The sequence below is a fragment of the Streptomyces sp. NPDC057307 genome, assembly GCF_042667665.1.
Classification (GTDB): Bacteria; Actinomycetota; Actinomycetes; order Streptomycetales; family Streptomycetaceae; genus Streptomyces.
Genome location: NZ_JBHUZM010000023.1, coordinates 1 through 57,671 on the forward strand (window position 1 = coordinate 1; position 57,671 = coordinate 57,671).

40 protein-coding genes, 1 tRNA gene and 2 pseudogenes (1 of these 43 running past the window's edge) are annotated in these 57,671 nt (G+C 68.0%); 13 read left to right on the forward strand and 30 right to left on the reverse strand.

Translation table 11 applies throughout. The features are described 5' to 3' along the window. Positions 1–201: pseudogene (locus ACFUN8_RS11850) on the forward strand (XRE family transcriptional regulator); the annotation flags it as partial. A 532-nt stretch (positions 202–733) separates the two neighbouring features. Here the strand turns inward: ACFUN8_RS11850 and ACFUN8_RS11855 are convergent. After that, on the reverse strand, positions 734–3,859 hold the full coding sequence (locus ACFUN8_RS11855) for a DEAD/DEAH box helicase (protein ID WP_383634774.1): 3,126 nt from the start codon (positions 3,857–3,859) through the stop codon (positions 734–736). Positions 3,860–4,387: 528 nt separating this feature from the next. Here ACFUN8_RS11855 and ACFUN8_RS11860 point away from each other — a divergent pair. From ACFUN8_RS11860 to ACFUN8_RS11875, 4 genes are read left to right on the forward strand one after another with little or no spacing between them, the layout of a single operon-like run. Beyond that, on the forward strand, positions 4,388–5,644 hold the full coding sequence (locus ACFUN8_RS11860) for a PD-(D/E)XK nuclease family protein (protein ID WP_383634776.1): 1,257 nt from the start codon (positions 4,388–4,390) through the stop codon (positions 5,642–5,644). Continuing rightward, complete coding sequence (locus ACFUN8_RS11865; RefSeq protein WP_383634778.1) at positions 5,641–6,795, forward strand: hypothetical protein; 1,155 nt, start codon at positions 5,641–5,643, stop codon at positions 6,793–6,795. Before ACFUN8_RS11860 ends, ACFUN8_RS11865 begins: the two co-directional genes overlap by 4 nt. 2 nt (positions 6,796–6,797) lie before the next feature. Beyond that, on the forward strand, positions 6,798–10,067 hold the full coding sequence (locus ACFUN8_RS11870; protein ID WP_383634780.1) for a hypothetical protein: 3,270 nt from the start codon (positions 6,798–6,800) through the stop codon (positions 10,065–10,067). Further along, a complete protein-coding gene (locus tag ACFUN8_RS11875; RefSeq protein WP_383634782.1) occupies positions 10,061–12,556 on the forward strand; it encodes an RNaseH domain-containing protein in 2,496 nt (831 codons plus the stop codon). The genes ACFUN8_RS11870 and ACFUN8_RS11875 overlap by 7 nt, the downstream gene beginning before the upstream one ends. A gap of 18 nt (positions 12,557–12,574) precedes the next feature. On the opposite strand, the gene ACFUN8_RS11880 is transcribed toward ACFUN8_RS11875, so the two are convergent. After that, entirely contained in the window at positions 12,575–13,810 is a 1,236-nt protein-coding gene (locus ACFUN8_RS11880) for an SEFIR domain-containing protein (RefSeq protein WP_383634784.1), read from the reverse strand. Positions 13,811–14,430: 620 nt separating this feature from the next. Continuing rightward, positions 14,431–17,511: an N-6 DNA methylase gene (locus tag ACFUN8_RS11885; protein WP_383634786.1), complete on the reverse strand. Its 3,081-nt coding sequence runs from the start codon at positions 17,509–17,511 to the stop codon at positions 14,431–14,433. A 211-nt stretch (positions 17,512–17,722) separates the two neighbouring features. On the opposite strand from ACFUN8_RS11885, the pseudogene ACFUN8_RS11890 reads away from it, so the two are divergent. Beyond that, positions 17,723–17,903 (forward strand): annotated as a pseudogene (locus ACFUN8_RS11890) (IS5/IS1182 family transposase); the annotation flags it as partial. On the opposite strand, the gene ACFUN8_RS11895 reads toward ACFUN8_RS11890, so the two are convergent. The 3 genes from ACFUN8_RS11895 to ACFUN8_RS11905 form a co-directional block, all read right to left on the reverse strand. After that, a complete protein-coding gene (locus ACFUN8_RS11895) occupies positions 17,900–18,469 on the reverse strand; it encodes an ASCH domain-containing protein (RefSeq protein ID WP_383634788.1) in 570 nt (189 codons plus the stop codon). The pseudogene ACFUN8_RS11890 and the gene ACFUN8_RS11895 overlap by 4 nt on opposite strands. After that, a complete protein-coding gene (locus tag ACFUN8_RS11900) occupies positions 18,466–20,547 on the reverse strand; it encodes a GNAT family N-acetyltransferase (RefSeq protein WP_383634790.1) in 2,082 nt (693 codons plus the stop codon). The genes ACFUN8_RS11895 and ACFUN8_RS11900 overlap by 4 nt, the downstream gene beginning before the upstream one ends. Before the next feature lie 514 nt (positions 20,548–21,061). After that, positions 21,062–21,379, reverse strand: a complete 318-nt coding sequence (locus tag ACFUN8_RS11905) for a hypothetical protein (RefSeq protein WP_383634792.1) — start codon at positions 21,377–21,379, stop codon at positions 21,062–21,064. A 197-nt stretch (positions 21,380–21,576) separates the two neighbouring features. On the opposite strand from ACFUN8_RS11905, the gene ACFUN8_RS11910 reads away from it, so the two are divergent. Then, positions 21,577–21,762 (forward strand): GntR family transcriptional regulator, encoded by a 186-nt coding sequence (locus ACFUN8_RS11910; RefSeq protein WP_383634794.1) that lies wholly within the window; start codon positions 21,577–21,579, stop codon positions 21,760–21,762. A 134-nt stretch (positions 21,763–21,896) separates the two neighbouring features. Here ACFUN8_RS11910 and ACFUN8_RS11915 read toward each other — a convergent pair whose 3' ends face one another. From ACFUN8_RS11915 to ACFUN8_RS11950, 8 genes are all read right to left on the reverse strand, one after another. Beyond that, complete coding sequence (locus ACFUN8_RS11915) at positions 21,897–22,337, reverse strand: hypothetical protein (RefSeq protein ID WP_383634796.1); 441 nt, start codon at positions 22,335–22,337, stop codon at positions 21,897–21,899. 84 nt (positions 22,338–22,421) lie between these two features. Further along, on the reverse strand, positions 22,422–22,988 hold the full coding sequence (locus ACFUN8_RS11920; protein ID WP_383634798.1) for a GNAT family N-acetyltransferase: 567 nt from the start codon (positions 22,986–22,988) through the stop codon (positions 22,422–22,424). Beyond that, positions 22,985–23,608 carry a lasso peptide biosynthesis B2 protein gene (locus tag ACFUN8_RS11925; protein WP_383634800.1) on the reverse strand — a complete coding sequence of 208 codons (624 nt, stop codon included), beginning with the start codon at positions 23,606–23,608 and terminating at the stop codon, positions 22,985–22,987. Before ACFUN8_RS11925 ends, ACFUN8_RS11920 begins: the two co-directional genes overlap by 4 nt. Continuing rightward, the gene (locus ACFUN8_RS11930) at positions 23,605–25,308 is read right to left on the reverse strand and encodes an albusnodin/ikarugamycin family macrolactam cyclase (RefSeq protein ID WP_383634802.1); all 1,704 of its coding nucleotides are present in this window, start codon (positions 25,306–25,308) and stop codon (positions 23,605–23,607) included. The genes ACFUN8_RS11925 and ACFUN8_RS11930 overlap by 4 nt, the downstream gene beginning before the upstream one ends. 76 nt (positions 25,309–25,384) lie before the next feature. Further along, positions 25,385–25,531 carry an albusnodin family lasso peptide gene (locus ACFUN8_RS11935; protein WP_383634804.1) on the reverse strand — a complete coding sequence of 49 codons (147 nt, stop codon included), beginning with the start codon at positions 25,529–25,531 and terminating at the stop codon, positions 25,385–25,387. A 653-nt stretch (positions 25,532–26,184) separates the two neighbouring features. After that, positions 26,185–26,364 (reverse strand): hypothetical protein, encoded by a 180-nt coding sequence (locus tag ACFUN8_RS11940; RefSeq protein WP_383634806.1) that lies wholly within the window; start codon positions 26,362–26,364, stop codon positions 26,185–26,187. A gap of 57 nt (positions 26,365–26,421) precedes the next feature. Further along, positions 26,422–26,868 carry a hypothetical protein gene (locus ACFUN8_RS11945; RefSeq protein ID WP_383634808.1) on the reverse strand — a complete coding sequence of 149 codons (447 nt, stop codon included), beginning with the start codon at positions 26,866–26,868 and terminating at the stop codon, positions 26,422–26,424. Beyond that, positions 26,865–27,125, reverse strand: coding sequence for a hypothetical protein (locus ACFUN8_RS11950; RefSeq protein ID WP_383634810.1), 261 nt, complete (start codon positions 27,123–27,125; stop codon positions 26,865–26,867). The genes ACFUN8_RS11945 and ACFUN8_RS11950 overlap by 4 nt, the downstream gene beginning before the upstream one ends. A 105-nt stretch (positions 27,126–27,230) precedes the next feature. Between ACFUN8_RS11950 and ACFUN8_RS11955 the strand changes: the two genes are divergently transcribed. The 4 genes from ACFUN8_RS11955 to ACFUN8_RS11970 all read left to right on the forward strand — a co-directional run bounded on the left by ACFUN8_RS11955 (position 27,231) and on the right by ACFUN8_RS11970 (position 29,890). Next, positions 27,231–28,061 carry a helix-turn-helix domain-containing protein gene (locus ACFUN8_RS11955; RefSeq protein ID WP_383634812.1) on the forward strand — a complete coding sequence of 277 codons (831 nt, stop codon included), beginning with the start codon at positions 27,231–27,233 and terminating at the stop codon, positions 28,059–28,061. After that, entirely contained in the window at positions 28,058–28,267 is a 210-nt protein-coding gene (locus tag ACFUN8_RS11960) for a DUF397 domain-containing protein (RefSeq protein ID WP_383634814.1), read from the forward strand. Before ACFUN8_RS11955 ends, ACFUN8_RS11960 begins: the two co-directional genes overlap by 4 nt. Before the next feature lie 509 nt (positions 28,268–28,776). Then, on the forward strand, positions 28,777–29,058 hold the full coding sequence (locus ACFUN8_RS11965; RefSeq protein WP_383634873.1) for a hypothetical protein: 282 nt from the start codon (positions 28,777–28,779) through the stop codon (positions 29,056–29,058). Between the two features lie 127 nt (positions 29,059–29,185). Further along, complete coding sequence (locus ACFUN8_RS11970) at positions 29,186–29,890, forward strand: DUF317 domain-containing protein (RefSeq protein WP_383634816.1); 705 nt, start codon at positions 29,186–29,188, stop codon at positions 29,888–29,890. Positions 29,891–30,106: 216 nt separating this feature from the next. Here the strand turns inward: ACFUN8_RS11970 and ACFUN8_RS11975 are convergent, their stop codons facing one another. From ACFUN8_RS11975 to ACFUN8_RS12000, 6 genes are all read right to left on the reverse strand, one after another. Next, complete coding sequence (locus tag ACFUN8_RS11975) at positions 30,107–30,526, reverse strand: hypothetical protein (protein WP_383634818.1); 420 nt, start codon at positions 30,524–30,526, stop codon at positions 30,107–30,109. Between the two features lie 125 nt (positions 30,527–30,651). Further along, positions 30,652–32,295, reverse strand: coding sequence for a relaxase/mobilization nuclease domain-containing protein (locus ACFUN8_RS11980; protein WP_383634820.1), 1,644 nt, complete (start codon positions 32,293–32,295; stop codon positions 30,652–30,654). Continuing rightward, positions 32,292–32,903, reverse strand: coding sequence for a plasmid mobilization relaxosome protein MobC (locus tag ACFUN8_RS11985; protein WP_383634875.1), 612 nt, complete (start codon positions 32,901–32,903; stop codon positions 32,292–32,294). Before ACFUN8_RS11985 ends, ACFUN8_RS11980 begins: the two co-directional genes overlap by 4 nt. Before the next feature lie 274 nt (positions 32,904–33,177). After that, positions 33,178–33,912: a DUF2637 domain-containing protein gene (locus tag ACFUN8_RS11990; RefSeq protein ID WP_383634877.1), complete on the reverse strand. Its 735-nt coding sequence runs from the start codon at positions 33,910–33,912 to the stop codon at positions 33,178–33,180. 431 nt (positions 33,913–34,343) lie between these two features. Further along, positions 34,344–35,606, reverse strand: a complete 1,263-nt coding sequence (locus tag ACFUN8_RS11995) for a DUF3631 domain-containing protein (protein ID WP_383634822.1) — start codon at positions 35,604–35,606, stop codon at positions 34,344–34,346. A gap of 212 nt (positions 35,607–35,818) precedes the next feature. Continuing rightward, complete coding sequence (locus tag ACFUN8_RS12000; RefSeq protein WP_383634824.1) at positions 35,819–36,058, reverse strand: hypothetical protein; 240 nt, start codon at positions 36,056–36,058, stop codon at positions 35,819–35,821. A 96-nt stretch (positions 36,059–36,154) separates the two neighbouring features. Between ACFUN8_RS12000 and ACFUN8_RS12005 the strand changes: the two genes are divergently transcribed. Next, positions 36,155–36,841, forward strand: coding sequence for a helix-turn-helix domain-containing protein (locus ACFUN8_RS12005; protein ID WP_383634826.1), 687 nt, complete (start codon positions 36,155–36,157; stop codon positions 36,839–36,841). Then, a complete protein-coding gene (locus ACFUN8_RS12010) occupies positions 36,838–38,457 on the forward strand; it encodes a tyrosine-type recombinase/integrase (protein ID WP_383634828.1) in 1,620 nt (539 codons plus the stop codon). Before ACFUN8_RS12005 ends, ACFUN8_RS12010 begins: the two co-directional genes overlap by 4 nt. A 243-nt stretch (positions 38,458–38,700) precedes the next feature. Here ACFUN8_RS12010 and ACFUN8_RS12015 read toward each other — a convergent pair whose 3' ends face one another. From ACFUN8_RS12015 to topA, 10 genes are all read right to left on the reverse strand, one after another. Then, the gene (locus ACFUN8_RS12015; protein ID WP_383634830.1) at positions 38,701–40,704 is read right to left on the reverse strand and encodes an Hsp70 family protein; all 2,004 of its coding nucleotides are present in this window, start codon (positions 40,702–40,704) and stop codon (positions 38,701–38,703) included. Between the two features lie 38 nt (positions 40,705–40,742). Then, positions 40,743–41,345, reverse strand: coding sequence for a hypothetical protein (locus ACFUN8_RS12020; RefSeq protein ID WP_383634832.1), 603 nt, complete (start codon positions 41,343–41,345; stop codon positions 40,743–40,745). Continuing rightward, positions 41,342–43,060 (reverse strand): hypothetical protein, encoded by a 1,719-nt coding sequence (locus ACFUN8_RS12025; protein WP_383634834.1) that lies wholly within the window; start codon positions 43,058–43,060, stop codon positions 41,342–41,344. The genes ACFUN8_RS12020 and ACFUN8_RS12025 overlap by 4 nt, the downstream gene beginning before the upstream one ends. Positions 43,061–43,139: 79 nt before the next feature. Beyond that, entirely contained in the window at positions 43,140–46,661 is a 3,522-nt protein-coding gene (locus tag ACFUN8_RS12030; protein ID WP_383634836.1) for a HelD family protein, read from the reverse strand. A 334-nt stretch (positions 46,662–46,995) separates the two neighbouring features. Then, positions 46,996–48,249, reverse strand: coding sequence for a hypothetical protein (locus ACFUN8_RS12035; protein WP_383634838.1), 1,254 nt, complete (start codon positions 48,247–48,249; stop codon positions 46,996–46,998). A gap of 895 nt (positions 48,250–49,144) precedes the next feature. Further along, positions 49,145–49,218: transfer RNA gene (locus ACFUN8_RS12040), tRNA-Thr, on the reverse strand. A gap of 114 nt (positions 49,219–49,332) precedes the next feature. Next, complete coding sequence (locus ACFUN8_RS12045) at positions 49,333–50,865, reverse strand: alpha/beta hydrolase (RefSeq protein ID WP_383634840.1); 1,533 nt, start codon at positions 50,863–50,865, stop codon at positions 49,333–49,335. A gap of 96 nt (positions 50,866–50,961) precedes the next feature. After that, complete coding sequence (locus tag ACFUN8_RS12050; protein ID WP_383634842.1) at positions 50,962–52,167, reverse strand: DNA polymerase III subunit delta'; 1,206 nt, start codon at positions 52,165–52,167, stop codon at positions 50,962–50,964. Between the two features lie 178 nt (positions 52,168–52,345). After that, positions 52,346–55,741 (reverse strand): dTMP kinase, encoded by a 3,396-nt coding sequence (tmk, locus tag ACFUN8_RS12055; RefSeq protein WP_383634844.1) that lies wholly within the window; start codon positions 55,739–55,741, stop codon positions 52,346–52,348. A 197-nt stretch (positions 55,742–55,938) separates the two neighbouring features. Next, positions 55,939–57,671, reverse strand: partial view of a type I DNA topoisomerase gene (gene topA, locus ACFUN8_RS12060; protein WP_383634846.1) — the 3' portion only. It continues 1,147 nt past the right edge of the window; the window shows 1,733 of its 2,880 coding nt (coding positions 1,148–2,880); the start codon falls outside the window, past its right edge; its stop codon occupies positions 55,939–55,941.

Genomic DNA, 57,671 nt, shown 5'->3' on the forward strand with positions numbered 1-57,671 from the left:
GGCTACAAGGAGGCCCTTGCCCTGGCGGAGAGTTGTGCCAGCAGTTATGAAGGGGCACGTGCTCTGACCGGGCTCGGCAATATCAGTTGGGCATGTGGACACCACGAAGCGGCCACCGAGCTGTGGAGGCGCGCCGATGCCCTGTACGGCGGACTGGAACCGGTGATGCTCGGGGAGGCCCGTGTCCGGCTTGCGTACTGATGTGACATGTCAGCTCTCCGGTGGGGAGGTGCTGGCAGGTCTGAAGGCGCTCCGCAAGGGCTTCGGTATCGAGGATCCCGGAGCCCTGAACCGCGCGGGCCGCGCCCTGCGCCGGGCTGCCGGTATCGACGAAGGCAAAAGGGCCGCGGAGGGCCGAGCTCTGCTCAGGTGCTACTTGTGGGAGCTGATCGAAACGTTGCCCCCGCGAATGGCCGCGCTCGGCGGAGCAGCCCTGGCCCTGAACGGCCCCGGCAACGAGCGCTTCGGGCAACGGCTGAGGCGGATCGCCGCGTACCTAGACCGTGATCCCCGTACCGCACGTCGGCGTGTGGACGAGGTGCTCGAACGCCTGGCGGAGGCGGCAGTGACCGTCTCACGAAGCTCACACCCGGCTGGAGGACACGGTGCCCTGGAGCGGGCCGAGGACGACCGCCCGAGCCGAGCTCCCGGCTCCCGCCGTCCGGTCTGGGGCGCGGCGCTCGGCCGACGGGCCTGGGCTCCCCCCGCACCTCGGGCCGGATCCCGCCCGAGGTCAGTCGAGCAGGGGCGAGGACGGATTCCGGTGGCCGCCCTCGTCGGCATCTGCCTGCACGATCGCCGCGGCATTCCACACCGCGCTGTGTCGCTCGGGGTCACCGCCGACACAGTCGAGAAGGAGGCCGGGGCCGGCCGCGAGAATGGCTGCGGGCGATGTCAGTCCTGCCCGCGCCAGGCTGAGGTAGACAGATCGGCCGAGCGGAACCTCCGTGTTCCAGGCGATGGGAACCAGACCCTCGACGATGCCCAGTTCGAGCTGAGTGGGCAAGGTGTCCGGCAAATCGCCCAGATCGACGGTCGGATGGATGAGCAGGGCGATCTCGATGACGGTCGCGATCACATCAGCGGCTCGCTGCGCCGTGTACTGGACCGGGCCGGGGAACTCCGGCCGCGTGCGTTTCTCCTGGTCGGCGATCGCGCGTTCGATGCCAGCGAGGCTGATCCCCTCCGCCCACATCAGGCAGGCGACAGCGCGCCGGGCAGGGCCGATGCCGCTCCTGGAAGGTGGGCCGATGAGTCTGAAGCACACCGTCTCTGCGACCCTGCGCTTCCTCAGCCTTGCGGCAAGGCTGAGATGTTGCTTGTATGCGGAACGCGGGAGCCGATCGAACCGAACGTCACTCAACTCGGTGGCGAGCTGAGCGGCGCAGATCAGTGTGGCTTGGTTGACGCTGTCCGCAGGTACGGATCTCAGCGCCTCAGCCACGGAAGACAGGGAGTCGACGCCGAGGCCGCTGCGAACGGCCAGTCCGCCCAGGTCCGTCAGCACGAGCCCGCGCGGCATCTCCCCAACTCCAACCGGCGTTCCTTTGAGAAATCCGCCGGAGATGAGCTCGCCCACCATGCGTCGGACCTCCGTGCTCGGGAAGGGGTCCGGCGAGCCGTTCGCCCTGGACTGGTGAGCGGCGAAGGTTGCCGCCAGGAACCGTTCGACGTCCGGTCCCGAGCGTCGGCGGGCAAGGGAAGCAGGTTCCGCCAGGCCGGCGAGGAGTACACCGCGTACATCGGTGGCCGGATCGAGCAGCGCCGACCGTACCGGCTCCGGTTCTCCCCGTACGTACCGTTGCCACTTCTGTTCGGCGTCGGCGCTGCCCCGCGCCAGGATGACGGCGCGCCCAGGCCACTTCCTCCGACCGGTCCGCCCCGCCCGACCGGCCATGTTCTTGTACTCGGAGACGGAATACGGCCGACCGTCCCCGGGATGCTCCAAATCGCTGATGACCACGGCGTCCGCGGGCAGGTTGACTCCCTGGGCCAGCGTGGTCGTGGCCACGAGTACGCGCACCTCGCTCTTCCGGCTCCGGAAGGACTCCTCCAGCAGTTGTCGTTCCTCCGTCGTCAGGTCCGCGATGTGGAAGGCGACCCCGCCCTCCAGGCAGGTACGCAAGAGGTCCGCCGTCCGTCCGCCGTCCTCACTGGACAGCCCTGCGAGCGCCGTGTGGGCAGGGGGCAGACCGAGTGTGCCGGCAAGCTGCCGCGCAATCCCGCGAGCCCCTCCACGTGTTGCCTGAAAGACGATGACCTGCTGGCCCTGCGAGACCAGTTCGGCCACCAACCGTGTCAGCTGACGGCTCTCTCTGGAGATCTCGACCGGGCCCTCCGGCTGCATCAACTGCTCGGCCGACTCCGTCCCTTGCCGGTCCCGATACCTGTGCAGCCCGTCCGGTCCCATCACTCCTTCGAGCAGCGGGACATCCCGGCGAGTGATCGTCACAAGGTTGGCGCGGAGCCAGCGAGCGAGTTCACGCGGTTCGCCCAGGACCGCGGACAGGCCCACGATCTGAGGCGCACCTGGGGAGCCGTCCCTCACCCGCAGCCAGGTGAGCAGGGTCTCCAGCAGAGGGCCCCGTTCGGGCAACCCGAAGGACTGGATCTCGTCGATGACCAGGACACCTACGTTCAGCAGTCCTGGGTGCCTGGGCAGCATCCCGATGAATTTCTCGTAGGTGAGGACGGCGAGGTCAAACTCACCCTTGACCAGCTGCGGCATCTGGTCGCTCAGCTCGCCCGTGGCTCGGATCACTCTGAATCCGAGAGGCTCGTAGCGCTGCCGAAACCCTTCGTACTGTTCGCTGACTAAGGCGCGGGTGGGAACCAGGAAGACCGCCTTCCTCCCGCGGGCAACCGCTCGCATGGCGCCCAGCTCGCCCACCATGGTCTTGCCCGTCGCGGTGGGGGCGCTGACCAGGACGTTCATGTCCTCCAACAGAGCGCCCTCGTTGATGGCATCGACCTGCAGGCGGTTGAGCTTGCCCAGGCTTCCGCCCCACGCCTCCAGGACCGAGGGCGGAATCCCGTAAGGCTTGAGCGACGAGAGGTCCGCGGTGGCGGGCAGCGGCCTTGCCGCGTCATCGGTCGACAGATAGCGCGCACCCCGCACGAAGACACGCAGAGAGAAATTCGAGGAACTGACGCCCAGGACGGGCTTCTGGGCGTCGCGGGACATTCTCCGACCGTGCGAACTCACACTCTTGGAGACATAGTGAGCCAGCTTGAAGATATGCACCTCACCGCCATCAACAGCATCCGGGTGGCCGAGCAGCCCCCGAATAAGGTAATAGCTGAGCAGCCCGTGACGGACGCTCTGCTCTTCGAAAGCTTCTTGATCCCGGCCTGCGGCGGCGATAACGAAATACCCGTCCTTGCGCAACTCTTCCATTCTCTGCGTCGCCGAGACAGCGCCATTGCGACTCGTGAAATCTTCACGCGCGATATGGAGAACCTTGTCCGCGGCATGGCCCGAGAAGCAGCAGTCCAGCACCAGGAGCAGCGCACGCGCCGGGATCCGACGGATCAGTTCGGCGAGGCCGTCCAGGGGCAGGGAGCCCTTGGAAGGATCGTCCGGCGAGACATCGTAGGTCGCCAGGGCACCACCGGGAACGCCGTGCCCGGAGAAGGCGATCACGACGAAGTCTTCATCCGTGCTGACCTCGGCCAGGTAGCGCAGTTCCGCTACGAGCCTCTCCTTGGTGGCATCACTATCGAGGAGCAGGGTCGTCCTTCCCTCAAGGTTGTCGTCGAAAAGCGCACAGAGGGCGGCGGCATCGCGCTTCGCGAACCGCAAGCTCCTGAAATCCGACTCGTAGTAGTCGATACCGACGAAGAGCCCGTAGAACGCCATCCCACTCCTTCGAAAAATCAGGCCCCGCTATCGATGCATTCCCGTAGGCTCCGGGAGGGCGCCGGGAGAATCGTACGATACGGCAACCCGATCAAGGAGGACAGGGAAATTTTTGAAACCGGAAGCGCACCGAAGGAAAGAGCCATGATCATTTCACCTGGAATCGGGGGAACACCCGCCAGCGGCGATCTCGTTCGAATTAAACCCGCCAATGTTCGAGGCACCGAGAGGCGGTGCCCTCATCGGCTGGCGACTCAGATACGCCCCGGCACACCTCGCCCTCGCCGCTCGACGCCGACCCGCCCCCTGGTCTCATGGGCGCCAGGCCCTCTGCACGACGTACTGAACCTCATCGAGTTCGAACGGCTGGCTCCGGAAGACGCCTTGGCCACCTGGCGGTCCGCACCCGGGCGTCCCGTTCACCCCGCACTCGTCAGGTGGACCGAGCACGCTGTCCACGGATACCTCGCCGCAGCCGCAGCCCTACCGGCTCCGGCCGGCTCTCCCCCTGAGGAACGTCTGGAGCCGGTGCGGCGCCTGTGGGCTCGACAGCGTGGGCCCCTCAAGCCCGGGGCCCCGGATATGTACGAAGAAATGGTGGACGACCGACGCTATGCCGGGCACGGGGTCCGTGAACTGCGCATCTTGCGTACTGACTCCGTGGAGAACCTGCTTCGGGACGACGTGGAGATCGCCGTGGCGGTGGGCGTCCTGACAAGCGCGCGCCCGGTGCTGACCTCCCAGTGGGACAGGAAGCCGCTCCGGCTCGGGCCGTTCGAACCCGCTCGGCTGGTACGCCTCGTGGAGATCGGCTGCACCGACTCATCCCACCGCGTGCTTTTTGAAGGCACTCCCACGGAGGCGTACGAACGCTACGACTCGGCCGTCGAGGCACATATCGACGGGATGATCGCGGGTAACTCGTATCGCCCCGGCAAGGACTGCGGCAGGTGCGACGTCGTCGCCACCTGCCCCGCGATCCCGTCCGCGCCGGGCCTCCTCGGCATCAGCGGATCGGTACTCACGCGCCGCTCGTGGTCGATGACGACAGGGCGTACCCACCGTCGCTGCCCGGCCCGCGCACACATGGAATCGCTGTTCCTGCCGAGGGACGACCTGGCCGAGGACACTGAAGCGATCGTGCGCGGCAAAGCCGTACACGCGTGGATCGAGAGCCGGCACCGTCGTACACCGCAGCGCCCCTGCGAACCCGACGACGTGCCCGGCCCCCCCGAGGCGTGGCAGTACGAGGGGTGGTCGTTGACCGGGCTCCAGGCCCGGCTCGGCATCCAGATGATCGGCGACCACTCCCTCGTCTGCCCCTTGCGGGACCGGCCCGAGGACATGGAAGTCCAGCCGGAACGGACGGTCGCCGTCTACGACCCGGATGCCGACACCGTCGTCGTCGCCAAGACCGACCTGCTCTACCGCGTGGGCGAACGGTGGACCCTGCGCGAGACGAAGACCAAGAGAGTTCCCCATGAAGGAGACCTGCTGGATCAGTTCCCTCAACTCGCGCTGGCTGTCCTGCTCGCCCGGGCGGGAGCTCTGCCGGGGAACGGACACTGCGCAGTGGAGATGGAACGGCTGACCGCCAGCGGTCCGGTCGTCACCGAAATCGATACCGCTGCACCGGACATCGTCGCCCGGGCGAGAAGCGTCCTGGAACCGTACGTAACCCCTTGGCACGCCGACGCCCGGTATCCGGCCAAGGTGGGCAAGGCCTGCGAAGACTGCCCGTTCACGCGCTGGTGCCCCGACGCGGCCGAGAGGAGGGGCGCGTGACCCACTGGCTGACCGGTCCACGGGACGACCCGGCGGAGCGCGCCCACCGGGTCGTGGCCGCAGCTCTGCGAGCCGCCTACGCGTGGACGGTTCGACATCGGCAGAACGACGCCATGCGGGAGGTCGCGAGAATGACCGGCGTCGTCATGGAGGCGCACGGGCCCGGTCTCGGCCCGACAACACCCCTGGGCCTCATCACCTCTCTGCGACAGCGCCTCGGCCTGATGCCGGTGCTCGACGCAAACGCGGACGAGGCGATCGCTCGGACTGTGTTGCTCGACGGCGAGGACCGGCTCACCGCGGAGGCGTACGACCTGGCGTGCGAGTACGCACTGCCGGTGGGCGGGCCGTTGTCCTCGGCGTGGCTGCCCACCTGGACGAGAATGCGCTCCGACCGGATTCGTGACGAAACCTTCAAGACGCTGATCGAGGGCAACGGCCAGGAGGGGTACACCGCTTCGCGCCGTTTCCTCATCGAGCACCCCGCCGGTTCCACCGCCGAGCTACGGGAGCTGGTCAGCGAGACCGGAGTGAAGCTTCCCCGACGGGGATACACCGACATCCCTGCCGATCACCTCCATCGGTCGGCCGACGGCGAGACATGGTGGTGGCCGTGCCCCATGTGCCGCTGGCCGATGGCGGTGACCGGTACGACCGTACGATGCCGGTACATCCCCCATGCCAACGTCTACCGGCTGGCCGAGGCCAGGGCGCCCCGGTCCCGACCGGCTCTGAGGAGAGTCGACGAAGGGCGACCGCGATCAGCCACGCCCGCGGCCCGGCCGGGTGCCGGATCCCGGTGTGTGGAGTACGGCGTCTGGCGATTCGTCGTCGTCCCCGGGGCGAGCGAACTCCGCATCAAGCAGCGACTGGAAAAGCTCGGCGCAACCGTCGAGCTCTGGCCCGAGCGCGACCGGTACGACCTGCACGTCAGGGCAGGGGGCACAGACTTCAGGATCGACGTCAAGGAGTATCGCTCGCCCCACCGGCTGATCGCCGACCTCCGGGCAAAGGCCCCCAGCGCCCGCGTTCTCCTGCCGCAGACGCACGAGCACCAGTGGGAAACCCTGAGGGTTTCCCTGCCGTCCCTGCAGATCACCACCGAGACCAAGTTCCACGCCGAAGTACGACGAGCGCTGAGGGCGTCATGAGCATGACCACACCCGGGGCCGAAAGGGTGTTCCCCCGCATCATGGGCGCCGCGATCGGTCTGGCTGCCAGCTTCTTCCCCACCGAGGACGGCGGCGGGTTCCGACGCACGACCACCCGCGACGACGTGCTCTACGTGCTGGACGGCCACATCGCGGACTGGTCCGGCTGGCGTGACCTCTCCGCAGCCGACGCACGCCGTTTCACCAGGCTGCTGCGCCGACGCCCCAACCAGATGGCCAACGCGGAAGCGGCGGGCCCCATCCTCGACAGCCTGCTCGGTGGGGGCCAGATCCCCGGTTGCAGCGTGGCCGACGACAGCCAGGAGGAGAGCAGCGGGCAGATCTCCGTAGACCCCGGCATGCCGCTCCCCGACTACGTCGACGGCTTCCTGCGGCAGCTCGACGAACTGCACGCGGCAAAGAACCGTGTACTCGCGCCCGCCCAGGCGGGTCCGCACATGACCACGACCGGCATCACCGGTCCGGACGGTCACCAGCAGACATACATCGATCTCCACTACGAGATCCGGCGCCACCATCTCGACACTGGGCATCCGATCCCTGTGGTCCGCGACGCCCCAGCCCTGGGGAATTGCTGGGTTCCCTTCGCAGAGTTGAAGGAGATCGCCCAGCGCATCGACCAAGTCGAGCAGGACCTCGGCCGAAGCGCCTACCGCGAGAAGGCGGTGGACCGCTTCGTTCAGCGGATCCGCTCGCGCGGCAATGAGAAGGTCGAGGGGCTGGACCTGACGGCCGGCAACCTCAACGAGCTCCTCGCCTACACGGGCTTCGGCAAGTCGGTCGTCCTCATCGAGACCTTCGCCTGCTGGGCCGTCCGTCAGCGGATCTCCGTGGCATTCGTCCTGCCGACCAACGCCGACGTCGTACGGGCTATCCACGGCATCGAAAGAGCCATGAAAACGTACGGCGTGGAGCCGGGCGGCGGTGTCGTGCCGCTCGTCTCGCCCCGGTCGCTGATCAAGGTGGCCGAGACCGCGGCCGCTCGGGCCACCGAGGACGGCCCGGACGCGGACTGGATCTGGAAGCGATTCGGCTACGGCTGCGCACTCGCCGCGCTGGCCGGATCCGACGAGGCGGCCATCGACCGCTGGCAGCCGGGCAGTGAGCCATGCGCCAAGCTGCGAAAGCCGTCCCGTGGCCGCCGGAAGATCACCACGGTCTCCTGCCCTTGGCGGACCTCCTGCGGGCGCTATCGGGCCGTGCGTGAGGCATGCACCGCAGATGTCATCGTCACCTCGCACGCGAACTTGCTGCTCGGAGTGGTTCAGGCACCGGTGGAGGACGGTTACGGCGGTGATGACCGTTTGACCGTGGAGGAGCTGCTGATGCGACGCTGTCAGATCGTCGTCATCGACGAGGTGGACAGCTTCCAGAGCACGGCCATCGACCATGCGGGCCGTCATCTCGTCCTTGACCACGCGGGTCGGACCAACACTCCCCTGCGCGAATTCGATCAGGACTTCGCGGCGACGTCAGGACGGCTCAGGGACGAAGTCGATGCCAGTGTCCGCGACGCCTACCTGACCCTCCGCTACCTGTCCGAGAACTACGTCAGCCACCTGACCTACGAGCGTCTCGGCGCCGCGGCCCCCGCCAAAGGACGGCGCCCGCGTGGGCCGGGGCGCTATTGGATGGTGCCCCGGCGGTGGGACAACTGGCTGACCGCCCGGCTCTTCGGACTCGACGCCGAGGAGGTCAACGCCAAACAACTGGAGATGTTCCGCTCACTCTTCGTCGACGAGATGCCACCGCACGATGACGAACCCAAAGCCTTCGGAGCCGCTCGGCAGCACCTAGCATCGGTGGTCACCGGAGGATCCGGAGGGCTGTCCCTGCCCATGGCGCGAAACGCCCTGGACCAACTCGTCAAGGACCTGCCCGAGGAGCAAAGAACTCGGGTCGTCAACCGGATCCTCCGCCGGGCCATTCTGGAACGCATCCGGATATTTCTGCACCGACTGATGGCGAACAACCCCCAACTGGTCGACATCGGGGTCGAATCCGCTCAAGACATCGCGGACGCCCTTGGTACGTACGGACGTTGGCGCATCACACCGACCGGCCCCTTGGGAAGGCTCGTCTTCGCCTTCACCGAGTACTACGACGACACCGGAGGGCAGGCGGCACGTCTGTCGACGGCAGCGTTCGGCGGTGACCCGCACACCTACACCGTGGGGCTCGGCGACACCACTGCCCTGGGGCACGCCGGAGTCCGCCGCATCGTCCTCGGGATGTCGGCCACCTCCTACTTTCCGTACGCGCCGCACCACCACATCCACACCACCCCGAAATGGTGGGTGGCGGACGAGCAGAAGGATGCCGTGCGCGTCCTGGCGGCACGGATCGATGACGACGATGGCCGACCACGCCGGATCTCCGGTCTGGAGGGAACCGACCGTGCCGCGGCGACCCAGCACATCGCCACGGCCCTGTGGGGCACATACCTACGGCCCGAACTGGAATGGCTCGCAACCGAGAAGCCGGGGCGCGAACGTGTACTTCTCGCCACGACGTCCTACGAGGCAGCGCGACACGTCGCGGAAGGCCTGTTCACAGCCGGCGTCGACTCCACGCGCATCTGCCTGGCGGTCCGGCCGGGCTCCTATGCGGACGACCAGGAAGCAGCCGTGAACGTCGGCCGATGGCGGGAGCTACCGGCCGACCGGTTGGAGGGGTTCCCCGCTGTCGAGGGCGCGGACATCCTGATCGCTCCCCTGGCCAGGGTGCAACGGGGGGTGAACATCATCGGGGAGGGCGACAAGTCAGCCCTGGGGTCGGTGTGGCTGATCGTCCGGCCGATCCCTCTGATCGACGAGCCGGCGGAACTCGTCGCGCACATCCAGGCACGAGCACTGAGAGAGCACCGCGGCCCGTCCAGCGATCCCCAAGCTCTGCTGGCACAGCGCCGTAAGGTGGCCGGCCAGTACCTCGACGAGATCATCCGCCGTCCGCCCTACTTTCAGGCGCAGCCCCTCGACGTCAAGCTCGGCGTGGTGGCCGAGATCATCAATGGAGCCGTACAGCTCATCGGCCGGGCACGGCGTGGCGGCACCGACGCGACGCTGCATCTGGTGGACGGGGCCATGCTCGACCCCGAGGGCGCTACCGACCTGGCGACCCTGATTCTCAAATTGCGGGACAGATGGCGCGCCGAGGGCGTCCTGCCCGCGATGCAGCAGTACTACGGCACAACCCTTGAGGCCTTCTTGACATACGCGGAACACCCCGACGCCGGAGACGCCCAGTGTTGATCACCCTCGCCTACCGCGTGCCACGGCAGGACATGGACTCCCTGCTGGGCTCCATCACCGCCTACCCCCTCACCGCGGACTTCGAGAAAGCATGGGCGGACCTGCCCAAGCGGGAGAGCCAACGGCAGCCGCGCTACTCCGCCCTGGCCACCGGGCTGGTTGCCGCCACCGGACAACCCGTCAAGTTGTTCGGAGAACGCGATCTCACGGAGGAGGAGCAGTCTGCGGGCAGCCGCATGTTGCTCCTCACGAGCGACGCCGCTCTTGACGACCGGCTGCGGGTCGCCGTGCGGGCCTGGGAAAGGCATATCCGTGACGGAAAGAACCACCCTCTCCTCCCCGGGCTGCTGCCCGCCCCCGAGAAAGCGCGCTCCTTCGCCGACTTCGTGAGATTCCGCCCAAGCCGGGTTCCGGTCATGCCCGGCTGGGTGTTCCGTACGGCCGAGTGGCAGGTGATGCGGCAACTGGCCGAAGTGCCACTGCGCATCGACGATCGAGCGCCCGTCCATCTGTCCATGGACACCAACGGATCCCTCCTCGCCTGGGAGCCCGGCGATCTCCTCGCCAACCGTGCCGGATCGGCTTTCAGCATGCACAAGGTGACCGCACGGCTGACCACCCGGGTCGGCGTCGAGGACCCCGTCCTCTGCTTCGACGCTCAGCTTTCCAGGATCTCGCCCCAGGGGGACTGGGCGAAGAACGTGTGGATCGAGCGGAACGAGGACGACTCTCCCATCCTCAAACTCCCACTACGGCGCCGCCCGGACAGAGAGACCGGCGAGTGGCGCAGCCACCTCGATCCCGCCATCGCGAAGATCATCGAGGCATGTCAGCTGTCAGCACTGGACATTCCGGATGAGCTACCACGCGTTCCGGGGGCGATCAGGCCTCAGATGGCGAGCACCCGGTTCCACGCGCTGGGAAGCGGCCCCGGCCCCAGATTCATGCTTCGCCTGCACGAACACATCATGTCCACTCTGCCTCTGCTCGTGCCTCTGCCCTACGAGGTGGACAAGAGGATCAGGCTCGCGCCTCGTGTAACGAGCTACCCGATCGACGGCCTCCCTGCCTCCGCAATCGGACCGAGCGGATTCCGAAAGGTCACTCTGGCCTGCGTCTACGCCACGTCTGCAGGACGCGACCGTATGCTGGCCGAACTCGAGGAGCTGGCCGGACAGCCTGTGAAGCCGGCTTCCGAAGAACGGCCTACCCACGTCAACTCCCGCATGGACGTGGTCACCCGCCACTGCCCGGAGCTGCTCGCCCACGACACCGTGAATCGCGCGGCCTCTCTCAGGTCGCTGAACCTTCCGTCCGGTGACGACCACTTGGTCGCAGCCTGGCTGGAGACCGAGTACCACCCTGACGCACCGCGGCCCGAGATCGATGCCAAACCGCATCTGAGGCGTCTGCTTGGGCACTTGGGGGTTCCGACCCAGTTCCTTGCCACCGAGCCCACCGTCCTCCCGCCCAAGACCAACCCGTCCAGTACGGAAACCAAGAAGCACTCCGCCCGGGCCGCCCTGCGCGACATGCTTCGGGCCGCGGGAGTCCTGGACAACCGGCTACTGGACTCCGTGGTCGCGGGCGGACGACCTCGCCGGCTCGACAGGAAGGCGCTGCTGGTCGGCATCCATGCCCGCAGACAGCAGACAGGAACGGAAGGCAAACCGCTGGTTCTCACCATGGTGGCGCTGTACGTCGACCCTGACGACCTGGCGAGCTGCCAAGTGCTGGTCCACAGCGACCGGAGGCGGGCATGGGTACGTAGTGCCGAGGGTGTGGCGGACTTTCACTCCGGCGCCATCGGAACCACCCGCTTCGGCCGCACAGGAGAGAAGACGGAGCTGACACGGGATGTGGTCGAGGCCAGACTCGGCGAACTTCTCGCCATGGCCCCTGACGGCACCCCCATGGTGATCTTCGTGGACACCCAGGAGACCCGGACCCTCTGGCCGGGACTGCAGAACGCGCAGCTGAATGCCGGCCCGCTCCCCGGCGACAAGGTGCGTGGAGGCGGCGCCGACATCGCGGTCGTCCGCCTGAACACCGAGCTCAGTGAGATCGGGCGCCCTGTCACCCGACGGGAGAAGGCGAACATGCCGAGCGACCCGGCCAAGCCCGCCGCACCGGACCGCAAGGTGTACCGGCTCCCGGACGCCGACGGGCGCTGCTGGCTCTTCGCCGGCCGATCCGCGTCGATCAAGGCCAAGGGCGGAGACCGGGGCGCCTTCTACACCCGATGGACCTTGCCCGACGGGCTCACCTCCCAACTCGCTGTCCCGTGGCACTCGTACACAGGCAAGGAGATCGTGGTGGTGAGCCCGGGGTCGTGGGCTCCCGAGCAGCTGGCGGGTCTGACGGCAAGCCTCTGCGAACAGGCCATCTCCTGGGACGACCGGACGCAGATGCCCGTACCCCTCCATCTGGCGACCGTCATCGACTACGACCACCCCGACTACCGGGTGTCGGGGGACGAGGATGCCTGAGGGCTCCGGTACCGCCGGTCAGGACTCAGCACCGCTCAACGGCTTGAGCACCCCGGCCGGCAGCTGACCGAGAGGTGGCCGGGAGTACTTCGGTACTCCCGTCATCGCCCGCAGCAGGTCGTCGACGCCCTCTGGGGTGAGCTCCGTGACGTCGTAATGGTCCGACGTCCATGGCTGCAGCATCTCGGGGATGTTGTCCACCAGTTCATGAGGCAGGACAACGGGCAACACCTTGGCGGTCCACTCGTCGCGGTGTGCGTGAAGCCGCTCATTGATGAGCTGGGACTCACTCCGAATCCCCGGGTGCGCGCGCCCGCGCAACTCGCCGTCGAACGCTTTGCGACAGATGGGGGAGGCAAGAACGATGACGAAATCAACCTGATCGATGCGCTCCCTCGCCCAGATGCCCCAATCCCCGCGCTTACCCTCCGAATATCGGTCCATGTCCACACGAACGCCGTTCTCGACAAGAAGGTTGGCGAACCGCCTGGCAGTTTCCTTGTGCTGCGGCGAGTCGTGCGCGTAGCAGATGAAAACGGAAGGGTGGTACTCCTGGCTCGGGTCTTCGATGGCGGCCGAGAGCGAAGGCGCCACGCCCTTCAGGCCCTCCCGGAGCGCGACCAGACTCAGTCGAAAATCGACTGGCACCTGTGTGGGACGATATTCAACATCCGGGAGGACCGACAGGTCGTATCGAGCGGAGCATTCCACTCGCTGCTCAACCTGCCCCACGGGGGCGAGCAGGACGACCCAGGCAGCATAGGAGCCGGGACGGACACCGGTCTCGCCGAGCGCTACATGCCTCCACCGCACGCTGTTGCCGCCGGCACCGAACATGTCGACCCTGTCCGTGGTCGCCGGTAGCAGGACCTGGGTGGACGCATCACCCTCGCTCGGGACGAAGTTCAGGAACCGGTTGAGCACGTAGGGCTTGGGAATTTCTGGAGACGTACCGAAGCGAGGAAGAGCATCGACGACGGTGGTCTGATCGCCCGTCCCCCCGGAGAGGAATTCGAAAGAAATTTCGAACCAAGGCATCCCCAGGCAATCGGGATCGATTTCAAGATCGTAATTGATCTTGACTAGATAGGCGTCGCATCCGTCGAACATGTTCGACGGGATATCGATGCGATCCACCTGCCAGCTGCGCAGATGCGTCGAGCCCACACTGACACCGTTCGGCGAGGAATCCATCCTCCTGCCGCCCTCATGCACAACAGTGAGGTCGATGTGGACGCGCCTCTGTGGATCCACTGATGCACCTTTCCGTGATTCGCTGCGATGGCGCCACATTAAGGGCTTCCCCTCGCCTCGCGGCCTGTCACCGGTTAAATATCAGACATCTGTCAACTTTCCACCGATCTCGCATGCGACGCCTTCGACAGCGACCCACTCAAAGTGGATCATTCGTTCGATAGATCACAAAGCTCAAGTCACGAACAGTGCAAGCAACGCCAGAGATTCGGACTCCCGGGGCGATTCCTGACGCTACATAGCGCACAGCTGTCCACCGGCCGTCCATCGGAGGCGCCAAGCGTCAGGTGTATACCGCACATCGACGACGACAAATTAAGAAACCCCAGGTCAGAGGCATGACCTGGGGTTCACATCGGAGCCGCCTTCGGGATTCGAACCCGAGACCTACGCATTACGAGGGCCTGCAAGATCATCCCGGACAGTGTCGCGCGATGCCGCAGACTCTCGTTTCCGCTGATCAGAGGAGTACGGTCACAGTTCGCGTGACACCGAGTCCGCCCTGACACCAGCCGGTCCGCTCACGCAAGTTATGCCAGCTTTGTAAATCCGCAGCCCCGCCCTTCCCCGCCCTCCAGGCGCAACCGCAGCAGCAGGACGATGAAGTGGCGGGACGCATCTCAGCCGAGTAGTTCGGTGACCAGTTGATCCAGTTCCTCGGCGTCGGGGGAGCTGAGGAGGAAGTCGCGCAGGGTGCGGCGGATCTGGATGTAGCTCTTGCCGTGCTCAAACTTCAGCTCCGCGATCCGCTGAGCCTCGGCCTCACCAATCTCCGCGATTCGTGCGTGCTTGGAGTCGGAGGGGTCGAAGTCCGGGATGGGCAGCTCCCATACGGCCTTGTCGATGTCCCGTTCGTCCTTGCCGTAGGACATGAGGGGGCGCACGACTTCAGTGGTGTATGGCGAGTTGAGCACCGCCAGTAGGTACAAACCCTCCTGCCGAGTGGCAACGGTTCCCCAGTACAACTTATGCTCGATGACCGCGTTCGGATCGTCCACCAACGCCGCCGTGACGTACATGCCGGAAGCTCCATAAACCACCCGCAGCGGCGCGCCTGGAAGCTGCTCGGTGAGCCCCTTGCGGAAGTTAAGCCTCTCCGCCAGCGAGAGCCGTCCGCTGGAGCGATTGGCATCCCAGAGTCGTTCGGCGTCGCGCCACCATTTCGCCAGGTCCGGGTAACGGTCGAGGTGGTCATGATCGCCGTCCATGAGAGTCTTCGTCCCCTCGACGGGTAGGACGGCCTTATCGGCACCCAAAATCCGGTAGGGGACGACGTGCTCGCCGAGCAGAACAGGCCGGACAAACTGCTTCTCGACCGACCCTTCCAGATCGGGGAGTTCCTTCCAGGGCTTCTTCTCCAGAGTGCTGCGCTGGGAGCGGACCGAGACCCGGCCGCCGCCCAGGCCAAGAGGACCGGCCGCCTGTTCCTCGACGAAGAAGAAAACTTTGGGGAAGATGGTCGCCCCGTTCATAAAGCGGTCCCGGTACGGCGAGCTGATCAGTCCTTCCTTCGGGTAGCGCAATTCACCCTGCTTCCGGGTGATCCAGCCCTTGGCTCGCTCCCAATGGGCGGCCTTTTTGGGGATCTTCCCCGTCCAGATCTCAGTCTCCCGCGGCAACGGGACGGCATTGTTGTCTTGCTGCCCGATGGCCAGGGGGCGCCGACTGCCGAAGACCACGGCGGAGGCGCGGGGGAAGAAGTGTGGGCGCAGCCGGCGCAGATCCCAGGAACCGGTGAAGTCGACCTTGACCGGGTGGTCTGGGTCGGTCCAGTCGCCGGTGCGGAAGCCGGTCCAGTAGGGGCGGTCCAGCACGGGGTTGGGCACGACGAAGGCGAACGAGCCGTCCACGCGCAGGTACTGCTGGACGGCGCGGGCAATGAATAGGCCCGACAGGTCCTGGTGGGTGGCGACCTCGAACCCCTTCCACAGGCCCCGGGCTTGCATCATGGTTTTGAAGGTCTTCTGCATGTCTTCGGGCATGTGCCGGTAGGACAGCCAGGGCGGATTGCCGACGAGGACGTCGACGCGATTCTCGGCGCGGGACAGCCACATAGGGCGGGCCAGGTTGCGAACGTAGTAGGACCAGATGTGGTTGCGGTCCTCGTCGACCAGCTCGCACAGGACACGGAAATTTTCTGTCAGGTCTTCCCGCTCATCCGTGTCGGCGACGCCGTGCCGGTTGAAGACGGCAGCGAGGGAGGGCAGTTTGCCCTTGGCACGGTGCGGGTCGGCTGCCTTGTCGGCGAGTTCGTTGACGATCGCGTCGAAGCGGTTGGGGTCCTGCAGCAAGGCTTCGGAGAAGCGTAGTTCGTTGGCGAAGAGCTGGTTACCTGTGCCGGTCTTGATGACGAGGTGGCCGTGGTCAATGAGGTCGGTGCGCTGGTCCCACTGGAGGCTGTCACCCAGGTAGACGGGGACACTTATCGGGCCGCGCTCCTCTGAGGTGAGCGTTTCGCGGCCGATGGCGAGTAGATAAGTCACGCGGGCCAGCGCCACAGCGACAGGGTGGAGGTCGATGCCAGCGACATGGTCGTGAAGGTTGTCCAAGGCTTCGGGCAGCGGCAGACCGGCGCCCCTTGCGGCGACCAGGTAACGTCGTACGCCGTGAAAGAGGAACGTACCGGAACCGCATGACGGGTCCATGATCCGCTGGTTTAGCGGGTCCGGGACGGCCTCGATCACCGTCGCTTCCGCCAGCCAGTCCGGTGTGTAGTACTCCCCCTGCTTCTTACGGGTCTCCGTGGTGATCACAGACTCGTACAGGACCTTCAGGACGTCGTGCTCGACCCTTGACCAGTCGAAGCCGGCGAGCCGACGGGCCAGGTCCTGGATGAAGCCCTCGCCGCCCTCGGTCTCCAGCGGCCAGCCGAAGAAGTCCGACTCGACCACCCCCGAGATTCTCGCCCGTGTGAACAGCTGACCATTGACCAGCGAGGCGGGCGCGGTGTCCTTCACGTCGATGCCCATCACGGCGTGGGCGATGATCGAGGCGGTGTTTACCAGGAGTGTGTGCTCGATGAACAAGTCGTCGCTGTTCTCGAACTGGGCGCCCAGGGCGCTGCGCAGTAGCCGTGCCCACAGATCGCGCTTCAGCTGGACGGTCGGCTGATTTTTGTTCTCCTCGTACAGCGCCGTGAGGATGGTCTTGTCGATGGAGTGGGCGACGCTGTCCGCTCCGAGGCGGGTGGCGATGGCGTCTGGCGTGGGTGCCGCACCCTCGGACGTCGCCAAGACGCCTTCGAGCCACCGGACTAGATCCAGAGCCTTGACGTTGCGCTCCCGCGCATCGAAGCGGTTCACTTCGTTCAGCTCGTCGCGGACCAGTGTGTAGGCCCGCCAGTCAGCGCCGTCAGTGAGGATGCCGACGTGCCGACGTTCCCGCTGCTCAGTCCGGGCCCGAACGTACTTCGCCAGCTGCTCGACGGCATCCTTACGGGGCTTCGGACGACTGATGTCCTTCTTGACCTCGATGATGGTCGCGCCCATCTCGATGTCAATGCGGTGGCCGGTCCCGTCGCCCACCTGGGCTTCCAGCACGGGGGTCAGCAGATCCTGCTCGCCAAGGTTGAGGTCCGCATCCAACAGAAACTGGCGGATGTCGGCCTGCAGTGTTGCTTCGGCGCGGGCGGCCTTGCGCTCGACGACCCGCTTGAGCACGGTTTCGAGCGCGGTAGGCGAAGGAGGGACGGAGAGCGTCACGGCGAGAGCTCCAAGAGCGTCAAGGTGCAGAGGACGACGAGGGGACGTCTGACCCCGTTGGCCATTGTCGTGCAGGCGAAGCGTGTTCGGCACGGTCCTTGCTGGGCGAGGCCGCACTTACAGCTTGTCGTGGGGTGGGGTGCAGTTGCCTACAAGGGGCTTCGCACACCGTCAGCCTCGCCGTTGACGCGGGCCCCCCAGAAGACCACCGCGGCGCGGCCAGGCCGACGGAAGACCGCCTACCTTCGACCGCAAGCTTCTGCAAAGCCCGCAACGTCGTCGAACGCTGTTTCGGCCGTCTCAAGTAGTAGTGCGCAATCCCCACCCACCTCACCCCACTCATCCTCTGGCTCCGCGAACCCGCCCAAGGCCCTTTGTCAGACAAGAGCTAAGCAGCTACATGCTGCGCAAGGATCATATTGCCGCCGATTGGTGAACCCGTGCCTCGTTTCGCCTGGGTCTTGCTGGTGGCCTTGGTGTCGCCTGCCGCTGGCTGAGTGCCGGTTTGTCGGAGTACTTCGTCCGCTGTGGGGTGCCCCCGGAGCCACTTGCACAGCAAATCGGGATCGACGTATCGGTAGCTCTGCGGGGGGTGGAAGGAGCCTCCAGCACGGAGGTGGGCCAGTGGAACTGGATCGGAGAGGGTTCTGGCGTGATCAAGGAGTAGGGCTGACGCCTGCTTCGCGCCTTTCATGTAGGCGAGGTAATCCCGGCGACTGATTGCGCCACGTTCCTTGTGCGTCTTCCAGATCTCGGACGGTGTGCCGACCTGCACGGCAGTGACGGTTGCGGTGCCCACCAAGGCCATCACGGGGGACGTGGCGTACAGGATGACCTTCGTTCCCGGCGGCACCGCCACGCGTTGGCGCCGAAGTTCGACGGACTTCCTGCCGTCCAAGATGGCCGTGGCGTAGCGGGGGTGGAGGGACATCAGGAGTGAGCGTTCGCGTTCGTTCACTGGGCTGGTCGGCCTTCCTGATAGATGGCGCTGAACAGGTCGGGAGTGATCTTAAAGACCGACTGCACGCCGAGCGGGTGCCCGCGTTGCGCAGCCAGCGACTGCACTTTGTGCAGTCCCACCGGCCGGTGGAAGATCTCCGTGTCGGAAAACAGTAGAGCCCGTGCCCGGCCTTGATCACCGCACGCACGTAGGATGTCATCCAATCCCCACACTCCCAGGTGCCTGAAGCGGTTGTACAACGAGTGCCCGGTGTCGACGACTGTGGCGTCGAAGCGAGAGCAGGCGATCACGGCGGAAACGGTCTGGTTCTTGTCCGAGCTGGCGTACCAGAGGATCCGGGCCGGGACCTTCTCTCCGCTGGAGCGCGCGGCGCGGTAGTAGACGTGCTCGCGGCTGATGCCCAGGTGATCGTCCCGGGGAATGAGCGCACTGGGGACGCCGAAGAGGTCGCTGGACCACATGGGCCGGATGGGAACGAGGAAGCACGGCAGCTGTGAATCAGTGATCTTCGCGGGCCACCAGGCGCGCTCAAGTGCAGCAGCGGCCGCTGCGGGCATGGCGGCCGGTACGGCCGGCACGGGGAGGCCGATGAGCGAGGCTGCCGACTGCGCTTGCTCGTCCACGGTCTGGGCATCCGCGCAGACGTCGAGGACGAGTGTGACCAGTGTCTTGCCGTGCTCGCGAAAGCCGTCCTCGCCGGCTGCGATCCTCACGGATGGCTGGAGGCTGCTGTCCGTGAGAGTGAGCAGGCGAACGCCCGATCGGCGGCAGTGATCACGCAACCGGAAGAGGATCTGACGGGCCAGTGTCTGGTGCATGGGGTGGCCGTCGAGTACCCGAAGCAGTGGTACGACCAACTGGCCGTCGCGTACGCCGTAGCCGTAGATGGCGGCGACGGTGCCGTCGCCGTCGACCACCTGCTGGCGCACCCACCGGGCCGGATGCGTGGCGAGTCGGCGGAGTTCTGCGACGAAGCCGGTCCGGCGCTCCCCGGCCGCCTTGTTGAGGAAGACGAGCTTCCCTTGCTCCTGGCCGGCAGGGATGGCCTGGACTGTGAGTGATGTGCCGAGGAGATCGCCAGGTTGGTAGACCTGGGCTCTGGTGAGCTCGTCGACGTGCAGGACGATGTCGGAGGGCCTGAGGATTCGTACCTGACAAACCGACATGGCGATGTCGGACAGGGAAGCGAGAAACTCGTCCCTTGTCACCAGGAACAGGATGCCGCTGGCACTGCTCTCCGCGACGTAGCGCAGGTCGCGGAGATCATTTTGGGAGAGCTTCCGTTTGTCGCCGATGTGAGTTTCGACTGCGGATTGAAGCTCCCCGAGGAGGCGGTCCGCGTCGTTCCGACTCACACTGGGCTCGGTGTAGCCGTGGGTCGCCTGGAGTTGACGACGCCGCTCTGCGGAGTTGGTGATCTTGCCGATCTCCGCCTTGAGCTGGGGCAGAACGGCAAGGTCCACCAGGCCGGCAAGCCAGTCCGAGGTGAGCGTCCGGGACTCCTCGGCTCCGTGCCGCTCTCCGGAGGAATGCAAGTCTGCGAAGACGTTGCAGTCCATCGCCACGGACAGGAGCGCGGTCGACTCAAGGTCGGAGAACAGATGGGGGTGATCGTGATCGCGTGACCAGATGACCAGGGGTTTACGGTCCTTGCCGCGTCCGTCGACTTCATTGCGGGCCTCGAAGCCCAATCGCCGCCACATCGCGTCGTAGCCGTAGTCCTTGCGGCACTTGAGTACGATGCCGGACCGGTCGTGATGGCGAGCGGAGATCTCGTCCACGAGAAGGCGCCCGACGCCCTGCCCCCGGGAATCAGGGTCCACGCAAAGATGAGTGAGACGGATCTGCTGTCGCGGTAGTGAGAAGAGGGTGTAGCCGACGAGCTTTCGACCTGCCATCGCAGCGAGTAGTCGGTTCTCCTCCGCCGCCTGCGCGTAGGCGGCAGGCGGCATGAATCCGAGAGTCTTGTTGAAGCGGTCGCCGAGTTCCACGATCGCTGCCAGGAGCTGCTCGTCGCGAACCCCAACGACTTTGATGAGTACCTGTGTTGCGGAGGAAGACTTCGGCGTCTGCATGGCGTCAGTCTTGCGGCTTGTGCGTCACGATGCGCAGGTTTTTCGATCTGCTCCAGGCCAGGCAGGCCCGGCGCGGGCGAAACGAGAGCCGCATTCCTGCTCTTTGTGAGAGCGGCTTCCTGCCGTGCCGGTTGCTGGTCCGCCACCGGCGATGTCAGGTCGCTGCTCGAAGTTCGCTGATGGGCTGGCTGATTGAACCCAGGTGCCACGGCGAATCGACAGCATTCAGGAGGGGAACGCGGAAACCTCACCAGGAGCGGCGCTCAGGTGGGACCTCTTGATGTCTGTGCAGGCGCCTATGGGTTGTGCAACACGTCGTCTGGTGTCGGTCCTGCGTTGAGAGCAACGGCGTGAGTGGGGCATGCGTAGAGGGTGATTCCGGCGCCGCCGCTACCGCGCTCGATCCATCGGACGGGGACGGGGGCGTATGTCCAGTTGCGGCAGCGGCAGCAGCGTGAGCCGGTCGGGGCGGTGCTCGGTTCGGCGGTGAGTGCGGCTATCTGTTCGTCGCGGGTCATGCTGCCACCCGCTGAGGCTGTACGAGGCTGCCGAGCGGCATCGTCGGGTAGTCGTAGTCCACGCCGAGCGCGGCGAACTGGGCGGCGTAGATGCGTTCGCGCTGTAACTGGGTCAGCTCTCGGGTGCGCTCGTCCTTGAAGATGGCTCGCACCTGTTCGGCTGACGGTGCGGTCCAGGGGCGGGACCACGGGCTGACGTGTGCGGGGGTCGGTCCGGACGGATCGGTGAGGTGTTCGGCGGAGTGGCGTCCAGGCTGGCGGGGGGCGAGGGTGGAGAGCGCCCAGGAAAGGGCGTGGGCGAGAAGGTCGCGCATGTCGTTTCAGCTCCCATTAGCTGTCTCGGCGGAGCCTCGGCGGACCGCGTAGGACCGGTGCGCTGGACACCGTCGAGCTGGGGCGTTTTCGTGCTCGGAGATCTGCTTGTCTAAGTCGCTCCGGGTTGGCCGTTTGTCTACGCTCTGCCTCATGCCTGAGCACTCGTCCGACTCGCACATCCCCGCACGCCCCCTACATGCGGGTGCTGGACGCGCTCACGGCCGTTATCACGGCGGGCATCATCAAGCCCGGTGAGCGCATTCCGTCAGAGTCGGAGTTGTGCGAGCGGCACAAGGTGGCGCGGGAGAATGCCCGCCGAGCGGTGCGGGTGCTACTGAGCGGGGCACGGTGCGGACGGAGTGGGGGAAGGGGACGTTCGTGACCGGCGTGGGCTGGGCGTTCGGGGGTGGCTAGCTCAGTGATGTAGGCGGGGGCGGGCAGCAGAGTGACGGCGGTGCACTGGATCACGGTCCGTTGCCTTTCTTCGTGGCAAGTTGAGAGCGGGGGCCGAGGTGGTCAGTCCGTGCAGTCCTGGTCGTCTGCGTCCCGCAACCGCTCCACTTCTTGGCGGGCGCGTTCCTCCAAGAGGTCTCCGAGCGGGTCCGTCACCTCCCAGGAGTGGCCGCCTGGATGCTGCTCGTACAGAACGCACGCTTGCCCGTGCGTCACGGACTTGGGGTGGTAGGCGGCTGGGCACGGGGGCAGTTCTGCGAATCGGTATGTCTCGGCTTTGCTGGTGCCGGTCCAGAACAGCCACAGGTCCCGTACGGCGGGTATCTCGGCCGTCCAGAGCTGCGCGGCGTGTTCGGTGTGCTCGTCGTGCTGTGCGAGTTCGCACAACAGGAAGTGGTCCGGGGTGAGTGCGTGGGGCGGGTTGTCGGGTCCGCCGTGCATCGTGGTCAGAGCGACGAGCGTGTCTATCTCGGGAACGCCGGTGTAGGCGGTGCACTGCAACACGTCGCGTGATCCTTGACGTTGTGAGAGGGCGAAGTGAGCCCCGCCCGCTGATCGTCGGCCGGGGCGCACGGGTCGGCGTCCGGATCAGGTGTCGAGGATGGCGGTCACGGCGGACGGGCCGGGGAAGTTCTCAGGCAGGGCGTCCATCAGCAGTTCGTCGACGGCTTGCCCGAGCCAGAAGCCGGACTGCCGCAGCCGGCCTGCTGGGCGGAACCCTGCTTTCTCGTAGGCAGCGATCCCGGCCCGGTTGGGCTCCAGCACCTTGAGCCACACCATGCGCAGGGCGGCGAGGTGAAATGCCCAGTCCAGGGTCAGCCTGGATGCTTCGGCGGCGTACCCCTTGCCCCGTGCTTCCGGGGCGAGCATGATCACGAACTCGGCCGTGCGGACGTATGTGTTGACTTCAAGGATGGTCATCCCTACGGCCGTGTTGTCTTCGATCCGCACCACCTCGAACTGCTGGAAGCGTTCGTTGCCCCTCTGGCGCTCGTATCCGGCGGCGCGAACCTCCCAGGACTGCGCCCACTGGTTGCCGTACCCGAGGATGGTTCGCGCGTCGTTCTCCCACCGGTGGTACTCGGGCAGCATGTCTTGCCGGGGCATTGCCAGGGCGAGGCTCTGGCCGGTCAGGAGAATGTGCGGGTCAGTCACGGTCGTACTCCTCTGTCGGCCCGTGCCGGGCCGGGTCCGTCGGGCGTGTAGGTGGGGGTGTACAGGGCGGTGTCCGCCGGTTCTTCCACCGGTTCCCCTCGTGGGTCGGCAATCCAGGCGTGCAGCCGCACCGGGTCGACGGCTACGCCGTGGCGCCACTCGGCCCGGCGCCGGGCCACCGTCAGCAGGAGGGCGGCGGCCGTCGATTCCTCCATGCACGCCCATCGCATCGGCATCATGCGAGCGGCCCAGCGCACCGCGCACACAGCGTAGTGAGCCTGGCCCCCCGTGGCCGGGGCCAAATCGCGGCCCGCGCACGCCAGTCGTACGAGCCGGGAGAACCGGCCTTGGCGCGGGCCGGCTGCCCACACCGCAGCGGTGACGAGGACGACCGGCACGGCGCCGACGCGCCATCGCAGCGGAATGGATACCGGGTCGGGCAGGACGGCCGACTGTTCGACGGTCCCCCACGACAGGGCGGCAACCGGGAGCCGCACGACCGTTGCCCCCAGGTCCGCGGAAGCCGCCGAAGCGGGCCGCAGCTCGGTGTGCCCTGTGGCGTAGTCGATCAACACGCAGGCGTGTTCGGTGAGTGCTGCCACGGTGGTGTCACGGCTCATCGCACACCCGCCGGGGCCGTCACGGGCCGCTCCCAATTGGTGGCTGATGTGGTCTCGACCGCTTCGAGCCATGCTTCGGCTGCGAGCGCGGACAGCAGGGGCGGCCATATCGTCCGTGCCCCGAGTGCTGCCGCGTGTATCGCTGCTTGCAAGGGCGCGGGGTTGACGATGCCCAGGGCGGCAAGCCGCCCGTCCGCCAGTCCAAGCACCCGGCCCAGGTTGACGCGCAGACCCTCGTGGAAGTCGCCCACGAACAGTCCTTTGGCGGCCCGCTTGCGGTGTGCCTCGGGCAGCAGATCGGCGAAGGTGTCGGCAAGCATGGGCTTGTACCGGCGCGCGGGGAACCGCTGTTCGTGGGGTACGGAGAGTGCAGCGTCAAGGACAGCCCCGTCGAAGTACGGGTTGTGGAGCGCGATACCGAGGGAGTCCGCGAGCTGAATCTCTGCGTGCGCGGACCTCGCCACGATCCGGAACGACGACAGGAACACCGCATCCGCGTCAGCGCTGGCCGGGCCGTGGTCAGACGGCGCCGGAACCTTCAGCCACGGCGGCGGGAGCAGCACCGCGCGGCCGATGTGCGCCGTATTGCCCCGCACGGCCGCAGAGATGAGCGGGAGTGGGCTCTGCCTGCGCAGCCGCGCCCAGTCCATCGCATCCCCGAGCATCCGCAACCAACGACCGTGACGGGCGAGACTCGCGAGATGGGTGGGGGCCAGGAGAAAGAGGTTGTCCCCGCCGTCCCCGGTCAGATGAGAGACCGAGCCCGCCGCAACCATCACCCGGAGCTGATGGGAGAACATCGACCACACTGGCGTGGACGGGGCCGGCTCGTCCGTGGCGGGTAGCGGCACTTCGGTTGGCGTGAACGGCAGATGACGGGCGCTTAGCGGGAAATACGTCCGGTGCAGACCCGGTACCGTCAGGGCTCGCGCGTAGTCGAGGTCCCCGCCGTGCGTCGCTCGTTCCGGATGCAGCGTCACGCCCGTGATCGGCCCGCACTGCGCCGCGAGCAGGGCCAGTGTGGTGGAGTCCATGCCCGCAAGATCCGTGGTCACCGATCCACCTTCCACACGGACGCGGACTCCCTCGCCGAGAGCACGTCGCAGTGCGGCTGAAGCGTCGCCGGGCGTCCGTTTCATCGGCTTCCACCAGGAGGAGAGCGAGGCTCGTCCCGCTGTGTCCAGCGTCAGCAGGTGCCCGGCAGGAACGGGCTTGACCCCTGCCCATGCGCAACGGCCCGCAGTGGGAGCGTGTTTGTCTCGCAGGAAAGCGGCAAGCCATTCGGTGTCCACGCTGCCACCTGCCAGCGGAGACAGGGCAAGCGAACTCGACCCCCACACGACCCCACCGGGGACGTTCACCGTGTAGAGGGGACATGCACCGGCCGCATCGGCAAGGACTTCAACACGGCCGTCACCCCGGGCGCGCACCACCGTGTGCGATCCGGCCCACCCGTCGGCCACCGTCGCGAGATCGGGGCACGAGAGGGCGCGGGCAAGGTCGTGTTCCGAAGCGGAACACGGGCCAAGGACAGCGATCTTCGCGTCTCCGAGTTCCACGGTCTGTATGTGCTCCGGCTCCCAGTTACCGCAGACCCACACTGCCGGGTCGCTCCAGAGCAGTCGCGCACCTACCGGTGCTGCGGTGGGGCGGCTGCCGGGCGTACTGCCGCCGAACCAACGTGCTTCGCGTTCTTTCATCTCGTCACCTCATCCGCCAGGAGCCGGAGCGGCGGCCCCGTGGGGAGCATCTCCCGCCGGGACCGCCGCACTTCGATCAGTCGTACGGGTTCTGCTTCGACTCGGTGCTGGTCGAGTCGCTACCGCGCGTCAGCTCGGCAGCGTCGCCCAGAACGATGACCGCAGGAACGGCAACGGGGGCAGTGACCCCGGCCGTGTCTGCCGCATGCGTGTTGTCCGACATTCGTTTTCCTCCTCTCCACATGTGATGGGACGGGACAAACCCCTTACCGGGCAGGAACGCCCACCCTTACGGGCAAGGGGAAGACTGGTCAGGGCCTCGTGCCCTTGCACAACGGCGGGACGCCGGGGCCGCGAACGACCGCAGCGGACGAACGGTCTCGACGAGGGATCTCCCACTCATCCAGCCGTTCCGCGACCCACCTTTCGCCCACGATCCCGAACGAGCGGGACAGGGACGCAGCAGACTCCCCACCGGTGTAGCGGGTCGTCACCTCATCGCGGGCCGCGAGAAACCCTTCTCGTGCCTCGTCAAGTTCGGCTTGCGCTCGACGGCCGGGCATCAGCACTCCAGACTTGTCGGTCAGTTGGTTGCAGGTGACCCGCCCTGGCCGCCGGGGGGAGCCGGGAACACGACCAGAGCGGGGGCAGCGGAGCCGGATCGGTGCTGACGCGGGACAGGGATGTTCCACGTGTCGAACTGGGCACGGAGCCATTTCCTGGAAACGTCGTACGCAAGGGCGAGAGCGGCGATCGACTCCCCGGCCTCATACCGCCGGATCACCATGCCTTTTCGCATGATCACGGCGGCGCGGAGCCGCTGAATCTCCCTGTTCGTCCGTCGCGGGCTCGCTCGGCGCCGGGACTGCGCCGGGCTCATTCCTGCCCGCTGCCGTTCCGGCCGTTGTCTCCATACAGCCGGTCCGGGGTGTGGTGGCGAACGTGTCGGTCCGCCAAGGCACCTTGCGTCTGGTCCGCTCGTGGGGACGGGTTCTTGCGGGTGTCCCGTTTGATGGTCGCCGCCGCAGCAGCAACCGTGTTCTTCGCCTTGCCCACGTACTGTTCTCCTCGCTCGCTGCTCAGTCAGGGGGTGAACCGCCCGGCTGCCGACCGTCACGCAGACAGCCGGGCGGGGTATATGGGGTGGGTGTTCCAGGGGATGCCGCTTGTGCGGGTGGTGGCGCCGCTCGGGAGGGCGAGGGGGCGCACATCGAGCCGGTACCAGCACGCATCGTCGTGAGTGACGAGCTGATACGGCAGCCCATCCGCGAGCTGCTGCAACGCCTGGTCCTGGTCGCTGATGCTGTTGGCCCAAGCGCGGAGTTCCCCCGCCGGGTCCCGATCGGTGTGCCCAACCCGTTGCAGCACGCGGGGCGGAATCCACTCGGCGTACGGGTCGGGGTCGAGCGCATCCGCGAACCGGAGAGCCTGACCCCGGAGCCAGCGGAGAGCGAGCCGGCGGGACGGGGTGACAATGCCCCCGAGATAGACGGTCGTCGCACCGTCGCCCGCGTACAGCTCGGCGATGTACAGGGCGCGGTCCAGTCTGCGGAGAGTCACAGCACGGCTCCCCGGGTGCGGGCGTTGCAGCGTGCGTTCTCCGCGTGAAGCCGCTCCGACGCATCCGCAGGACGGACGTGCTCGGGCTCGGCTTCCCACTCGGTCCCGCCGCAGACCGGACGCAGTGACCAGTACGGGCCGGCGGACCCCCGGAACTCTCCAACACGGTCGGCGTGGGCGGTGTCGACCACGAGCGTGCCGGGTTCAGGGACGCGTACAGACTTCTCCCCACGCGTGGGAACGTTCTGCACAGACATCGCCGCTCCTCTCCGTAGCGCTTCCACTACTCGGGCGGCCCAGCGTGGACTACAGTCACGCTGTCTTCAACTTGCGTGTTCTGCTTAGAGAGTTGGGAGTCCTGCATGGTCAACCGGAAGGAACTCGACCCCGAATCGTCACCGAAGGCGGCGTTCGGCAAGCGTTTGAGGCAGGCTCGGGATGAACGCGGCTGGACACAAGACGAGCTGGGTGTGCGGATGGGGTGCACTGGGACGCATATTTCCGCCGTGGAAACTGGTCGACGCTCTCCAACTGGTCGCTTCGCGATTAGTGCTGACAGGGCGTTCGGAACGGGCGACAAGTTCCAACGCATGGTGAATGCCCTCCACAACACCGCGCTGCTGGAGGGGTTCCCGGAGTACGTACGGCAAGAGGTACGAGCCGCGGAGATCAGACTCTTCGAACTCGGGATCGTTCCGGGTCTGCTCCAGACCCCGGAGTACGCGGCAGCCATCGCCACGGGCGCCGTGCGGCGGGGAGCGATTACAGAGCAGCAAGCAGACGAACGACTGACGCTCCTTGCCAAGCGGCAGTTGTCCCTGGAGCGGATACCCCCGCCCTTCGTCTACGCGGTCCTGGACGAAAGCTGCGTCCGGCGACCAGTCGGCGGGAAGGGGGTCATGGCTGCGCAGTTTGACCGCCTCGTTGCCTTCGCCGAACTGCCCTCGACCCTGCTACAAGTCGCCCCGTTCGATCTTGGAGAGCGACGCGCCTTCGATCTTCCGGTGACTCTCCTGACCCTTCCGGACCGGTCGCAGGTCGCCTACTCGGAGTCAGCGCAGCAAGGCCAACTAGCACGGGATATGGCGTTCATTCAGCCCCTGATGACGGCCTACCATCAGCTACAGGCTGAAGCGCTCTCCCAAGCGGCCTCCGTGGCCACGATCAATGAGTTTCGAAAGGGCACACCGTGACGACCGAGACACCGCGTTGGTTCACATCCTCCTACAGCAGCAACGGCGGCCAGTGCGTTGAGGTCGCCGCCAACCTTGCCGTCTCGCACGGCATCGTTCCCGTCCGTGACTCCAAGAACCCCACTGGCCCGGTTCTGAACTTCTCGGCCGGCTCCTTCGCTTCCTTCACCGCAGGCGTCCACGCTGGCAAGTTCGGCACTCTCTGATCAATCCGCCGACCAGGGCCGGTCTATCGTCGCGTCCAAGTAAGACGATGAACGCCCCGCCGTGTGCCTCTAGAAGGAGCACGACGGGGCTTTCTGCTGACCTGTTGAGGTCCCATGGTCGGAGGCCAGAACATCCACTCGAAACCGGGCGTGTCGCCGACTGATTGCCGGGGCGGCAGGTTTGAACGGCAAGGAACTCCATAGGCTGAGTTCGATGTCGGCGGACAGGTTCGCCACGGGCAGACGGGAAAGCTCCGGAATGACTGGCCAACGGTTTCAGAGGCATGTAAACGTAGACGACCTTCCCTGAAACTCCCAGGTCAGAGAGATAGAAGCCCGTGACCGTGCTTCTCTGAGCCCCAGTTCCTTCCACCACTGTCCGTGGTCCACAGCATCGCCCCGCGCTTGCCGGCGCTTCGGCGAGCCAGCGTTTCCCCACCAGTGGCTTCGGCTCCAGTTACCCTCACCCGATTTTCCCGTGTCAGGAGGTCTTCGTGGAGCACACGGAGATGACCGTCGGCGATCTCATCGGCCTGCTGTCCGCCTGCGACCGGAGCGCGCCGGTGCGTTTGGCGATATCCCCGTTCTTCCACATGGCCCACCGGCTCACCCAGGTTGTCCAGACCGATGAGAGGGGGCGGCCCGTTGTCTACCTGGCCGAGGGCCGGGACCCGGACACTCAGCTCGGCTCCCTGCCGCCCGAGGTTGCCGTTGCTCTCACCTGGCAGGGCCCCGTTCAGGCGCCCCCACGCCGCGCCCGCCGCTCCGCTCGCCGTGGCAGCGGGCAGTAAGGCCCGCTCGATTCCTGGAGGTGTCTCTGCACCCGCACCACCCCGTCGTTCCCTCCCCTCCGACCCGCCTTCCGCGTTCTGGGTTGGTCCCCGGTATCTGGCCGGTGATGACGGATGCCTCTACGAGATGGTGGCCGACGCCCTCACCGGGCTCGGCTGGACGAACCTGATGGTCGTCCGTGGCAGGCGGGTGCCGGATGAGGCTTCGGAGGACCGGGAGGTTCTGCGCAGTACCGTTCTGAACATCAGCCGCGACACGCTGCGCTGGGCCCAGTGGGTCCTGGCGGACGAGCCATTCCTTCTCGGGGAGCTGCCGGTCGCCTGGCAGGTCTCCGCCCGTACGGACGTGAGCAGCCCGCTCGCCGCGTGGTCCGCCTACTTCACCCCCGGCGTCCCCGGCGAGGTCCTCGGCGACTTCCTCGCCGCTCTCAACAACCGCCACCAGCCCACCGCAGGGTCCACCGGACCCGAGCTGGTCCTCGACACGCTCACCACGCGCGGATGGCTGCGGGACATCGATCATCCCCGTTTCGGGGCGGTGGACCGGATGTTCACCACATACGTCAGCCTCGGCGAGGTGCCGCCGCTCATCCAGGACGGTGACCCGCGCCCCCTGACCCTCGCGCCCGACGAGACGGGTCCGGCCGGGTGGCAGGCGTGGGCCGAACCCGCCCTTGGCGCACCGTACTTGTGGGCGGCGTCGTTCTCCGCCGGCGTGCCGCACGATCTCGTTGCGGCATTCGCCGCATCCCTTGCCTCGTCGGCGCCGGTCCTGCGCCGGGTGCTGCCCAAGAGCACCAAGGACCGGATCCTGCGCGCTCCGGCCGACTGACGGGCAACGCCGTCGTCCGCGCCCAGGGAGACCGCTCTCCGTCGGCGGCCCCGATGCCAAACCCGCCGCCTCCCCTCGTAACTGCGCAGCCCCGCATACCGTTTCGGCATGCGGGGCTGCGGTGCGTTTCTATGTGCGGTGGTGGTTCAGGCGGGCACGCGGCAGCCGTTGGGGCTCTGGGACTCGCCTGCGGTCGGCGGCTGTCGGTGTGTGCGGTCAGTCCTCCGTGTGCCGGGTGAGGTGTTCGGTCGGGTTTCTGTGGGTGGCGCGGTATTCGAGGGTGTCCTGTGCGGTGACGATCGGGACGAGGCGTTCGTACTCGGCGTAGTCCTCGTCGGTCATGATGCTGATGGCGTCGGCGACCACAGCGTTCTTGGGGAGCTGGTCGAGGTACTTCCTGACGAGGGCGACGAAGTCGTCCCTCATCGCGTCGACTTCGTCCAGCCACTGGTTCTCGCGCCGTATCTGCTGGCGTGCGGCGGCCCCTTCTTCCGGGGTGATGGTGCTGATCAGGCGCTGCTCGGCGAGGGTGAAGGGACGTCCGTCGCGGCGTTGCGGGGGTTCGTCTCGGCGGCCGTGCCAGTCCACGTCGGCGAGGAGGGCGACGACGTCGGGGCGGATGTGGGTCTGGGGCATGGGCGGTTCCTTCTGCAATGTCGTGTGGATGGGGTCTGAACTGGTGAGCGCTTCGCGGTGAATCGCTCAGGTGGTGCGCGGGGCATGGGGTGCCTCCGTGACTCGCTGGACTTGGCTTCCGGGGGTCAGTGGCGGGTGCGCGGCCCGCCGGGCTGGGGCGCCAGACTTGGTGTGGGCTGTGGTGCCGGCGGTGCGGTGCGGGGTGTTTGTGCGGTGTGGGTGGTTTGTTGGATGCGCCAGGCGAGGAGGCGTGCGGGGTACCGGGCGTCGTCGAGGGGGCGCTGGGCGGCGGCGCGGAGGACTTCGACGGGGTCAAGGCCACGGGTGTCGGCGCGGGCGAGGGTGGCGGCGAGCGCCTCCCAGTCGGCGGCGTTGAGAATCCGGTCGGCGTGTTCGGGCAGCACCACGCGGACGACACGCTCGTACCGGAGCCGGACCGCGGGGCTGGTGGGGCCTGCGCGTTTGACGGTGGCCAGGGCGCTGGTGGCGGCCTGGTCTGCGGCGGTGTGGAGGTGGGTGAGGGCGTTGCGGGTGGCGGTGACCTGCTGGTCGTGGTGGTGGAGGTCGTGCCATCGGAGGGTGGCGGCGGTGGCGAGGACGATCGTGTCGAGGAGCAGGGCCAGAAGCGTGCCGTCGGTGCTGTTTGGTGGTGGGGTGCGGAGCATGGCCCTGACGGCTCCCCGCAGCCGGACGGCGTGGCGGTTCTCGGCCTGGACGCGGGAGCGGGAGGCCCGCTCGAAGGCCGCTGCCGCCCGCCGGAGTTCCTCCCGGTAAGGGGCGGGGGCCAGCAGCGGCAGTGCGTCGAGGGCTTCGCCCAGGGCGGCGACGTGGGCCTGCGCAGCCGGCGCCCCGTCGTGCGCGAGAGCACGGGGAATGTCCTCGATGGCGGCGATCGCGTCCTGCAACGGGCGCGCGGGGGCGCCTTTGCCGGTCAGCCGTTCGCTGATCCTGGGCCACGACAAGTCCGGGGAGAGCTTCGATCCGGAGTACCAGATCGGCTCCGCCCCGCTGTTGGTGTCACTTTCCAGGGCGAGGGTGTAGCCGCGGACGTCGCCGGAGGGGAAGCGCTTGACGTCGACGAGCACCCCCTCGGTGTGTTCCAGCAGGGCGAGGAACTCCTCCGTGCTCGTCGTGGCGGCCACCGCCGTGCGGGCCGCGGCACGCAGAAACTCACGGGCCGTTGTCTGGTGGCCGGCGCGCTTGGCCTTCTCCTGCTCGGCGCGTGTGGGGCGTTTGGCAGCGGTGCGGTCGCCGCGCACGACCTGGTGCAGGCCGTATTGCTTCTCGACGGCGGCGAGTTCACGGTCCGCGGTGAGGTAGTCGTTCCAGTGCCGGGCGCCCCGCAGGTCCGCCCGCACGGTGGTGGCGGCGATGTGGATGTGGTCCGGTGCGTGCCGGACGGCTACCCACCGGCACCCGTCCGGATCACCCTCGGGGGTGATGCCGGTGGCGTGAACGACGCGGCGGGCGATGTCCGCCCACTGTTCGTCCGTGAGGTGGCGGTCGCTCTCGGCGGCGCGGACCGAGCAGTGCCACACATGCTTCTCCGGTGCTCGGCCCAGCCTCTTGGCCTGCTTGACGTGCAGGTCGAGATCCGCCACCAGGAGCTTCCTGACGGCGTCGGAGTCGTCGGCGCGGCCGGGATCCGGGGCGAAGCCGTCGAAAGACGCGACCAGGTGCGGGTCCGTGTGGCCCTTCGCCTTCTCCGTGTCGAAGAGGTAGCGGATCAGGCCGGCGGTGCTCTTGCCGCTGTTGATCTTCGCGATCAACGGACGGCCTTCTTGCTGACCGCCTGGTTCGCCGCCTGAGCGATGACCCGCACAGCCGCGCCTGCTGCGGTCAGGGTGTGCTCGGTCTGGGCGAGCAGGGCGCTGTCCCCGGGGTGCGGGTGGCCGCCGGAGTTGAGCTTCTTCGTGATCAGGTTGCGGCCGATGTGGGTGACCTGGGCGCGTAGCGCGTTGAGTTCGTCGATGTAGTCGTCCAGCGGGGTGCGCTGGCCGGGCAGGGCGAGGTCACCGTTCACGTGGGCCATGACGACGGCGCCGACGTAGTGGGCGGCGGCGATGTTCAGTGACTGGGCCATGCCGAGGATGTCGGTCTTCTCATCGACGCTGTAGCGGACGTCGACGCGCTCTTTGCGCTGCTCGTCTTGGCGCTCGCGGCGGCGGGCGACACGGTGAAGCGCGGCTTGATCAGCAGCACGCGGCAACGGCGACGGCACAGCGGCAGAGACAGCGATGCCGGCCGGTGTCTCCCGCTCGGGCTCCCCCTGGTGCCCGAGCCCCTCCGCCACCCCCGGGGCGGAGATTCCCCCGTTGGACCGGCCCTTGGACGGTCCAACGGCATACCTTGCTCCGCTGGTGCTGGTGGCTGTCATCTCCTGCTGCGAACGTTCCTTCTGCTCAGACGACTTCGGTGTCGTCGGCTCGTCGGGGGTGTGGTCGGGGTGGTGCGGGTGGTCGGTCACGAGCGGTTCTCCGAAAGTGGTCGGGGCAGGGCGGGCAGGTTCACAGGGACGGGCGGGCGGCTGCTGTGGTCAGGCGCGATATCCACAGCTGTGGACGGGGCGACGAGTGCGGGTGGCCGGCTGGTCGGCTGGTCGGCTGGTCGGGGTGACCGGAAGGGTTCCGGTCACCCCGTCGGGATTCCGGTCACCCGCTGTCCTGACCGGCCCCGGCCCCGGCTTCGATCTCGGGCCGGAGGATGTCCATCACCTCGGTCTGCCGCTCACTGCCGATCGTCAAGCCCCTGTCCTTGACGGCCTTCCGGAGAAGGGAGCGGCTGAGCTTGCCGTGCTCAGCGAGAGCGGTCCGGCCAATCTCCACAAGCTCCTCGACCGGCGCTTTCGCCGGACGGCCACCGCGCGGCTTGCTCTCCACCACCGGGGCCGGAGGTTCCGGCGTCTCGGCGGACGCGGCGGTCGGCAGGCCGGGAGGCTGTTCGGAAACCGTGTCCGGACGGGCTGCTGGTTGGTCGACGAGTTGGTGGATCTGCCGCATCAGGACACCGAAAGCGAGCAGGGCTGCGGTCGGGGGTACTGCGGCGACCACATAGTCGAGCAGCGGCACGGCGCCAGCACCTGCTGTACCGCTGACGCCTGCGACGTTGAGCGCGATGGAGCCGACCGATCCGGTGGCGGTCACGGCGATGGCCCATCCGTCGGTGACCCTGCGCAGACCGGCGCGGAGCATGAGGAGTTCGCCCGCGACGATGAACGCGTCCAGCGTCGCCGGCCACGCCCACTGACGGACGGGTGAACCTCCCAGCCCGTGCTTCCCCGCCACCTCGGCGAGATGCGCGTAGGACAGCCAGAACGCCCCGACGGTCAGGGCCACGATGACGACACCCGCAGCGGCGAGCGCGTACCGCTCAGCGGTGTGCTTCATCACCCCCTGGCCCTGCGTCGTCGCGATGGTGGTCTGGTGCCGGATGGTGGTGGGGCGGGGCAAGCGGGTCCTCCTGGGGTCGCGGTTGTCCGTCTTAGCCGTCTTGGCCGTTGCAAGCGCAGGTCAGGGCAGGGACGGCAGGTGCTCCGGTGTGGCGTCACGGCCGACGGCGGTGGCGTTTCCCCTGCCGTCCGGGCCGGGCGGGACGGGACTGTTGTGTCATGCCGTCCCAGCGCGCACCGCTGTGACCTGGGGTGATACGGCGGGGACGCGCGGGACGGCACAAGACGGATCCGGGCACGGTCCCGGTGGGGCGGCGTGGGTTTCATGATCGTGTTGCCGTCTTGGGGCCGGTTGCCGTCTTGTCCGCAGGGTGTGTGACCTGCGGGATTACGGCAGGGACGGCAGGGACGGCGGCCTGGGGTGCGGGCTCAGCCCGTGGTGGGCCCCACGCCGGGCGGTGGATCTACGGGGTGGACGGTGGGGCAGTAGCGCCGCCACGCGTCGAGGAACTTGTTGCGCATGTAGCCCTTGCGCTGGGTTCCGTCGGGCAGCCGGACGTTGCCCGGCTTGACGCCGAACTCCCGCAGCATGGACGCCAGATCCCGGGCGCTCAGCCCGTTGCGTCCCCATTCCGCCCACGGACTCTCGGCGTCCTGGCGGAGCCGGTGGAGGAGGTCGTCCGTCGGCAGGCTGTCGGGCTCGCGCTGGGCGGCGAAGATCTTGCGGATGTCGGCCAGGATCCGCGCTCCGCCAGGCTGGTCCTCCTCCGCTTCCACCTCGGTGGCGACCATCCTCACGCACGCCGTGCGGGCCAGGTTGGGCCAGGGCCCGGCGGCGAGGTCGGCGATGATGACCAATGGTTCCCAGGTGTCGGCGGCCCGGTCCTCCACCGGCATGCCCGGCTCCAGCTCTGCCGCCGTCTCCAGCAGCGGTCTGGCCCACGCGGCGAGCCTGTCGCGGAGATCGTGCAGGGCGGGGATGTCGCGGCGGGAGCGGAAGGGCTTGACGCTCTCGCCTTCCGCGCGGCGTCGCATGCGGACGACGACCGGCCGGTCCATGATCGTGTCGGGCAGGTCGCCGATCCCCGCGAGGGCCGCCATGGCGAAGGTGGCGAACTTGTGGGGCGTGTGGTCGTTGCCGACGACACGGGTGACGTACCGGTTGCGCTGGTGACCGGCGTTGAGCAGACCGCGCATCTCCTCGTTCTTCTCCGCCTGCTTCGGCGTGCCGAAGATGGTGTCCGCCTCGTCCACCAGGAGCGTGGGCGGCTCCTCGGTGATCGACCGGAAGATCGCCGCCGGGGTGGTGTTGATGGTGAGCATCGGCTCGTGGACCGTCTCGGTCAGCACGTCCAGCAGCCGCGATTTGCCGCACCGCTTCGCCGGCCCCACCACGGCCAGACGCGGCGCGTGCTGCCAGGCGGGCTGCAGATGCGTCGCCGCCACCCACAACGTCACCGCGTCCAGAGCCTCCACAGAGGGCAGGATCACGAACTTCGCTATCTGGCCGCGTAGTTCATCCAGCAGCGCCGAGGCGGTCGTCGGCTCGGGATCTGGTTCCGCCCTCTGGGCCGACTGGCCCGCCGAAGCGGCGTCAGTCGCTCCGTCGCTGGCATGCTGGCCGGGGACGGCTACGGGCGGCCACGACGGCCTGCTGAGCGTGGAATGGGGCTCGGCTTGGGGCTGTTCCACCGGGCGGCTCCTTCTCTGGCGGTGGCGGGCCTTCACGCCCTTGCCGCCGGGTTGACTCACGGACCGCTCGGGGCCGCTGTGGCCTTGGGCGTTGCCGCGCCGGAGGGCCACTCCGTTTCCCGAGGGAACACGGACCGTACGTCCACGCCCGGCAACAGTCCAGCGTTTCTGTGTCAGCTCAACGCAGAACCGTCTGCTACGTTGCCGCCCCTTCACGCCGCCAGCCCCAGCAGACCCAGCAGATCCGCCCTCACGACCCGGTACGCCTTACCCAGCCGCAGAACCCTGCACGGGTACTCGCCCCGCTTCGCCAGCTCATACCCCTTGCTCCGACCAAGCCCCAGAGCACGGTTGCTTGTATCCAAGTCAACCGCCACCGGCAGAGCGAGCAGCTCCTCCCGGCTCATCAACTTCGAACCCTTCAACCGGCCGTCGGCCGCGTCTTCGCGCATACGGTGCGCCCCTTCTCAGTACAGCCCTCGGCGAACGCGGCAATCACGTCCGACTCCAGGCGACACCAACAAGGATCCTCAAGCTAATGTGTCTACATGACACAACACGGTGTGGATGCTGATGAGGACAACTTCCCGGAATGGGTGGACCGCGTCCAGGCGAACGTGGCCGGCGAAGTCCGGCGCAGGAGAAAGGAGAAGGGCTGGAGCGCGCAGGAACTCGCCGACGAGTGCGAGCGGCTGGGGCACCCCATCCCGCGCAACGTGATCGCCAACATGGAATCCGGACGCCGCGCGAGCCTTCCGCTGGTCGACGTCATGGTCCTGGCCGCCGCCCTCAAGACCTACCCGGGCTGCCTGATCTTCCCCGTCGGCTACGTCGAAGAGACCCAGGAACTGCCCTTCCAGTCCCTCGTGCCCACCTGGGACGCCCTGCGGCGCTTCACCGGCGAGGAAGACGTGTCGGATTACGACGCAGGGCTGGTACCCGACTTCGAAGCCCACACCAGCCTCGTCCACACCGCCACCGCCGCACTCGAAGAAGAAGAACAGGCCCGCTTCGCCGCCAAGACAGCAACGAGCCGCGCCGAGAAGGAAGAAGCCGAACGCAGACAGACCACCTACGGAGACCAGGCCATCTCCGCCAAGTACACGCTGCGCTACCTCCGCCGCGACCTCCGCGACGACGGGGCCACCCCGCCCGACCTCTCATCCGCGCTGGGCGACGTCGACATCCCCGAAACCATGACCAGCACCAACACGACGCCGGAGGACCGCCTTTGAAGGGCTCCACACACCGCCGCTGCTACTGCCGCGACCCCAGGACCGGCAGACCGCTCGGCAAGAAGTGCCCCCAACTCACCAGCCGCAAGCACGGCTCCTACTCCGTACGCCAGGAACTCCCGCCCCGCCAGGACGGCACCCGCCGCTCCTTCAACCGCGCCGGATACGACACCCTCAAAGCCGCTCAGGCCGACCTCGACCACGTACGCGCGCTTCTCGGCCTCGCCGACACGGACGACCCCGAGGGCATCCATCTCATCGCGGAGATGCTGTCCGACGTCAGCCGCGACAAGCTGCCCCTCCCCGACGTGGAGGAGACCCGGCGTCGCCTCAACGCCGGCCAGGACCTCGCCGGCAGCCTCACCGTGAGCGAGTGGCTGGACCGGTGGCTCGCGGGCAAACGCATCCGGAAGTCGGGCGTCAGCCGCTACGAGACCGACGTCCGCGTCCACCTCAAGCCCCACATCGGCGACCGGCGCCTCGACCGGCTGCGCGTGAGCCACCTCGGCGAGATGTTCACCGCCATCACCGACGCCAACGCCAACGCCGACATCCTGGAGCAGAACGCCCAACGGCGGTCGGCGGTCGAGGAACTGGCGACCGTGCCATGGAAGGGCACGGAGAACCGGGCCCGCCGCAAGGTCATGAAGACGGCGATCGACGCGATGCCGGGCTTCCGCCGTATCACCGGGCCGTCCACGCGCCAGCACATCAAGGCCACGCTCCGCGCCGCCCTGAACGACGCGATCGGCCAGCAGATCATCACGTTCAACCCGGCCGCGCATGTGGAGATCGATCCCGTCCGCAAGCCGAAAGCCCTGGTCTGGACCGATGAACGGGTTGCCCGGTGGCAGCAGACCGGCGAGAAGCCCTCCCCCGTCATGGTCTGGACTCCCGAACAGACCGGCGCCTTCCTCGACTTCGTCGCCGCAGACCGGCTCTACGCAATGTGGCACCTCATCGCCTTCCGCGGCCTCCGACGCGGCGAGGCGTGCGGACAGCCCTGGTCGGAGACCAACCTCGACCGGCACACCCTCACCGTCTCCGGCCAACTCGTCCAGGACGGCTGGGACGTCGAGGCGTCCGAACCGAAGACCGACAGCGGCTTCCGCGTCGTAGCCCTGGACGACGACACCGCCGGCGTGCTGGAACGGCACCGCAAACAGCAGAAGACGGACCGCGCGGAATGGGGAACAGCCTGGGTCGAGACCGGCCTCCTCTTCACCCAGGAAGACGGCTCCTGGCTTCACCCCGGCAAGGTCACCGACCTCTTCGAACGACTCGTCGCCGCCTCCGGCCTTCCCCCGATCCGGCTGCACGACCTCCGCCACGGCGCCGCCACCCTCATGCTGGCCGCCGGCATCGACATCAAGATCGTGTCCGACACCCTCGGCCACAGCGACACCCGCATCACGCGCGACATCTACCAGAGCGTTCTGCCCCACGTCGGCAAGAACGCCGCCGAGGCCACCGCCAAGCTGGTCCCCCTCCAACGCAAGGCCGAGGCCGAGGAAGCCTCCCGCAAGGAGGAGAAAGCCCGGAAGAAGGCCCGGCGCGCCAAGAAGGCCCAGGCCAGAGGCAAGAAGAAGACGAAGCGGAAGAAGCCCGGGAACTAGGTCCCGACGACCCTCCGCTCACGCAAGCCCTCCCCCGGCACCCCGGCCGTGTGACGCGCCATGCTCCGAGCAACAGAAGACCTCAGGTCAGTGACTATCTGATCTGAGGTTTCTAGGAACCACCCTCGGGCTTCGAATCGAAGACCTACACATTACGGAGGCTGCGAGATCATCCTGGGCGGTGCCTCAAAATACCCACTTCCCCGTCAGCAAGGCAGGTCTGCGGGAAACTCCAAGCACGCCTTAGTCCCGCCCCCGCGGCGGCACACAGGTACGTTCAGTGAAGAACCAAACCCCCTTGGAGCAGGTTGCTCCCAGAACCCGGCCCTTCTCCCGAAGCCAGGGATAGCGGCCTTGCAACTCCGCGAAGTTGTCATTCGTCACGACCATCGCACCCGATTCGTCTGCGATGACTGCCACGAGGGCATCGCCCTTGCCCTCGGTACCGGCTGGCGGCTGAATGACGTCTCCCTTGCTGAGAGCGGCCGCCACGGCTTCTCGTTCCGCATCCGCGACCTTGTGTCGGAAGCTGGCGTCGACCACAACATGAATGTCGGCCTCGGGGTACTTCGTGGCCAGCGCCGCCCGCGCGACCTGGAGCTGAGAGAAACTCGGGCGATCGCCGTCCTCGTAGACCCCCGGGCGGACCGGTGCATGACCAATCCAGGCAAGGTTGGAGCCGTCCACGACCAGAGTGTGCGGACCGCCGTCGAGCGTTGTCGGCGGCGCCTTCGGAGGAGCGGGAACGGGGTGGGCACCTGCGGCCAAGGCGGTCGACTTGAGGAAATCCGGATTCACGCTGCCCTTCAGCAGGCGGTCCAACTCCTTCCGGACCTCGGGCGTGGGGCCGCCCGAACCGAAGCTCTCGACCTCCTGGTTGACCACAATCTCGCCCGTGTGCTCCAGGGTGGCTTTGACATGGAGCAGGCCATTGGAGTCGTACGTGTACTCCAAGTCAAAGCGAGACTCATCACTGACCCGCGGCATGGGGTAGGTGAGGGTGAGCTCTGTGAGCTGCACGTTGTCGCGGTGGGCGAGTTCCTTGTCCGGGTCGCCCTCCCAGATCTCCACGGAGAGCTTCCGCGCGTGGTCCTGATGGGGCGTGTAACTCTTACGCTCCTTCCAGGGCAGCGGCGAGTTCCTAGGGATGATCTGGCTGAACCGCTTGCGTCCTGAGGAATCCTTGACCATTGTGCCGAGCGCATGGCTGGTGGCGACCTGGATGACCCCCTCGGTCTCACCAGCGAGTACCGCCGCCGCGATCGAGGCGCCGCGTGCGACCGCTGTCATCGGGTCGCAGAGCTCTGTGGGCACAGGCTCCATCTGGAGTGCTTCGGCGACGGCGGCCCGCACGCTGGGGATCTGACTCGTACCGCCGATCATGAGGATCTCGTCCACGTCGAGCGGGGCCATGTGCAGGTCCCTCAGGCACTGTTCCACCGGCCCGAGGGCGCGGTCGACAAGGTCGCCGATCGCCTCCTCCAGCTCGCCCTGGCGAATCTCGACTCCAACGCCGTCGGGGGTGATCACTGTCACGAACGGCTGGGAGGAGAGTAGGATCTTGTTCCGCTCCACGTCTAGGCGGAACTGCCGCTCCTGTGCCGGACTCCAGGCCCTGCGCGCGGGCGCCCGTTCGAGGACGAGTTCGCGCAGCCGCCGGTCGATCTCCAGACCACCAAGCTCCGTCACTCCGCGTGACGCACGCTCCTCGAAGAAGCCGTCCGAGTAGTCGAGCACGGTCACGTCGATGGTGCCACCGCCCCAGTCGAAGACCAGGATCTGGGAGTCTTCGCGAAAGTCGTGGACGTACGAGATGGCGGCCGCTGTTGGCTCGTTCAGCAGGGCCTGGACCTCGATGCCGGCGAACCGCGCCGCTGCCCTGGTTCGGTACCGGGCGGCGCCCGTCGCGTTGGCGGGCACCGTGATGACGGCGCGGTCGATGGCGGTGAGGTTGTGCTGAGCGCCGTCGCGCATCGCGGTAAAGACGCCCGCCGCGACGGTGGTCGCAGCGAAGCGTCTGCCCTGGATGGTCACGTACTCGTCACTCTTGAGGAGTCGCTTACAGGCTTCGGCCGCCTCCTCGGAGCGGAGCTTGGCCTCCCAGCCGAACAGAGGGCCGCGCCGAAGCGAGCTGACACCCACGACCGAGGGAAAGAGCTGCTCGAACCCTGGCCGGCGCCAGTCGGCGTCGATGTGGTGGGCATCGAGCGGCAGTACCTCGACGTCGTCGCCCTGCCACTGGGCCACGACGGAGTTGGTCGTACCGAAGTCAATTCCTGTAGAGGTCACTTGGCATCGTCTCCCCGCATGTCCACGGCGCTGGTCCCGTCCTGCTCCGGCAGGGTTCTCGGGGCTGGGACGCGACGAAGTTGGCCGGCGAGCAGCAGCTTATCCATCGCCTGATCCACGTAGGCTGGCCGGACCAACTCGAAGCCGTCGCCCTCGCCCTCGACGACGACGAAAAGTTCCTGCTCGTCGGCCTCCTCGACTACACGGACCCCCATGTCGATGAGGGAGGCACGTACCGCCCGGCGGATGGCCTTCGCCCCCTGTTCGGGCGTGCTCGCGAGGAGGTCGGTCTCGACCAGCCGCGCGATGTGCTCGTCCCGCGTCCGGAATGCCTCAAGAACGCCCTGCCTCAGCGCCGCGGTGACCGTAGCGGTAGTGGGGCGGGCTTCCTCCGGAAGCTGCGAGATCAGCTCCGTGGCCCGTTCAGTGAATCGGGCAAGGAGCTCCGCCGGATGGAGGAGTTCCTCCGGCCTGAGGGTCCGCAGATTCATGTCCGCCACGAACTCCTGTTTCTCCTTGCGGCGGATCCGCCCCGTGGGCTTCTTGGCCTGTCCGGCCGCGTTCGGGCTGCTCTTGCGGCGTTCGGACTTGCTACTCATGAAGTCGTCCTGTGGTGGTGATCGGGGCGCCGGGGCGCGGTCAGCAGAGTGGGGAGAAGGTCGGCGATCGCACGGTCACGTACCGCCGCAAGGTCTGCGGCGGTACGGTGTGTGGTCCGGCGCGGCATTGCGGCGGGCCTCGGCGTCAGGGAGCTCGGTCTCACCGTGGGCAGTTGCAGGGATGCGGGATCCAGCGGCAGTACGAAGAAGTCGGACCAGTCCTCGGTCCGCTCGGCCTGCTCGATCCGTCGCATCGCCCAGTTGGCCTGCGCCGCCAGGTCGAGGTCGTCTCGGTCGGCCCGCCTGCGCTCGCGCCACTGGTGCTTCCACTGCTCACTCTTGTGCGGCAGCCCCAGCTCCAAGTACGGATTGGCGGGCTGATCCCGGTCGTTGCGCTTGGTACCCCGCCGACTCTCCAGCAGAGCCAGATTTCCCTCGACCCGTCGGTCGGTTCGAGCGACGCGCGCCAGCGAGACGTAGGCGAGGTCGAGATCGTCATCGAGAAGGGCGAGGTAGGCGAACATGTTCCACGCCTCGGCCGCCTGATCGGCCGGCGCGCCGTCGTGATCGACCAGCTTGTCCACCTGCGCCTGAGCCTTCTTTCTCTCGCCCTGGCAGATGAGGTCGTAAGCGTGCCTCAGCGCAACGAGGGCGTAGAACGGTCCTCGTGTCGGTTTAACTGCGGCTCTCGGCTCCCACAGGGCGCACATCAGCCGCCACAGTCCCCGGTCGGTGGGGATGTCCGGGTCCCAGGAGCCCGTCATAGCGCCATCCCGCACCTTGCGCAGGCGCAGCAACAGCTCGCGAGGCAGCAGCTTTTCGAGTTCCTTGAGGACGTCCGTCTCACCATCTGTGGCGCGCAAGAGCAGGTCGTACAGGCTGCCCGGCGCCGGCTGGATCGGCTCGCCCGCCAAAAAAGCCTCCCGCTCGCCCGGCTCGTCCCAACCTAGCGAGTGGGCGAGATTGGCGTCCGTGTTCTCTGGTGCGAGCCTGGCGCGCAGGTAGTTCTGTTCGCCGACGTCCGTCCGCAGGGTCCACGGCTTATGACCGCGGTTCAGCACGCCTGCCTCGATAAGGTCGTCTATGACGCCGAGGGGCGCCCAGGGGACGATGGCCCCCAGATGGTGCGTAGTCAGCTCCTCCAGGTTTCGCCGGACAAGGGCCTGCTGAAGCGCGAAGGCACCAGTGGGGTCCTCTTCGGCATCGCGAGGGAGGCCGGCCGCAGGAACCGCGCCCGCGATGACCGCGAGGCGGCGCTCACCGGCCGGGGAGAGCCAGGGCAGACCGGCCTCGTGGACGATGGAGAGCATGGCAGCGGTCTGCGTGACGGCGCGGCTCGGTTCGGTAGCTTCGAGCAGTGCCTTGACAGCGCGGAGTAGTTGGGGTGTCGGCTGTCCGTCTAGAGACGCGCGAATGGTGTCGGCGCTCCACCGCAGGGTTTCGTCCTCGGCGTCCATGGACTGCAACAGCCCCCGCAGCATGTCCTCGACACGAGCCACTGCCTCCGCACCGAAGACCCCCGCCCTGCGCCACTTGCGCAGCGCGAATCCGTCGACCACGCCCCCTGGACCGGTAACTGCGGCAGAGCGGCGGGCGGACCGGCGCTCCCGCCACGCCTCGACCATCTTAGCGCGCGTCATCGACTCCGTAACCGGCGGTTCCCCCGCGCCGAATCCGCCGCCCAGCAGATCGGCCGAAGCGTCCTCGTCCCCCATGCGCCCCCCGCTCGACTCCCGCGCTCGAAAACTCCGTCGTATTTTGACAGGTCTTCTCGCGCTGGCGGCAGTGCTCTCGCTAGGACACGATGTGCCGCGCGCCCGGCCCCGCCCAACTCCCGTCGACGCGCCAGGCGAGGAGCACGCTGAAGGCACCATCGACCGCGTCGGCCACCCATGTCTCCGTGGGTCCGCCGCCCAACACGATGACAAGGAATTCCGCTTGGCCCTCCGTACGCAGATGGGACACCTCCATGAGGTGGAGCACCGACTCGCGGATAGTCGGGTACGTGCTGTCCTCACTGCCCAGTACGTCAAAGAGCACGGTGCCATCAGCCCGCGTGCACCAGGCGTCCACGAAGGAGCTCTCCCCGACCTCCGGCGCGCTGTCGTAGAGGTCGGCGAGCAGGCGGTGCCGGAGCGCTTCGTGTGACCGGTCCGCCCGCGCCGCCATCGTGCGCGCGGCCACCAGGCGTTCCAGGCTGCGGCTCACCTCCGTCGGCCGCTCCTCCTCCGCCCGTTCCTCTTCGGCGAGTTGGAGTGCCGGTTCGGTGGTGGACATGGTCGCCCTTCGGGGCTCGGGGAGAGAGTCGGGGAAGGCCGGCGATCTGCGGTGTACGTCCGCGCCGGGTTCACGCACGGTAAGCAGAGAACGACCGTCGGTTGAGAGCCGCCACTGGAAGCGGCTGCCTTCGACGATGACACAAGTCTCGGATAACTCGATGCCCGCGGTCCGCAGATCATCGGCAAGCGCTCCACACATAGCGCGTACGAAGGCTTCATCGGCCACACCGCGGATATGCCCCACCCGCTCGTACCCGGCGCAGGCCGAGGCGGTGGCGTGCACCGCTCCTGCGTCGAGCAGGCGGACCGGTTCTCCGGCACTGAGCGGCGGTCCACTCTCCCGCACCAACGCAGTCAGCATCGATCTCCGCGCGGCCCGGGCGTCCTTACCTACCCGAGACGCGACACCCGCCTCGAACTGCGCGAAGCTCCGCTCCGCGTGCACCGAGTCGTAGCCTGCGATGGTGTCGGCCTCGGGACTGAGCACGATGCGGAATCCCGCGAGGTCCAGCACCCAGGTGCCGTCTGCGGCACGCAGGTGCCGGGCCCGCTCAACGAACGGGACCAGCATGGCGTGCAATTCCACCGCCGCTTCTGGCAGGCCGCCCCGGTGCCGCATGACGAAGGTCCCGCATGCCCCCGAGCTGACCCGCGCGGCGGCACACTGCCGCGCGTCGAGGTGGAGACGGCCTTGTTCCCGCGCTCCGGCGAGTGGGGCAAGGTGCCGGGGCTTGGCCACGAGCACCGGTTCAGCGGTACGGAAGCCCCCGCAGGGGGCCGTCCTGCACCACTTGTCCGCGTGGTGAGTGGAGTGGAGGCATGGAGTTCCGTCGGCGAAGTACCGGCTGCAGCGGCTCGCCGCGGGATCCTCCGCGTCACGCGGTGAGAGAGCGGAAGTGGAAGTGGGCGCGGGACGCCGGTCCGGGCCGCCGATCTGCGAGGGCAGGGGCAGGGCGTGGACGATGGTCAGCGACTGGGTACACCGCGTCAGCGCCACGTACAGGTGGCTCAGCCCAACGGAGTCGCCTGCGACGATCCCAGCAGGTTCCACCACGACGACGTGGTCGAATTCGAGGCCCTTCGCATCAGCCGGGGTGAGGACGACGAGGTTTTCAAGACCCTTCAGACCGAGCGCGAGTACCACGTCGCTGCCCCATATACCGCCCGACGGCACGATCACGCCGATCGAGCGTTCGTCCGCTCCGTCAGGCGCGCTCGCACGTAGCCGTGCCACGGCCTCGGCGGCCAGAGTGGCCGCTTCCGCTCCCTGGACCACGGCGACGTGCGTACCCGTGTCGCGCACCGAGTCGGGCACGGCCACGCCGGGCGCGCAGTGCTCACCCAGCCGGGCCACGAAGTTCATGACCTCTCCCGGTACACGGAACCCTGTGAGCAGCTCGGTGACCCGCCATCCATCGCGGCCGGCGAGCACCTTCCCGAGCCCGCCCCAGTCCTGGTAGAGGTACGGCCCGGTCGACTGCGCGAGGTCGCCGAGCACCGTCATCGAACCGCTGGGACAGCGGCGTGCCAGGGCTCTGGCCTCCATCGGCGTAACGTCCTGTGCTTCGTCGATGACCAGATGCCCGTACACCCTCTGGGGGCGCCCGGTCAGTAGGTACTCCAACTCATCCAGAAGTACCAGGTCTTCGCGGCTCGGCTCGGTCCGTGAGCGCGCCGTACGGCTACCTGGACCGGCCCCCGGGCGAGGTGCGGTAAGCAGGTCCTGTTCAGCGGCAGACAGCCTGCCCTCGGCGGCACGGCCGAGGGCGGACCCGCCGGTAAACAGGCCCCGTAGCACGTCCTGGGCCGCAAGGTTGGGGCAGATCCGCTTGAGGAGGCGTACGACGGGGCGGGCTCTGGCCGTCTCGGCCAGGTAGTCGATGTCGGCGGGGCCGGGCAGGAGCCCGACGTAGACATCGGTCAGGTGCTGCGTGATCCGCTGTACGCACCGCTCCCGGCGCACCAGGTAGGGACCGTCGCCGGCCAGTGCCGCACCAGCGATCTCCGCTATCTCCTCGACAGGGACAACGACTTCACGGCGGTTCAGCTCAAAGGTGAAGACTGGCCCACCCACCAGGGCGGTCAACCGTTCCGCCGAGCTCGTCGTCTCGCAGTCGACGGCCCTACGCAGTATCTCAGCCATCCTTGGATGGGCCTTCAGCTCGGCGACCGGACGGGGGTCTCGGGGCGAAGCGGCCGCCGACCAGAGCGCTGACAGTTCGACCACTGACACGTCGTCGCTGCCAAGTTCAGACAGAGTGACGCCCACGTAGTTGAGGAATCCCCGATTGGGGCCGATGACAAGAATTTCCTTGGCTGCTCGGTGCTTGTTGTCCAGAAGCCAGGTCACGCGGTGCAGGCCGACCGCCGTCTTACCCGTGCCCGGACCGCCCTGGATCACGAGTGCGCCCGTAGGCTCCTCCGCCACGAGCCGGAGCTGCTCCCGCTGGATGGTCTCAACGATGTCGTGCATCGAACCGTCGCGCGCACGGTCCATCTCATCAAGGAGCGGATCACGCCACTCCGGTTCCTCAGCCTCCTTGTCCGGCGCGGGGATGGCGACCGGTACCACCGAATTCGCTGGTACCACTGGCAGTTCCACTTCCGATCCGTGGAGATCGAGATAGCGCTTCACCACCTGCTGATCACAGATGATCTGCCGCAACAGCAGCACCTGTCCCGGATCCCGCCCGCTGGTTAGCCGCCAGTTCACCGCAGCCGGTGAACTCCAGGAGACCACAAGGGGATTCAGCTGTTCGTCCCGCACCACGCGGCGCCCCACGTAAAACGTCTCACGGCCCTCGCCCTCGTCGACGTCGGCCCTCATGAAGACGAGAGACTTTCCTCCGATGTCGAGGGCCGCCACCTCCCGCTCCCAGGTCCGCCGGGCATCGATGGAGTCCTTTCCGCTGGCCGCGGCGTCGAGACCGCTCAGCTCCGACGCCTCCAGCCGGGCCTGCTCGAGACAGGAATACGCGTGGTCGACCGCGCGCTGTTCAGCAGCGAGCACAGTTGCGCGTCGAGAGCGCTTCGACATCCTCGCTCTTCCCCTCCCTCCGCGTGCAAGCGCAACGGGGCCGCGAGCACGACGGATTGTCCCACCGTAGATGCGCGTTGATCGTGACTCCGCGCTGCCGCAGGAGGATTCGCTCTGACCGGCTCCCCACGACAGCGGGCTTCACAGCCCTGTCGGGATCGGCTTGAAGCACAGGGAATCTACCGACCTCCTGGGCGGGCAGGGCCTTTGGCAGCAAGGCAGGCAGATCGCGCCCATGCCTTTAGGAGCTGAAGACCCTCCTCCTAAACGCCAAGGGCGCGGTCCCCGACGCTATACAGTCGGGCTGCGCACGTGGCTGACGGTCGGCGCTCACTCAGCCTTCCTCGTCGCGACCCTCCTCGTCCCAACGCCGACGGCGCGCTCGCTCGGCGATCCCGCTGGAGAGCTTGCCCTTCACCGAGCTGGCCCGGTCAAGGGTCTCGTTGCCGAGGCTTCTGGCGGCAACGACGCCCTTTGCTCCTGCCCCGAGCGCCTTGTCCCTCGCCTCCGCGGCGGCGTCCACCCATCGCCTCGCCTCCGATGACCGGCGACCAGACTCAATCCCGAGGCGCTCGTGGAAGTCATGGACACCGGCCGCGACATGGTTGCTCGACTGAACCACGGCCGGGGACTTGGTCGGGTGCAGCAGTACCTTCGCGTTGGCCGCGCCGGCAACCGCATTCATCCTGGCCACCAGACGCTCGGTGCTCCGCAAGATAAGTTCCTGCCGGTCCTGCCGGGCAGCCTTCAGTCCAAGACGATGCCCGTTCAACTCTTCCGGAGACGCGTCCAGCACCCGGTCGAGTTCGAGCACGGCGATCGCATCCTGCAGTTGGAAGCAGCGAGCCAGAACAGCGAGCCACTCCCGCACCACGGACTCAGCTTCCCTGGCTGTCGTTGCGAGATCACCGATCTTCGCCTTGCGTTCCATCTTCTCCGCGAGTGCGTCGAGTTGACGCAATGTATACGCCTGGGTTTCTGCGATCATCGCCGGCGCGGTCTGCACCTTCGACCACGTGACCTCGTCGACCCCGCGCCTCTTCTCGCGGACAGTCATGGCCTCCTCGATGACAAAGCCCACTCCGATCATGCGGGCCAACACGGCGTCCTTCTGGGCTCGCAGCACGTCATCGACCTTCGCGTCGATCGTGGCGAGGTAGTCGGTGATCTCGTCCATGCTCTGTTGCATCGCAACCTGCGACATGATCCGCGCAGCGCCAGCAAGATTGGCCGGGTTGGTCAGAAACGACCGGGGCCCCCTGACAAATTCGACGAACCCCCCGACCTGGCCCTTCTTCGCCTTCACCACTCCTGTGCTGAGCCCCGTCTTCGAGCTTTCCCTCAGTCCGTACTTCTTAACTTGTTGTGCCGACTCCCGGGTCAGCTTCACCCAGCGCCCCGAGCCGGCAGCAATCTCGGAGCCCTCCTGCGCAAGCGCAGCCGCGGCACCGACGACGGACCTGAGCCGTTGCAGTCCGAGGTCCTTGGACGACAGCCCCTCCGATACGAGGAAGCGTTCGACATCCGCCGCATTCCCGATCACCGCCAGTCCATCACCGTCACTGATCAGCTGAATCTCGTTGTCCATCGCCCGCTCCTGAAGTGGCCTCTCGCCGTCGAGAGTAGCCGGGGATGGGCCAATTCGCCTTGCTTTGGCGGTTGTTGAGTGATCAGTGGATTCCCGGAGCCGGGCGACCCTCCAGGGCAATCCGGAATGCGTTGAGGGGCCTTCCAGCGCATGGCCGACCTCCTACGGCCCCGTCGGTCGGGGTCAGCTCATCAGTGCCATGTGTATGCGAATGAGGGCGGGCGGCGTCGGTCTGGTGAGCCTGATCCTTCGCGACGTGCCAGCGAGCGGCGGCGATCGTGGCCCAGACGAGGGCGGCGAGCAGTGCGGCCAACGCACTGCTGTCGGGGTCGGTGACGGTCTGGGCAATGGCGCAGGAAGCGGTGCGCAGGGTGGGGGGCGGCCTTCCCCGTCCTTGTCCGGCATTTGGTGGCGTGCGGGACAGCAGCTCGGATCCCGTCCTCCAGCCGCTGCTGGCTGGTCTCCTGCCGATCCGGCTGCACGGCCTCCGCCACGGCGCGGCCATGCTCATGCTCACCGCCGGCATCGACGTGAAGATCGTGCCGGACACCCTCGGCCACAGCGACACCCGCATCACCCGCGACATCTGCCAAAGCGTCCTCCCCCACGTCGGCAAGCACGCCGCCGAAGCCACCGCCAAGCTGGTCCCCCCTCCAGCGCAAGACCAAGGAGGAGAAAGCCCGCAAGGCCGCCAAGAAGGAGAAAGCTCGGGCCAAGGCCAGGAAGAAGGGCAAGCGGAAGAAGCCCCAGAAGTAGATCATCCGCCGCTCCGCTCACGCATCGCTCACGCAAGCCCCTCCGAGGCGTCCCAGCCGTGCGTCCCGACGCGCCCCAACCGCCCCCGGAAAAAGCAAAAGCCCCAGATCACGGCGAGTGAGTTCTGGGGCCTTCACAGAGCCGCCTTCGGGATTCGAACCCGAGACCTACGCATTACGAGTGCGTTGCTCTGGCCAACTGAGCTAAGGCGGCAAGCTGCGGAGTTGTCTGTCCGCGCACGGTCAGGTTCGCATCAGCAGCGGCGCCAAGTCTACAGGGTTCTTGGGGGTGCCCCGCACCAGTCCCCGGGTGGGGAGGGGGGTGTGGTCAGCACTTCTTGCCGTTCTTCGGTGGGGTGCCTTCGATGAGGTACGTGTTGATCGCCGTGTCCACGCAGTCGCTGCCGCGGCCGTACGCCGTGTGGCCGTCGCCGTCGTAGGTCAGCAGGACTCCCGAGGAGAGCTGGTCGGCCAGGGATTGGGCCCACTTGTACGGGGTCGCCGGGTCGCGGGTGGTGCCGACCACGAGGATCGGGGGTGCGCCCTTCGCCTCGATGCGGTGGGGGGTGCCCGTCGCCTTCGTCGGCCAGTAGGCGCAGTTCAGCGAGGCCCAGGCCAGGCCCGTGCCGAAGACCGGGGATGCCTTCTGGAAGGAAGGCACCGCCTTCTCCACCTGGGCGGGTTCGGTGTAGGCGGGCGGCAGGTCCAGGCAGTTCACCGCCGCGTTGGCGTACATCAGGTTCGTGAACGAGCCGTCGCCCTCGCGTTCGTAGTAGCTGTCCGCCAGGGCGAGGAGCCCGGAGCCGTCGCCGTCCATCGCGCTGCTGAGGGATTCGCGGAGGCCGGGCCAGGCGGACTCGTCGTACATGGCGTTGATCACCCCCGTCGTCGCCAGGGACTCGCCCAGTTTGCGCGGCTCGCCGGTCGGGATCGGTTGGCCGTCGAGGTCGTTGAAGAACGCCTTCATGCGACGGCCCGCGTCGGACGGCGATCCCGTGCCCAGGGGGCAGTCCGGCTGCTTGACGCAGTCGGCCGCGAACGCCTCGAAGGCGGTCTCGAAGCCCGCCGTCTGGTCGCGGTTGAGTTCGGCGGCCGGCAGTGAGGGGTCCATCGCGCCGTCGAGGACGAGGCGGCCGACGCGGGTGGGGAAGAGTTCGGCGTACGTGGCGCCGAGGAACGTGCCGTACGACGCCCCGACGTAGGCCAGCTTCTTGTCGCCCAGGACCGCCCGGAAGATGTCCATGTCGCGGGCGGCCTCGACGGTGGAGACGTGCCGGAGCACCTCGGCCGAGCGCTTCTCGCAGCCTTGCGCGAGCTTCTTGTAGGAGTCCGCCAGGAGGTTCCGCTCGGCCGTGTCGTCGGGTGTCTGGTCGACCTGGGTGTAGGCGTCCATCTCCTTGCCCGTGAAGCATTCGACGGGCGCACTGCGGGAGACTCCGCGCGGGTCCATCGCCACCATGTCGTACCGAGCGCGGACCGGGGCCGGGTAGCCGATGCCCGCGTACCCCTGGAGGTAGTCGATGGCCGAGCCGCCGGGACCGCCGGGGTTGACCTGGAGGGAGCCGAGGCGCTTGCCGGGGCCGGTGGCCTTCGTGCGGGCGACGGCGAGCTTGATCTCGGTGCCGTCCGGCTTCTCGTAGTCGAGCGGCGCCTTCATCGTGGCGCACTGGAAGTTGGGGACACCGCAGTCACGCCAGTTGAGCTTCTGCCCGTAGTACTTCTTCAGGTCGGCCGGCGCCCCTGACTGCGCCGACGCCGTGCCGGACGACGACGAAGAACCACCGGAAGTGCAGCCGGACACGAGCAGTACGGCCGCTGCGAGCCCGGTGGCGGAGAGACGGAAGGGGCGCCTGAAGTCCATTCGAGGAGCCTAGCCGTCGCGCGGTGACTGTCCCTTTTCTGTGTCCGTACGGGTGACTCCCCGGAGGTGACACCCCCGCCGGGCGGCAGAGTCGGCTCAGCCCGCCCGCAGCGACACCGTCATCGCCTCCACCGCCAGCAGCGGCGCCACATTGCGGTCGAGCGCCTGGCGGCAGGCCACGATGGCCTCTATCCGGCGCAGCGTGGCCTCCGGGGTCGACGCTCCCGCGATCCGGTCGAGCGCGTCCCGTACGTCCTCGTTGGCCAGGCCGATCCGCGAGCCGAACTGGATCGCCAGGACGTCCCGGTAGAAGCCCGTCAGATCGGTGAGCGCCAGGTCGAGACTGTCCCGCTGCGTACGGGTGGAGCGGCGCTTCTGCCGGTCCGCCAGGTCCTTCATGACGCCCGCCGTACCGCGCGGCATCCGGCCGCCCGGCGCGGCACCGAGAGCGGCCTTCATGTCCTCGGTCTCCTTGACGTCCACGTCCTCGGAGACCTGCTTCGAGTCCTCCCCCGCCGCGTCGATGAGTTCCTGGGCGGCCCGGAGGCAGCCGCCGATGTCCGCGACGCGCAGCGGGACCTTGAGGACGGTGGCCCGGCGGGCGCGGGCCCGTTCGTCCGTGGCGAGACGGCGGGCGCGGCCGATGTGCCCCTGGGTGGCACGCGCGGCCGCGGCGGCGGCCTCCGGCTCGATGCCGTCGCGCCTCATCAGGACGTCCGCGACCGCGTCCACGGGGGGCGTACGGAGCGTGAGATGGCGGCAGCGGGAGCGGATCGTGGGCAGGACGTCTTCCAGGGAGGGGGCGCAGAGCAGCCAGACCGTACGGGGCGCGGGCTCCTCGACGGCCTTCAGGAGCACGTTGCCCGCGCCCTCCGTAAGACGGTCGGCGTCTTCGAGGACGATGACCTGCCACCGTCCGACGGCCGGGGAGAGCTGGGCCCGGCGGACCAGCTCCCTGGTGTCCTTGACACCGATGGAGAGCAGGTCGGTGCGGATCACCTCCACGTCGGCGTGCGTACCGATCAGGCTCGTGTGGCAGCCGTCGCAGAACCCGCAGCCGGGCACACCGCCCAGCGCGCGGTCCGGGCTGGTGCACTGGAGGGCGGCGGCGAAGGCCCTGGCCGCGGTGGAACGGCCGGAGCCCGGCGGGCCGGTGAACAGCCACGCGTGCGTCATCTTCGTCGCCTCGGGCGGCGGGGTGCCCGAGGATTCGGCCGTGACACGGGCATCCGCGTCACGCGCGGCCGCGGTGAGCGTCTCGGCGATGCGGTCCTGCCCGACCAGGTCGTCCCATACGGTCATGCGCCGTCACCACCTCCGAGTCGCGCGCCTCGGCATCCGGACCGGGATCGGGTCCGGATGCCGACTTTCGAGATCCATTGTGGGGCCAGGGTCTGACAATCCCGTCCCACCTGGGCGGAGGCCGACATTCCAGCCCCCGGCCCCGGCCCCCGCTCCGAGTCCGACCCTGATCCGGCTGTCAGCGGCCGCCGCGCGCCCTGCCCGTGGTGCCGTCGTCATCGTCGTGCGGACCGAGCAGCTCGTCGGCGAGGGTCGGAAGGTCGTCCAGCGGAGTCTCCTCCGCCCAGTCCGAACGCCGCCGTGCCGGCCGCTCCGGATCGATCTGCGGCAGCTCGCGCGTCTGGTCGTTCCCCGCCGCGGGCGGCACCGGCGCCGATCCCTGCTCGTCCTCCCGGAAGTAGCCGGGCGGCACCCGGTCGGCCGGATCCGCGTCCCGTACGGGCGGCAGTACGGCGGTCTCGTCGGCCGCCCGGTCGTCGGGACGCGCCTTGGGCACGTCGCGGACATCGCGTACCGGAGGCAGTACAGCCGTCTCGTCGACCGCCCGATCCGCCGCTCCCGACCCCGACCCCGACCTCGGCCCCGATCCCGATCCCGATCCGGTTCCCGGCCGCTGCCGGTCCGCCGGATCCGGAACCTTCGGGATCACCCGCGTCTCGTCGTTGTCGGCGAGCGGCCTCGGCACCTCCTGCGTCGCGTCGTCCGGGGCGACGACCCGCTTCCCTCCGGCCGCGCCCTCCGAGGGCGGCTTCACGACCGGCGTCGGAACCGTCAACTCGTTGTCGGACTCGGCACGTTCGGCCGGTGCGGATTCCGCAGACTCCGTGGACTCCGCCGACTCTGCGGCTTCCGCGGCCCGCGCGGCCTCAGCAGCCTCCGCCGCGGCCGCCGCCTGTGCAGCCTCAGCCAGCCGCCGCGCCTCCTCGGCGCGCAGCAGCGACTCCTCAGCCCTGCGCTGCTTCTCGCGCCGGCGCTCCTCGGCCTCGGCCCGGAGCCGGCTCTCCTCCTCGGCCAGCCGCCGCAGGCGTTCCTGCTCGGCGCGCCGCGTCTCCTCCTCGGCCTCGCGCCGTACGCGCTCCTCCTCGGCGAGCCTGCGCGCCTCCTCGGCCCGCTCCCTCGCCTCCATCGCCTGCCGCTCGGTCTCGCGCTGCCGCGCCTCCTCCAGCTCGCGGCGCTTGCGCTCCTCCTCCTCGGCCCGGAGCTTGGCGAGCTGCGCCTGCCGCTCGCGTTCCTGGCGCTCCTCCTCGGCCTTCCGCGCCGCCTCTTCCTCGGCCCGGCGCCGCGCCTCCTCGGCGGCGGCCTTCCGCGCGTCCTCCTGGGCCTGCACCTCGGCCGCGGACAGCGGCAGCATCTGGTCGAGCCGGTGCCGTACGACGGTGGTGACGGCCTCGGGCTCCTGCGCCCCGTCCACGACCAGATACCGGCCCGGGTCGGCGGCGGCGAGCGTGAGGAAGCCGTCCCGTACCCGCTGATGGAATTCGGCGGGCTCGGACTCCAGCCGGTCCGGCGCCTCCGTGAAGCGCTCGCGCGCCGCCTCGGGCGAGACGTCGAGCAGCACCGTCAGGTGCGGTACGAGACCGTCCGTGGCCCAGCGCGAGATACGGGCGATCTCGGTCGGCGCCAGATCCCGCCCGGCGCCCTGGTAGGCCACGGAGGAGTCGATGTAGCGGTCCGAGATGACGATCGCGCCGCGCTCCAGGGCGGGGCGTACGACCGAGTCGACGTGCTCCGCGCGGTCGGCGGCGTACAGCAGCGCCTCCGCGCGGTTCGACAGACCGGCGCTCGACACGTCCAGCAGGATCGAGCGGAGCCGCTTGCCGACCGGCGTCGCGCCCGGCTCGCGGGTCACGACGACCTCGTGGCCCTTGGCGCGGATCCACTCCGCCAGCGCCTCGACCTGGGTCGACTTACCGGCGCCGTCGCCGCCCTCTATGGCGAGGAAGAAACCGTTCGCCGCCTGGGCCGGCGTCGGGTCCGCCCCGCCGCGCAGCGCGTCACGCAGATCACGCCGCAGCGGTACGCCCGACCGGTCGTCGGTCTTGGCGAGTACGACGGCGGCCACCGGCAGCAGCAGCGCGCCGACCAGCATCAGTGTGAAGGCCGCGCCGCCGTGTGCGAAGACGAAGTCTCCGGAGGCGAGCCGGTGCGGTCCGATCGCGGCGGCCAGGACGGGCGCCACCACGGCGCCGAGCGCCACGTAGACCCTTACGACGGCCTGGAGATGGTCGGTGTGCCGGCCGCGCCGGTACTCCTCGGTCTCCTGGTCGATCAGCCCATGGCCGGTGTTGGCCGCGACACCGGCCGACACACCGGCGAGCACCGCGACGAACAGCACGGTCGCCGTGTCCGGTACGAGTCCCATGGCGAGCAGCGCGACACCGGTGAAGGCGAGCGCAAGCGCGAGCAGCCGACGGCGGGAGAGTCCGGGCAGCACCTTCGCGGCGCCGCGGATTCCGGCTCCCGCGCCGCCCGTCAGCGCGAGGATCAGCAGGGCGAAGGTGACGGGCCCGCCGCCCAGGTCCTTCGCGTGCAGTACGGAGACGGCGGCGGCGGAGGCGATCGCCGCCGCGACGGCCGCGCAAGCGACCACGAGCAGCGGCACCGCGCCCGTACGGCCCTTGTCCGGGCCGGTTCCGGTCGTCGGACGGCGCAGGCCCTCAAGGGGCGAGCGCGGGCGCGGGGTGGGGCCGCCGGGCAGCTCCAGCATGAACAGGGTCGACACGGACGCGGCGAACAGGCCGGCCGCGACATACGAACCGAGGGCCGCCTGGTGCAGCGAGAACCACTCGACGCCCGTACCGAGCAGATTGCCGATCAGTGTGACGACGAGCAGGACGGCGGCAGCCGTGGGGATCGCTACGAAGCCGGTGCGCAGCGAGAGCCGGCGCAGCGCGTCGAGGTGGTCGGGAAGCGGGCGTACGGCGGCGCCTTCCGGGGGCGGGGGCGGGAGCAGCGCGGGCGCCGCGCTCTCCTTGGCCACCGTCCAGAAGCGCTCGGCCACGCCGGCGACGAAGACCGTACTGAGAAGGATGGCCAGTGCGTTGTCGGGGCTCCAGTCGAGCCAGAGCGGCGCGACGATGAGGAGCGCGAGGCGTACGCCGTCGGCCCCGATCATCGTCCAGCGACGGTCCAGCGGACCGCCCTTGGCGCCGTCCTTGGCTGCGCTCTTCGCGCCGCCCTTCGCGCCGCCCTTCGCGCCGCCCGTGGCGTCGGGGACCGCCTCCGGCTTCGCCCCGGACCCGGGTGCGGTGAGGGCGGAGAGCGGTCCGAGGAGTACGGCTCCGAAGAGCACTGTGGCAAGGATCCGGGCACCGAACACCGCTGCGACGGCGAACGCCACACCCCGGTATCCCGTCCCGAACGAGCCCTCGGCGACCGCCGCCTGCAACGACAGCAGCAGAAGCACGAGCAGGGCGAGTGCATCGCCGATGCTGCCCACGAGCTGAGCGCCCCACAACCGCCGTAGCGGGGGGAGGCGCAACAAAGCTCGTACGGCACGCTCTCGTGAGTCTGCGGCAAGTGCGTCGGAGTCGGAGGCGGGGCTCACGACCGTTGGCTGCTCGGCTCGCGTCATCCGCCCAGCCTATCCGGAGCCCGCCGGTCCTCGGAGGCCCGCCCGAACAAACGACCGCCGCACGGGTCTCCGGGTGATTCCGGTGGAGACTCCGTGCGGCGGTCGCGCTTCTGTACAGAGGCGCGTATCGCGGCGTACGGCGGGGCGTACAGACGTCCATACGCCCGCTCTCGCCCTACTCGTCCGCGTTTACGCGTCTACTCGTCCGCGTTCGAGCTCGCGCGGGACGACGACGCCGTCGACTTCTTCGCGGCCGTCGACTTCGTGGCGGTCTTCTTGGCAGCCGTCGTCGTCTTCTTCGCCGCGGCCTTCTTCGCCGTCGTCGTCTTCTTGGCAGGAGCCTTCTTGGCGGCGGCGGTGGTCTTCTTCGCCGGAGCCTTCTTCGCCGTCTTCTTCTTGGCCGGCCCCTTGGCGCGCTTCTCGGCGAGCAGCTCGTAGCCGCGCTCGGGCGTGATCTCCTCGACGCTGTCGTCCGTCCGCAGCGTCGCGTTGGTCTCGCCGTCCGTGACGTACGCCCCGAAGCGGCCGTCCTTCACGACGACCGGGCTCCCGCTCACCGGGTCCGTGCCCAGCTCCTTCAAAGGAGGCTTGGCCGCGGCCCGGCCGCGCTGCTTGGGCTGGGCGTAGATCGCCAGCGCCTCGTCCAGCGTGATGTCGAAGAGCTGGTCCTCGCTGGTCAGCGACCGCGAGTCGGTGCCCTTCTTGAGATACGGGCCGTAGCGGCCGTTCTGCGCGGTGATCTCGACGCCCTCGGCGTCCGTACCGACGACGCGCGGCAGCGACATCAGCTTCAGCGCGTCCGCCAGCGTCACCGTGTCCAGCGACATCGACTTGAACAGCGAGGCGGTCCGCGGCTTGACGGCGTTCTTGCCCGTCTTGGGGGTGCCGTCGGGCAGGACTTCGGTCACGTACGGCCCGTAGCGGCCGTCCCTGGCCACGATCTGGTGCCCGCTCTGCGGGTCGACGCCCAGCTCGAAGTCGCCGCTCGGCTTGGCCAGCAGCTCCTCCGCGTACTCGACCGTCAGCTCGTCGGGCGCCAGGTCCTCGGGCACGTCGGCCCGCTGGTGGCCCTCCGCGTCCTTCTCGCCGCGCTCGACGTAGGGGCCGTAGCGGCCGACGCGCAGCATGATGCCGTCGCCGATCGGGAAGGACGAGATCTCCCGGGCGTCGATGGCGCCGAGGTCCGTGACGAGCTCCTTGAGCCCGCCCAGGTGGTCCCCGTCGCCGTTGCCGGCGGCCGCCGCAGCGGTCGCGGCGGCAGCCGCACCGTCCGAGTCGTCGCCCGTGCCGAAGTAGAAACGCTTGAGCCACGGCACGGACTGCGCCTCGCCCCGCGCGATGCGGTCGAGGTCGTCCTCCATCCGCGCGGTGAAGTCGTAGTCGACGAGCCGGCCGAAGTGCGTCTCCAGCAGGTTCACCACGGCGAACGAGAGGAACGACGGGACGAGCGCGGTGCCCTTCTTGAAGACGTAGCCGCGGTCGAGGATCGTGCCGATGATCGACGCGTACGTCGACGGGCGGCCGATCTCGCGCTCTTCCAACTCCTTGACCAGCGAGGCTTCGGTGTAACGGGCCGGCGGCTTGGTGGCGTGACCGTCGACGCTGATCTCTTCCGCCGACAGCGCGTCGCCCTCGGCGACCTGCGGCAGACGGCGCTCGCGGTCGTCCAGCTCGGCGTTCGGGTCGTCGGCACCTTCTACATAGGCCTTCATGAAGCCGTGGAAGGTGATCGTCTTGCCGGACGCGGAGAACTCGGCGTCCCGGCCGTCGCTGGACGTACCGGCGATCTTGACCGTGACGCTGTTGCCGACCGCGTCCTTCATCTGGGAGGCGACGGTCCGCTTCCAGATCAGCTCGTAGAGGCGGAACTGGTCGCCGGTCAGACCGGTCTCGGCGGGCGTACGGAAGCGGTCGCCGGAGGGACGGATCG

What these genes read in the sequence shown, in the direction of transcription:
- ACFUN8_RS11855 (WP_383634774.1), bottom strand. Translation starts at nt 3,859, where the DNA reads ATGGCGTTCTACGGGCTCTTCGTCGGTATCGACTACTACGAGTCGGAT.
- ACFUN8_RS11870 (WP_383634780.1), top strand. Translation starts at nt 6,798, where the DNA reads ATGACCACACCCGGGGCCGAAAGGGTGTTCCCCCGCATCATGGGCGCC.
- ACFUN8_RS11900 (WP_383634790.1), bottom strand. Translation starts at nt 20,547, where the DNA reads ATGCAGACGCCGAAGTCTTCCTCCGCAACACAGGTACTCATCAAAGTC.
- ACFUN8_RS11905 (WP_383634792.1), bottom strand. Translation starts at nt 21,379, where the DNA reads ATGCGCGACCTTCTCGCCCACGCCCTTTCCTGGGCGCTCTCCACCCTC.
- ACFUN8_RS11910 (WP_383634794.1), top strand. Translation starts at nt 21,577, where the DNA reads ATGCGGGTGCTGGACGCGCTCACGGCCGTTATCACGGCGGGCATCATC.
- ACFUN8_RS11925 (WP_383634800.1), bottom strand. Translation starts at nt 23,608, where the DNA reads ATGAGCCGTGACACCACCGTGGCAGCACTCACCGAACACGCCTGCGTG.
- ACFUN8_RS11930 (WP_383634802.1), bottom strand. Translation starts at nt 25,308, where the DNA reads ATGAAAGAACGCGAAGCACGTTGGTTCGGCGGCAGTACGCCCGGCAGC.
- ACFUN8_RS11935 (WP_383634804.1), bottom strand. Translation starts at nt 25,531, where the DNA reads ATGTCGGACAACACGCATGCGGCAGACACGGCCGGGGTCACTGCCCCC.
- ACFUN8_RS11950 (WP_383634810.1), bottom strand. Translation starts at nt 27,125, where the DNA reads ATGTCTGTGCAGAACGTTCCCACGCGTGGGGAGAAGTCTGTACGCGTC.
- ACFUN8_RS11955 (WP_383634812.1), top strand. Translation starts at nt 27,231, where the DNA reads ATGGTCAACCGGAAGGAACTCGACCCCGAATCGTCACCGAAGGCGGCG.
- ACFUN8_RS11965 (WP_383634873.1), top strand. Translation starts at nt 28,777, where the DNA reads ATGACCGTCGGCGATCTCATCGGCCTGCTGTCCGCCTGCGACCGGAGC.
- ACFUN8_RS11970 (WP_383634816.1), top strand. Translation starts at nt 29,186, where the DNA reads ATGGTGGCCGACGCCCTCACCGGGCTCGGCTGGACGAACCTGATGGTC.
- ACFUN8_RS11975 (WP_383634818.1), bottom strand. Translation starts at nt 30,526, where the DNA reads ATGCCCCAGACCCACATCCGCCCCGACGTCGTCGCCCTCCTCGCCGAC.
- ACFUN8_RS11985 (WP_383634875.1), bottom strand. Translation starts at nt 32,903, where the DNA reads ATGACAGCCACCAGCACCAGCGGAGCAAGGTATGCCGTTGGACCGTCC.
- ACFUN8_RS11990 (WP_383634877.1), bottom strand. Translation starts at nt 33,912, where the DNA reads ATGAAGCACACCGCTGAGCGGTACGCGCTCGCCGCTGCGGGTGTCGTC.
- ACFUN8_RS12000 (WP_383634824.1), bottom strand. Translation starts at nt 36,058, where the DNA reads ATGCGCGAAGACGCGGCCGACGGCCGGTTGAAGGGTTCGAAGTTGATG.
- ACFUN8_RS12005 (WP_383634826.1), top strand. Translation starts at nt 36,155, where the DNA reads ATGACACAACACGGTGTGGATGCTGATGAGGACAACTTCCCGGAATGG.
- ACFUN8_RS12020 (WP_383634832.1), bottom strand. Translation starts at nt 41,345, where the DNA reads ATGAGTAGCAAGTCCGAACGCCGCAAGAGCAGCCCGAACGCGGCCGGA.
- ACFUN8_RS12025 (WP_383634834.1), bottom strand. Translation starts at nt 43,060, where the DNA reads ATGGGGGACGAGGACGCTTCGGCCGATCTGCTGGGCGGCGGATTCGGC.
- ACFUN8_RS12030 (WP_383634836.1), bottom strand. Translation starts at nt 46,661, where the DNA reads ATGTCGAAGCGCTCTCGACGCGCAACTGTGCTCGCTGCTGAACAGCGC.
- ACFUN8_RS12035 (WP_383634838.1), bottom strand. Translation starts at nt 48,249, where the DNA reads ATGGACAACGAGATTCAGCTGATCAGTGACGGTGATGGACTGGCGGTG.
- ACFUN8_RS12045 (WP_383634840.1), bottom strand. Translation starts at nt 50,865, where the DNA reads ATGGACTTCAGGCGCCCCTTCCGTCTCTCCGCCACCGGGCTCGCAGCG.
- ACFUN8_RS12050 (WP_383634842.1), bottom strand. Translation starts at nt 52,167, where the DNA reads ATGACCGTATGGGACGACCTGGTCGGGCAGGACCGCATCGCCGAGACG.
- tmk (WP_383634844.1), bottom strand. Translation starts at nt 55,741, where the DNA reads ATGACGCGAGCCGAGCAGCCAACGGTCGTGAGCCCCGCCTCCGACTCC.